At 64.2% G+C, this 42,351-nt stretch carries 40 protein-coding genes, 1 other RNA gene and 1 pseudogene (1 of these 42 cut by a window edge); 11 read left to right on the forward strand and 31 right to left on the reverse strand.

All coding sequences use genetic code 11. The features are described from left to right. From groL to DN388_RS02870, 5 genes are all read right to left on the reverse strand, one after another. Window positions 1-587, reverse strand: partial view of a chaperonin GroEL gene (gene groL / locus DN388_RS02850; RefSeq protein WP_043862090.1) — the beginning only. 1,063 nt of this gene lie to the left of the window's left edge; the window shows 587 of its 1,650 coding nt (coding positions 1-587); it begins with the start codon at window positions 585-587; the stop codon falls past the left edge of the window. 46 nt (window positions 588-633) lie between these two features. Then, window positions 634-927, reverse strand: a complete 294-nt coding sequence (locus tag DN388_RS02855; protein WP_009050540.1) for a co-chaperone GroES — start codon at window positions 925-927, stop codon at window positions 634-636. A gap of 261 nt (window positions 928-1,188) precedes the next feature. Continuing rightward, window positions 1,189-1,647, reverse strand: coding sequence for an FxsA family protein (locus DN388_RS02860; protein ID WP_054914827.1), 459 nt, complete (start codon window positions 1,645-1,647; stop codon window positions 1,189-1,191). 66 nt (window positions 1,648-1,713) lie between these two features. Next, window positions 1,714-2,445 (reverse strand): HugZ family protein, encoded by a 732-nt coding sequence (locus tag DN388_RS02865; RefSeq protein WP_088515535.1) that lies wholly within the window; start codon window positions 2,443-2,445, stop codon window positions 1,714-1,716. Between the two features lie 100 nt (window positions 2,446-2,545). Continuing rightward, window positions 2,546-3,553, reverse strand: coding sequence for a DUF481 domain-containing protein (locus tag DN388_RS02870; RefSeq protein ID WP_043862087.1), 1,008 nt, complete (start codon window positions 3,551-3,553; stop codon window positions 2,546-2,548). 143 nt (window positions 3,554-3,696) lie between these two features. Between DN388_RS02870 and DN388_RS02875 the strand changes: the two genes are divergently transcribed. Both DN388_RS02875 and DN388_RS02880 read left to right on the forward strand, forming a co-directional pair. Continuing rightward, complete coding sequence (locus DN388_RS02875; RefSeq protein ID WP_043862086.1) at window positions 3,697-4,050, forward strand: MGMT family protein; 354 nt, start codon at window positions 3,697-3,699, stop codon at window positions 4,048-4,050. Between the two features lie 43 nt (window positions 4,051-4,093). Next, window positions 4,094-5,647, forward strand: coding sequence for an AmpG family muropeptide MFS transporter (locus DN388_RS02880; protein WP_043862085.1), 1,554 nt, complete (start codon window positions 4,094-4,096; stop codon window positions 5,645-5,647). Here the strand turns inward: DN388_RS02880 and DN388_RS02885 are convergent. From DN388_RS02885 to DN388_RS02895, 3 genes are all read right to left on the reverse strand, one after another. Then, window positions 5,644-6,888, reverse strand: a complete 1,245-nt coding sequence (locus DN388_RS02885) for an MFS transporter (RefSeq protein WP_043862084.1) — start codon at window positions 6,886-6,888, stop codon at window positions 5,644-5,646. The two genes, DN388_RS02880 and DN388_RS02885, sit on opposite strands and share 4 nt — an antisense overlap. A gap of 196 nt (window positions 6,889-7,084) precedes the next feature. Continuing rightward, on the reverse strand, window positions 7,085-7,930 hold the full coding sequence (locus DN388_RS02890; RefSeq protein WP_043862083.1) for a mechanosensitive ion channel family protein: 846 nt from the start codon (window positions 7,928-7,930) through the stop codon (window positions 7,085-7,087). Between the two features lie 117 nt (window positions 7,931-8,047). After that, complete coding sequence (locus DN388_RS02895; RefSeq protein ID WP_043862082.1) at window positions 8,048-8,533, reverse strand: YajQ family cyclic di-GMP-binding protein; 486 nt, start codon at window positions 8,531-8,533, stop codon at window positions 8,048-8,050. 116 nt (window positions 8,534-8,649) lie between these two features. Here DN388_RS02895 and DN388_RS02900 point away from each other — a divergent pair, with 116 nt between their 5' ends. Genes DN388_RS02900 through DN388_RS02910 form a run of 3 tightly spaced genes read left to right on the forward strand, consistent with a single transcriptional unit; the run spans window position 8,650 to window position 12,213 of the window. After that, the gene (locus tag DN388_RS02900) at window positions 8,650-9,567 is read left to right on the forward strand and encodes a putative 2-dehydropantoate 2-reductase (RefSeq protein WP_043862081.1); all 918 of its coding nucleotides are present in this window, start codon (window positions 8,650-8,652) and stop codon (window positions 9,565-9,567) included. Between the two features lie 46 nt (window positions 9,568-9,613). Continuing rightward, window positions 9,614-11,650, forward strand: a complete 2,037-nt coding sequence (locus tag DN388_RS02905) for an ATP-binding protein (protein ID WP_054914831.1) — start codon at window positions 9,614-9,616, stop codon at window positions 11,648-11,650. Window positions 11,651-11,652: 2 nt separating this feature from the next. Continuing rightward, the gene (locus DN388_RS02910) at window positions 11,653-12,213 is read left to right on the forward strand and encodes a cob(I)yrinic acid a,c-diamide adenosyltransferase (RefSeq protein ID WP_043862079.1); all 561 of its coding nucleotides are present in this window, start codon (window positions 11,653-11,655) and stop codon (window positions 12,211-12,213) included. Between the two features lie 78 nt (window positions 12,214-12,291). On the opposite strand, the gene DN388_RS02915 is transcribed toward DN388_RS02910, so the two are convergent. From DN388_RS02915 to secA, 4 genes are all read right to left on the reverse strand, one after another. Further along, window positions 12,292-13,236: a Nudix family hydrolase gene (locus DN388_RS02915; RefSeq protein WP_043862078.1), complete on the reverse strand. Its 945-nt coding sequence runs from the start codon at window positions 13,234-13,236 to the stop codon at window positions 12,292-12,294. Then, window positions 13,233-13,865: a glutathione S-transferase gene (locus DN388_RS02920; RefSeq protein WP_088515537.1), complete on the reverse strand. Its 633-nt coding sequence runs from the start codon at window positions 13,863-13,865 to the stop codon at window positions 13,233-13,235. Before DN388_RS02920 ends, DN388_RS02915 begins: the two co-directional genes overlap by 4 nt. A 101-nt stretch (window positions 13,866-13,966) precedes the next feature. After that, window positions 13,967-15,184, reverse strand: coding sequence for a bifunctional glutamate N-acetyltransferase/amino-acid acetyltransferase ArgJ (argJ, locus tag DN388_RS02925; protein ID WP_078479527.1), 1,218 nt, complete (start codon window positions 15,182-15,184; stop codon window positions 13,967-13,969). Between the two features lie 124 nt (window positions 15,185-15,308). Then, window positions 15,309-18,044, reverse strand: a complete 2,736-nt coding sequence (secA, locus tag DN388_RS02930) for a preprotein translocase subunit SecA (protein ID WP_054914834.1) — start codon at window positions 18,042-18,044, stop codon at window positions 15,309-15,311. Between the two features lie 262 nt (window positions 18,045-18,306). Here secA and DN388_RS02935 point away from each other — a divergent pair, with 262 nt between their 5' ends. Beyond that, window positions 18,307-18,756 (forward strand): DUF721 domain-containing protein, encoded by a 450-nt coding sequence (locus DN388_RS02935; protein WP_254996601.1) that lies wholly within the window; start codon window positions 18,307-18,309, stop codon window positions 18,754-18,756. A gap of 101 nt (window positions 18,757-18,857) precedes the next feature. Here DN388_RS02935 and lpxC read toward each other — a convergent pair whose 3' ends face one another. The 18 genes from lpxC to rsmI form a co-directional block, all read right to left on the reverse strand. After that, window positions 18,858-19,769 (reverse strand): UDP-3-O-acyl-N-acetylglucosamine deacetylase, encoded by a 912-nt coding sequence (gene lpxC, locus DN388_RS02940; protein WP_043862073.1) that lies wholly within the window; start codon window positions 19,767-19,769, stop codon window positions 18,858-18,860. 112 nt (window positions 19,770-19,881) lie between these two features. Further along, window positions 19,882-21,072 (reverse strand): cell division protein FtsZ, encoded by a 1,191-nt coding sequence (gene ftsZ, locus DN388_RS02945; protein ID WP_043862072.1) that lies wholly within the window; start codon window positions 21,070-21,072, stop codon window positions 19,882-19,884. Window positions 21,073-21,128: 56 nt separating this feature from the next. Further along, the gene (gene ftsA, locus DN388_RS02950; protein ID WP_043862071.1) at window positions 21,129-22,382 is read right to left on the reverse strand and encodes a cell division protein FtsA; all 1,254 of its coding nucleotides are present in this window, start codon (window positions 22,380-22,382) and stop codon (window positions 21,129-21,131) included. Between the two features lie 15 nt (window positions 22,383-22,397). Continuing rightward, window positions 22,398-23,264: a cell division protein FtsQ/DivIB gene (locus DN388_RS02955; protein ID WP_043862070.1), complete on the reverse strand. Its 867-nt coding sequence runs from the start codon at window positions 23,262-23,264 to the stop codon at window positions 22,398-22,400. Between the two features lie 4 nt (window positions 23,265-23,268). After that, window positions 23,269-24,225 (reverse strand): D-alanine--D-alanine ligase, encoded by a 957-nt coding sequence (locus DN388_RS02960; RefSeq protein WP_043862069.1) that lies wholly within the window; start codon window positions 24,223-24,225, stop codon window positions 23,269-23,271. Beyond that, window positions 24,222-25,676, reverse strand: a complete 1,455-nt coding sequence (gene murC / locus DN388_RS02965) for a UDP-N-acetylmuramate--L-alanine ligase (RefSeq protein ID WP_043862068.1) — start codon at window positions 25,674-25,676, stop codon at window positions 24,222-24,224. The genes DN388_RS02960 and murC overlap by 4 nt, the downstream gene beginning before the upstream one ends. Next, a complete protein-coding gene (murG, locus tag DN388_RS02970; protein ID WP_043862067.1) occupies window positions 25,669-26,748 on the reverse strand; it encodes an undecaprenyldiphospho-muramoylpentapeptide beta-N-acetylglucosaminyltransferase in 1,080 nt (359 codons plus the stop codon). Before murG ends, murC begins: the two co-directional genes overlap by 8 nt. Then, on the reverse strand, window positions 26,738-27,949 hold the full coding sequence (gene ftsW / locus DN388_RS02975) for a putative lipid II flippase FtsW (protein WP_173925074.1): 1,212 nt from the start codon (window positions 27,947-27,949) through the stop codon (window positions 26,738-26,740). Before ftsW ends, murG begins: the two co-directional genes overlap by 11 nt. Then, window positions 27,949-29,295 (reverse strand): UDP-N-acetylmuramoyl-L-alanine--D-glutamate ligase, encoded by a 1,347-nt coding sequence (murD, locus tag DN388_RS02980; RefSeq protein WP_054914838.1) that lies wholly within the window; start codon window positions 29,293-29,295, stop codon window positions 27,949-27,951. Before murD ends, ftsW begins: the two co-directional genes overlap by 1 nt. Before the next feature lie 6 nt (window positions 29,296-29,301). Continuing rightward, entirely contained in the window at window positions 29,302-30,384 is a 1,083-nt protein-coding gene (mraY, locus tag DN388_RS02985) for a phospho-N-acetylmuramoyl-pentapeptide-transferase (RefSeq protein WP_043862064.1), read from the reverse strand. Then, complete coding sequence (gene murF, locus DN388_RS02990; protein ID WP_196932581.1) at window positions 30,384-31,751, reverse strand: UDP-N-acetylmuramoyl-tripeptide--D-alanyl-D-alanine ligase; 1,368 nt, start codon at window positions 31,749-31,751, stop codon at window positions 30,384-30,386. The genes mraY and murF overlap by 1 nt, the downstream gene beginning before the upstream one ends. Continuing rightward, entirely contained in the window at window positions 31,744-33,210 is a 1,467-nt protein-coding gene (locus tag DN388_RS02995; RefSeq protein WP_043862062.1) for a UDP-N-acetylmuramoyl-L-alanyl-D-glutamate--2,6-diaminopimelate ligase, read from the reverse strand. Before DN388_RS02995 ends, murF begins: the two co-directional genes overlap by 8 nt. Then, the gene (locus DN388_RS03000) at window positions 33,210-34,943 is read right to left on the reverse strand and encodes a penicillin-binding protein 2 (RefSeq protein ID WP_162484872.1); all 1,734 of its coding nucleotides are present in this window, start codon (window positions 34,941-34,943) and stop codon (window positions 33,210-33,212) included. The genes DN388_RS02995 and DN388_RS03000 overlap by 1 nt, the downstream gene beginning before the upstream one ends. After that, window positions 34,943-35,236 carry a cell division protein FtsL gene (gene ftsL, locus DN388_RS03005; RefSeq protein WP_043862060.1) on the reverse strand — a complete coding sequence of 98 codons (294 nt, stop codon included), beginning with the start codon at window positions 35,234-35,236 and terminating at the stop codon, window positions 34,943-34,945. Before ftsL ends, DN388_RS03000 begins: the two co-directional genes overlap by 1 nt. Beyond that, a complete protein-coding gene (gene rsmH / locus DN388_RS03010; protein WP_088515589.1) occupies window positions 35,233-36,174 on the reverse strand; it encodes a 16S rRNA (cytosine(1402)-N(4))-methyltransferase RsmH in 942 nt (313 codons plus the stop codon). The genes ftsL and rsmH overlap by 4 nt, the downstream gene beginning before the upstream one ends. 2 nt (window positions 36,175-36,176) lie before the next feature. Further along, window positions 36,177-36,632, reverse strand: coding sequence for a division/cell wall cluster transcriptional repressor MraZ (mraZ, locus tag DN388_RS03015; RefSeq protein ID WP_043862058.1), 456 nt, complete (start codon window positions 36,630-36,632; stop codon window positions 36,177-36,179). A gap of 308 nt (window positions 36,633-36,940) precedes the next feature. Beyond that, an RNA gene (rnpB, locus tag DN388_RS03020) (RNase P RNA component class A) lies at window positions 36,941-37,300 on the reverse strand. 67 nt (window positions 37,301-37,367) lie between these two features. Then, entirely contained in the window at window positions 37,368-38,243 is an 876-nt protein-coding gene (gene rsmI, locus DN388_RS03025; RefSeq protein WP_254996806.1) for a 16S rRNA (cytidine(1402)-2'-O)-methyltransferase, read from the reverse strand. 188 nt (window positions 38,244-38,431) lie between these two features. Here rsmI and DN388_RS03030 point away from each other — a divergent pair, with 188 nt between their 5' ends. From DN388_RS03030 to DN388_RS03050, 5 genes are all read left to right on the forward strand, one after another. Further along, window positions 38,432-40,246: a penicillin-binding protein activator gene (locus DN388_RS03030; protein WP_254996610.1), complete on the forward strand. Its 1,815-nt coding sequence runs from the start codon at window positions 38,432-38,434 to the stop codon at window positions 40,244-40,246. Then, a complete protein-coding gene (locus tag DN388_RS03035; protein WP_043862055.1) occupies window positions 40,246-40,617 on the forward strand; it encodes a YraN family protein in 372 nt (123 codons plus the stop codon). Before DN388_RS03030 ends, DN388_RS03035 begins: the two co-directional genes overlap by 1 nt. A 135-nt stretch (window positions 40,618-40,752) precedes the next feature. Further along, complete coding sequence (locus tag DN388_RS03040; RefSeq protein WP_043862054.1) at window positions 40,753-41,346, forward strand: phosphoheptose isomerase; 594 nt, start codon at window positions 40,753-40,755, stop codon at window positions 41,344-41,346. Beyond that, window positions 41,343-41,921 (forward strand): BON domain-containing protein, encoded by a 579-nt coding sequence (locus DN388_RS03045; RefSeq protein WP_043862053.1) that lies wholly within the window; start codon window positions 41,343-41,345, stop codon window positions 41,919-41,921. Before DN388_RS03040 ends, DN388_RS03045 begins: the two co-directional genes overlap by 4 nt. 92 nt (window positions 41,922-42,013) lie before the next feature. Next, window positions 42,014-42,232, forward strand: coding sequence for a YgdI/YgdR family lipoprotein (locus DN388_RS03050; protein ID WP_043862052.1), 219 nt, complete (start codon window positions 42,014-42,016; stop codon window positions 42,230-42,232). Window positions 42,233-42,277: 45 nt separating this feature from the next. Here the strand turns inward: DN388_RS03050 and DN388_RS03055 are convergent. Then, window positions 42,278-42,351 (reverse strand): annotated as a pseudogene (locus tag DN388_RS03055) (ClpXP protease specificity-enhancing factor); the annotation flags it as partial.

The raw sequence follows: 42,351 nt of genomic DNA on the forward strand, positions 1-42,351 counted from the left end.
TCGAACTGCATGCCTTCTACAACCGACAGTTCGTTTTCCAGGCCCGAGCCTTCTTCGACGGTGATCACGCCTTCTTTACCGACTTTTTCCATGGCTTCGGCAATGATTTCACCGATGGAGGTGTCGGAGTTGGCCGAGATGGTACCGACCTGAGCGATGGCCTTGGAATCGGCGCATGGCTTGGACAGGTTCTTCAGCTCTTTGACGATGGCGATGGTGGCCTTGTCGATACCGCGCTTGAGGTCCATCGGGTTCATGCCGGCAGCAACGGCCTTGAGGCCTTCGCTGACGATGGCCTGAGCCAGAACGGTAGCGGTGGTGGTGCCGTCGCCCGCTTCGTCGTTAGCCTTGGAGGCCACGTCTTTCAGCAGTTGGGCGCCCATGTTCTCGAAGGCGTCCTTGAGTTCGATTTCCTTGGCAACCGAAACACCGTCTTTGGTGATGGTTGGCGCGCCGAAGCTCTTGGCCAGAACCACGTTGCGGCCTTTCGGGCCCAGGGTCGCTTTTACCGCGTCAGCCAGAACGTTGACGCCAACCAGCATTTTCTTACGGGCGGAATCGCCGAATTTTACGTCTTTAGCAGCCATGATCGTTTAATCCTTGAATACTTTGGAGTAACGGGAAACCAGCGGATCAGCCTTCGATAACGGCGAGAATCTCGTTCTCAGCCATTACCAGCAGGTCTTCGCCGTCAACTTTCACAGTGTTGCTGCCCGAGTACGGGCCGAAAACCACCTTGTCACCCACTTTCACGGCCAGCGCGCGCACTTCGCCGTTGTCCAGGATGCGGCCGGTACCCACGGCGACGATTTCGCCACGGTTGGGTTTTTCAGCGGCCGAGCCTGGCAGAACGATACCGCCAGCGGTTTTCGATTCTTCTTCGCTGCGACGGATGACGACGCGGTCATGCAGAGGACGAAGCTTCATTGTCGATCTCTCCTGATAGTGGTTTTCATCGGCCGGTATCGTTACCGGCGTGTTGATGCTTTCGGCGTAGCCGATCGTGGACCGCGGGGCGGGCCACGCATGTATTGTCTGGGGCAAATGCCCAGAAACCTTGCGGTGACCCATACATGAGGTCGGCCAAGGCGATTACAAGGCTTGCCGATGAAAATTTTTGCAGGCCGGCGCGCCAAATGAAAAACGGCCCCGAAGGGCCGTTTCATGCTACGCGGGCGAGCGCTCGCGTCACGGGTCACGCTTTTCGTATTCGCCTTCGATCACATTGGGCTGACGCGGTGCACCTGGCGGCGCATTGAACGGGTCGTCGCCGAAGGCGCGCTGACGCATGGCCTGGGCTTCGGCGCGCTGGCGCAGCTTGTTGGCCAGCAACCGGCGGCTGAACGGCAACAGCACGATCAGGCCGATCACGTCGCTGATGAAGCCGGGGAGCAACAGCAGACCGCCACCCAGGGCCAGCATCAGGCCGTGGAACATGTCTTCGGCCGGCAATTCGCCGCGCTGCAGGCTCGCCCGCGCACGCAGCGCAGTGGCAAGGCCCGCGACCCGCACCACCAGCACACCGAGGGCCGAGCCCGCGATGATCAGCAGCAGCGCCGGGAAAAATCCGATCGCGGTGCTGACCTTGAAAAACACATACAGCTCGAGCACCGGGAAAAGCAGAAACAGCAGTAGAAAAGCACGCATCAAGGGTTCCTCTACGCAAGATGTCCTTGCAGGTACGACCTTAAATGGTTGCTGGCCGTTGCAATTTCAACCCTCGACCGCCTCGCGATCAGGCCACTGTTCGGCGCGGGCCAGCAAAACCAGGGCTTCGCGTACTTGTATCGGTGTATTGCAAGACCTTGGAAACGCCAGCCAGTGCAGGCCCTGGCCGATGCGCAGGTGCATGCCCTCGGTATCGATCCCTACCAGCGAGGCCGGTGCGCTGGCAGGCAGGCCGCTGAGCTCGACGTAGTGCGCGATGGCGTTGGCATGGTCGTCGTTCATGTGCTCGACCATGCTCACCTCGGCCTTGCCGGCGAACGGGTTGGCCAGGGTCACGTCGTCCAGCCAGTGAATCGCGCCGAAGCCGCCGATATAGCGATGGCGCACCGGCCTGAGCACCCAGAAGTCGAAGTCGTGGGCGCTGTGGTACTGGCTCGATTCGGGGAAGTAGCGGTAATAGCGCCCGGCGGCGGCCTCGATGGCCTCGGGGTCGGCCAGCTTGTGGGCCTCGGCCATCACGGTAAGACGACCCACCGCCTGCACGTCCTCGGCATCGCGCTCGCCTACCAGCAGCGAACACTTGGGGTCTTTTTGCAGGTTGTGGGTGTGCTGGGCAATGCGACTGATCAGGATCAGCGGGTTACCGTCGGCGTCCAGGCAATACGGCACCACGGAACCGAAGGGGAAGCCGGGCATCGATTTGGAATGGGTCGAGAGTACGCCACGGTACTCCTTGAGCAGCAGCTCTCTTGCCTGCCTTGCAGCCTTCGCGCTCACGGGGGTGCTCCTGGGAAAGGTGTGATCGCGACAAGCTAATCATTATCAGTGGCGATTGCCAAGGGGCCTGCAGGCGCCGGCCCCTGAATGCGAAAGCGGTTTACCAGGCCACGCCGAAGCCGACGGTGTAGCGCGTCTTGTCCAGGTCGCTGTCGCTGGTGCCGCTGATGATGTCCTTCTCGGCCTTCAGGTTCAGCGATGCCCATTCGGTGACCTTGTAGCGCAGGCCTACCTCGGCATCCAGGCTGTAGTCCGCCACGCCGCCCAGCGGCTTGCCAACCTCGCCGTTGGTGAACAGCTCGACCGACTTGCCGATCAGGTAGCGGTTGTAGTCCCACTTCACGCCCAGCGAATAGAAGTTGTCCTTGCCGCCGTCGCTGTACTCGTAGTCGGTGCGGTTGAGCAGCGAACCCAGCGAGAACGCGCCCAGCTCGTCGTCCCAGAACTGGTAGCCCGGGCCGGTACCGACCGTGCGCTGGCGGGTCAGGTCTTCGATGTGGTCGCGCTTGTAGTTCAGACGCCCCTGCCAGAACCACTGCTCGGTAATGAAGCGGTCCAGCGCGTATTCGGCGCTCCAGTTGTTGGTGGTGGTCGTGTCGTTCTTGGTCTCGCGGTTGTACTCGCCCTCGGCGTTATGCCGCCAGCGACCGTGACGGGCAGTGGTCTTGAAGTCGACGTCGTAGTCGTCACTGTCGGTCTCGGCGCGCTTGTAGTCCAGTGCCAGGTCGATGTTGCCCTTCCACAGCATGTCTTCGACCAGCGGCTTGGGCTTCATGATCTGCTGGATGCTGGCCAGTTCAACCGCCTTGGGCGCCTCGCCATTGGCCAGGATCACCTGGCCGTCTTCACCGGCCTGCAGCGACTTGGCCTTCTCGCCGGTGTAGGCGTCCTGCTTGACCAGCAGTTCCTGGTCGCTCTCCAGGGTCTTGACCTTCTTCCAGTCCAGCGCGATGGAGCCACCGTACTCGGTCTGCAGCACCAGCTTGCCACCGTCGAAGACCTTGATCTTGCCGCTGAGCCGGTCGCCGTTCTTCATCCATACGGTATCGGCCACCGCAGGGGCGCAGACACCGGTCATCACAAGGCACAACAAGGCTCTAGAATACATAGGCAGTACAGAAACTCGGGGTCGCAGAAAAATCGGGCATTATCCAGATACCCGCCAGCAGAACAAGGACTGACCCAGCCAATGCCGATGAGTTCAATTCGTATTTGTGCGCCCTGCCCCCTTCACTGCCCCGCAACGCCCCGATGAGCGCGGCCTTGACCGACGCGCAGCAGCGCGCAGAAGACCGACGGACGGCGCTCTACCTGGTGCTGGGCCAACTGCCGCCAGGCAAGGTGGTCAGCTATGGTGAACTGGCGGCCATCGCCGGCCTGGGCCGCGCGGCGCGTTGGGTGGGGCGCACCCTCAGCCAGTTGCCGAGCGACACTCGCCTGCCCTGGCACCGCGTGCTGGGCGCCGGCGGACGCCTGAGCCTGGCCCTTGGCACGCCCTCCGGGGATGAGCAGCGGGCCCGCCTGCGGGCCGAAGGGGTGACCGTCCGGAACAATCGTGTGGATATGTTGCGCCATGGCTGGCGCCCGATGGAGCACAGCGGTTAGAGTGCGCGCTTTGTTTTCGCAAACTTGAGGCAGATGTTGGCCCATGCCCCGTAAAACCTGGCGCGCTGCGCTCGCTGCCTATGCCAGCCCGTCGACCCTGGTGCTGTTGCTGCTCGGCTTTGCCGCCGGCCTGCCCTATATGTTGGTGTTCTCGACCCTGTCGGTATGGCTGCGCGAAGCCGGGGTTGCCCGTGAAACCATCGGTTATGCCAGCCTGATCGGCCTGGCCTACGCCTTCAAGTGGGTATGGTCGCCACTGCTGGACCAATGGCGCCTGCCATTGCTGGGCAAGCTTGGCCGACGCCGTTCCTGGCTGGTGCTGTCACAGATCCTGGTGGTCATCGGCCTGGTCGGCATGGGCTTTTGCGACCCGCAGAAGCACCTGTCGTGGCTGATCGCGCTGGCGGTGCTGGTGGCCTTCGCCTCGGCCACCCAGGACATCGCCGTGGATGCCTACCGCCTCGAGATCGCCGGCGACCAGCGCCAGGCCGCCCTGGCCGCCAGCTACATGGCCGGCTACCGGGTCGCCGCCCTGCTGGCCACCGCGGGCGCGCTGTTCTTTGCCGAAGGGTTCGGCTCCACCGGCTTCAGCTACAAGCACAGCGCCTGGACCGGCACCTATGTGCTGTTCGGCGTGCTGATGGTGCCCGCCCTGATCACCAGCCTGCTGATGCGCGAGCCGCCCGTCCCACTGCGTACCCAGCTGTCGGCGGCGCGCTACGGCTTCGGCCACCAGCTGGCCTCGGTCTTCGTGCTGATCATTCTGCTGGTGTCGGTACCGGCGATGTTCACCCAGCTGTACAACACCGATTTCGCCAGCGTGCTGTTCGAAGGCGCCAGCCTGCTCGACCTGCTGCTTGAAGACCGCGCCTTCCTGCGCGCGATCCTCTACATCACCCTCACCACGCTGTGCCTGTCGTCCATGGGGCGACGCGGGCTGGCCCCGGTGCTGACTCCGGTCAACGACTTCATCGTGCGCTACCGCTGGCAGGCGCTGCTGCTGCTGGGGCTGATCGCCACCTACCGCATGTCGGACACGGTGATGGGCGTGATGGCCAACGTGTTCTATATCGACCAGGGCTTCACCAAGGACCAGATCGCCAGCGTCAGCAAGATCTTCGGCCTGTTCATGACCCTGTTCGGGGCCGGCATGGGCGGCCTGCTGATCGTGCGCTTCGGCATCCTGCCGATCCTGTTCATCGGCGGTGTGACCTCCGCCGCGACCAACCTGCTGTTCCTGATGCTCGCCGACATGGGGCCGAACCTGCAGATGCTGGTGGTGACCATCTCGCTCGACAACTTCAGCTCGGGTCTGGCGACCTCGGCCTTCGTGGCCTACCTGTCGAGCCTGACCAACCTGAAGTTCTCGGCCACCCAGTACGCCCTGCTCAGCTCGATCATGCTGCTGTTGCCGCGCCTGATCGGTGGCTACTCAGGCGTGATGGTCGAGAAGTACGGCTATCACGACTTCTTCCTGATCACCGCGATGCTCGGGGTGCCAACGCTGATCCTGATCGCCTTGCACTGGCACCAGGAACTGCGGCGCGGCAAGCTGGCCCCCGTGGAGCCCGAGACCACCGAGCGCCCCGGAGCCTAGGCCAGCGACGCCAGTTCGGCGTCGTCCTGCAGCACCGTGCGCAACGGCCACAGCGCCAGCAACCCGGCGCAACCTGCCGCCAGGGCGAAGCTCAACAGGCTCGCCCCTGCCCCCAGCATCGCCAGCAAGGCACCGCCCAGGCCCAGCAAGGCGATGGTGATCATGCCCAGCATCGCCGACACCAGGCCCTTGCTCTGCTCGCTGGAGAACAGCGTCATGCGGTACAGCACCGCGTTGGCGATGCCCAGGCCCAGTGCGTACAGCGACATGCCCGCCACCAGGCTGAACACCGAGGGGTACAGCCAGGTGCCCAGCATGGCCGCGCCCAGGCCGATCAGATACGGCCACAGGGCCTTGCGGATCAGCGCGCGCAGGCTGTAGCGCTCGGCAATGCGGTTGATGATCAGGTTGCCCGCAATCAGGCCGCCGAACACCGGCAATTGCCACAGTGCATAGTCCAGGGTGCTCAAGCCCTCGTCATGAATCAGCAGCACCGGCGACAGACCGATCCAGCCGATCAGCGGCAGGCCCACCAGGCCCAGGGCAGCGCTGCCGGCAACGAAGCGGCGGTTGCCCAGCAGTTGCCCGTAACCGGCCAGCAAGGGCAGCAGGTGGATGGGCTGGAAGGCCAGGCGCGTACCGTCGCGCCTCTCCACCCCCAGGGTTTCAGGCATGAAGCGGTACAGCGCGCACCAGGTCAGCACGGCGAACCCTGCGAACAGTACGAACAGCCAGCGCCACGACACCCATTCCAGCAGCACGGTGCCTACCAGTGGGCCGAGCAGCGGCGAAAGCAGCGCGATGTTGGCCAGCAGGGCCATCATGCGCACCGCATCCGCCTCGCTGAAGGCTTCGTTCAGGGCCGGGTAGCTGACCGTGACCACAAAGCCCAGGCCGATACCCTGCAACAGGCGCAGCAGGTTGAACAGCTCGATGCCCTCGACCCAGTAGGTGGCCAGGCAGGCCAGGCAGAAGATGGCGCACCCCCACAGCAGCAGCGGGCGCCGCCCGTAGCGGTCGGCCAGCGGGCCGATCAGCCACTGCAGCAGCACACCGCCAAGCAGGTAGAGGTTCAGCGCATGGGGGATGAATTCGGGGCTGGCATTCAGGTCGCCCACCACCGTGGGCATGGCAGGCATCACCACGTCGCTGGCCAGGTAGGTCAGCAACTCGAACAACGCCAGGGTCATGGCGAAACAGAATGCCCGGAACGGGGTGATGTTTATCAGCGGGGTAAGCATGGCAAGGCCTGGCAGGGAAAATCAGCCAGCCTGTATGCCAGAAAAGGCAAAGGTCGGACAGTAACAAGAAGTGAACAAGTGTAATCGGTACACCCGCATCGCGGGGCAAGCCGCGCTCCCACGCGGTCATCACTGTCTCCAGACACATGATGTACCTGTGGGAGCGGGCTTGACCCGCGATGAGCTCGAGGCGCTGTTACTGCACGGCCGCTTCCTGCACCACACGGATTACCCGCTGCGGAAACGGGATGTCGATGCCCTCGGCCTTCAACCGGTCGCGCGCATGCTCGTTGAGCATGAACATCACGTCCCAGTAGTCAGCCGTCTTCACCCAGGCTCGCAGCGACACGGTGATCGAGCTGTCGCCCAGTGCCGAAATCACCGCCTGGGGCGCGCCCGGTTCCTGCAGCACCCGCGGGTCATTGGCCAGGTCCAGCAGCACCTTGCGCGCTACCTGCAGGTCGGCCTCGTAGTCCACGCCCACATCGAACACCACCTTGCGGGTCGGCTGGCGGTTGGTGTTGGTGATGATGCCGTTGGACAGGCTGCCGTTGGGCAGGATCACCGTCTTGTTGTCACCGGTACGCAGCACCGTGTGGAAGATCTGGATGCTGTCCACGGTACCGCTGACCCCCTGGGCCTCGATCCAGTCGCCCAGGCGGAACGGACGGAACAGCAGGATCAGCACACCGCCGGCGAAGTTCGCCAGGCTGCCCTGCAAGGCCAGGCCGATGGCCAGGCCGGCGGCACCGATGGCGGCCACGAACGAGGTGGTCTCGATGCCGATCATCGAGGCCACGCTGACCACCAGCAGGATCTTCAGAATGATGTTCGCCAGGCTGCTGATGAAGCCTTGCAGCGCCAGGTCGGCGTTGCGGAGGGCCAGCAGCTTGCCCAGGCGGTAGGTGACCTTGTTGATCACCCACCAGCCGATGGCCAGGGTCAGCAGCGCCAACAACAGGCGACTGCCATATTCCATGATCATCGGGATCCAGGTCTGCGAAGTCCTGACCAGCTGATCCACTTCAGCGTTCAAATCCATAGGTTGTCTCCTGATGCCGGGCGGCAAAAAACGGGGAAAGCGTGGCGCCGCAATCGTTTCAGCGGCCGCAGAAACCTCGGACGCCGAAACGGCGCCAAGGTTCCGGGTGCACGGGGATCAGTCGCGGAAGTTGTTGAACTGCAGCGGCATGCCGAACTCCTTGGCACGCAGGGCCGCGATGGCTTCCTGCAGGTCGTCGCGTTTCTTGCCGGTGACGCGTACCTGCTCGCCCTGGATGGCGGCCTGGACCTTGAGCTTGGCGTCCTTGATGTGGGCGACGATCTTCTTGGCCAGTTCCTTGTCGATGCCTTCCTTCAGCGTCGCTTCCTGCTTCATCACCTTGCCCGATGCGAAGGCATCCTTGACCTCCAGGCACTGCACGTCGATCTTGCGCTTGACCAGCGCCAGCTTGAGGATGTCGATCATCGCCTCGAGCTGGAACTCGGCCTCGGCGGTGAGGTTGACGGTCAGTTCCTTTTCCTTGAACTCGAAGCTGCCCTTGCCCTTGAGGTCGTAGCGGCGGTCGAGCTCCTTGACCGCGTTTTCCACGGCGTTGGTGACTTCGTGCTTGTCCAGTTCCGATACCACGTCGAACGACGGCATATCCATTCTCCAAAAAAATAAACGCACGCTCATGGGCCCCTGGTCGCAGAGCATGATGGAGCGTGCCGGGTTTGACGGTTAAAATGCGGGTTCATTATAACGGTTGCGAAACGCAGATGAGCAGCACCTGGCATATTCTCGGCGCCGGCAGCCTGGGCAGCCTCTGGGCCTGCCGCCTGGCACAGGCCGGCAAGGCGGTCCGCCTGATCCTGCGCGACCCTGCGCGCCTGCACGCCTACGAGGCGGCGGGCGGCCTGAGCCTGGTACACAACGGCCAGGCGCAGCGCCACGCGATCCCCGCCGAAACCGCCGATGCAGGCACGCCTATCCACCGGCTGCTGGTGGCCTGCAAGGCCTACGACGCGCCCGCGGCAGTGGCGCAGCTGGCGCCCCGACTGGCGCGCAATGCCGAGCTGGTGCTGCTGCAGAACGGCCTGGGCAGCCAGGACGAAGTCGCCAGCCAGGTCCCCCACGCACGCTGCATCTTCGCCTCCAGCACCGAGGGCGCGTTTCGCGAAGCCGACTGGCAGGTGAACTTTGCCGGGCATGGCTTCAACTGGCTGGGCGACCCGGCCAACCCGCTGCCGCCCGATTGGCTCGACGATCTGACCGACGCAGGCATCCCGCACCAGTGGACCCCGGACATCCTCACCCGGCTATGGCGCAAGCTGGCGCTCAACTGCGCCATCAACCCACTGACCGTGCTGCATGCGTGCCGCAACGGCGGCCTGGCCGAGCATCACTGCGAGGTGGCCACGCTGTGCGCGGAGCTGGCCGAGCTGCTGCAGCACTGCGGCCAGCCCGAAGCCGCCACCGATCTGCAGGTCGAGGTCGAACGGGTCATCCAGGCCACGGCGGCGAACTACTCTTCCATGTACCAGGACGTGCGCCAGGGCCGACGCACCGAGATCCACTACCTGCTCGGCCACGCCTGCCGCGTTGCCGCCCGCCACGGCCGCCATCTGGCGCACCTTGAACGGCTGCACCGGCGCCTGGTCGAACACCTGAACGCACGCGGGTTGCCCAGCGACTGAGGGCAACGCTACCCTGCCCCTCCACCCACAGGATCACGCCGTCACCATGCCCTTGCGCGAACGCCTGGAAAACCTGCCGGTCGGCCAGAAGCTGCTGGCCGCCCTGCTGGTGCTGCTGATCACCATTCTGCTGGTGGCCAACCTGACCTTCATCAGCGCCGCCTACTGGATCTCCCAGGAGGCCATGGCGCCCCAGGCCCTGCAGACCATCGGCCGCCTGGTATCGCACCCGGAGCTGGCACAGCGCGCCGCCGACTCGCCAGAGGCGGCCAACGACCTGCTCAAGGAACTGGACAGCTACACCCCGCTGCGCGCCGCCGCGCTGTATGGCAGCGACGGCAAGCTGCTGGCGCAGTTGCAGCACGGCGAACCCCTGGCAGTGCCCAAGCGCTACCGCAACATCGAGAGCTGGCGCCTGACCGAGTTTCGCAGCACCCAGCTGGTAACCCTGCCGCGCCCCGGCAACCCGCCCGGGCATCTGCTGCTGGTGGCCAGCAGCGAGCTGCCGATGGCCTTCTATACCGGCACGCTGACCGCCAGCCTGGGCATCCTGGTGTTCAGCATCCTGCTATGGATGCTGATTGCGCGGCAGATCAAGCGTCTGATCACCCAGCCGATCTACCAGCTCGAACAGCTCTCGCGCCAGGTGACCCGCGAAGAGAACTATGCCCTGCGCGCGCGCCCCGGCAACCGCGACGAAATCGGCAGCCTGGCCGAGGCGTTCAACACCATGCTATCGCGCATCGAAGCCCGCGAACAGCAACTCAAGCGCGCCCGCGACGAATTCCAGACCGCCTATGACCAGGCCCAGGGCCTGGCCGAGGAAACCCGTCACACCAACCGCAAGCTGGAACTCGAAGTACAGGTGCGCAGCAAGATCGAGCGCAAGCTCACCGGCTTTCAGAACTACCTCAACAGCATCATCGACTCCATGCCCTCGGCACTGATCGCCCTGGACGAACAGCTCTACGTGACCCAGTGGAACCAGGAGGCCAGCGCGCTTTCCGGCACGCCGCTGGACGAGGCGCTGAACCAGCCGATCTTCCTCGCGTTCGAGCCGCTCAAGCCGTTCCTGCCGCAGCTCAAGGAAAGCGTCGAGAAGCACCGCGTGGCCAAGATCGAGCGGGTCACCTGGACCAGGGGCGACGATGCGCGCCACTACGCCCTGACCTTCTACCCGCTGATGGGCGGTGGCGGGCGCGGCGTGGTGATTCGCATCGACGACATCACCCAGCGCCTGTCGCTCGAAGAGATGATGGTGCAGTCGGAGAAGATGCTCTCGGTCGGTGGCCTGGCTGCTGGCATGGCCCACGAGATCAACAACCCGCTGGGGGCGATCCTGCACAACGTGCAGAACATCCGTCGACGCCTGTCCCCCGACCTGCCGAAGAACCTGGAGCAGGCCAGCGAAACCGGCATCGACCTGGGTACGGTCAACCAGTACCTGGAAAACCGCCAGGTACCCCAGTTGCTCGATGGCATCCAGCAGGCCGGCGCACGGGCGGCCAAGATCGTCACCCACATGCTCAGCTTCAGCCGCCGCAGCAACCGCCAGATGGCACCGTGCGACCTGCCGGCACTGATCGACCAGGCGGTGGAGATCGCCGGCAACGACTTCGACCTGACCGAAGGCTTCGACTTCAAGGGACAGGCCATCGTGCGCCAGTTCGACCCGGCCCTGGGCCCAGTGCCCGGCACCGCCAACGAGCTGGAACAGGTGCTGCTCAACCTGCTCAAGAACGCCGCCCAGGCGATTCACCAGCGCGAAGACGACAGCGAACCGGGGCGTATCATCCTGCGTACCCGGCTCAACCCGCCGTGGGCCGAGATCCAGGTCGAAGACAACGGCGTGGGCATGCCCGAGGCGGTGCGCAAGCGCACCTTCGAGCCGTTCTTCACCACCAAGGAAATCGGCCAGGGCACTGGCCTGGGCCTGTCGGTGTCGTATTTCATCATCACCAACAACCACAAGGGCCAGATGGAGGTGCAGTCGGCGCCGGGCCAGGGCACGTGCTTCACCTTGCGCCTGCCGCTGAGCAACCTGCCGATGCCACCCCCCGGCCCGCCAACGATGGAGTCATGAGCATGGGTTTTCGCTTGTCGAAGATTTACACCCGCACCGGCGACAAGGGCGAAACCGGCCTGGGCGACGGCCGTCGCGTCGCCAAGGACCATCCGCGCATCGAGGCCATCGGCGAGGTGGACACGCTCAACAGCCAGCTGGGCGTGTTGCTGGCAGGCCTGGCCGAGCAACACCTGGACGAGGTGGTCGAAGTGCTGGCGCCGTGTCAGCATCGGCTGTTCGACCTGGGTGGTGAGCTGGCGATGCCCAGTTACCAGGCCTTGAACGAGGCCGAGGTGCAGCGCCTGGAAGCGGCGATCGACCACTGGAACGAAGAGCTGGGGCCTCTGGAGAACTTCATTCTGCCGGGCGGTTCGGCGCTGATTGCCCAGGCCCATGTATGCCGCAGCCTGGCCCGCAGTGCGGAGCGGCGGTGTCAGCAGTTGAACGCGGCAGAGCCGCTGGCGGGGGTGGGGCTGGCGTACATCAATCGGCTGTCGGACTTGCTGTTCGTGGCGGCGCGGGTGATTGCGCGGCGCCAGGGGGTGGCGGAGGTGTTATGGCAGGCTGCGGCCAGGCCATGACGCCGCTTCGCCGGCAAGGCCGGCTCCTACAAAGGTCAGCGCCGTCTGTAGGAGCCGGCCTTGCCGGCGAGGCTTCACTCAGGCCTCAGGCCAGAACGCCCGAATTCCGGCCACGCCTTGGGCGCCGAACTGCCAGGCCCGCTCGCAATCAGCCGGCCCCACGCCACCCAGCACATACACCGGCCGGTTGAAGCCTTCGATCAGCTCGCTGGCCTGCTCCCAGCCCAACGGTACCGCCTCGGGATGCGTCTGGGTCGCCTGCACCGGCGACAGGGTGACGAAATCCACCCCCATCTGCTCGGCCAGCGCCAGTTCTTCGGCGTTGTGACAAGACGCGGCCAGCCAGCGCTCCCTGGGGAACGGTCGGCCCTTGGGCGCATATTTGCGCAACTGCTCGGCCGTAAGGTGCCACCCTGCCGCCGGGAAATCGCCCAGCCACTCCAGCGGCCCCTTGAGCATCAACTGCGCCTTGCCGGCACACAGCCCCACCGCATCCACCGCCACATCGCGGTACTTGGGGTCGTAGCCGTTGGGCGCACGCAACTGCACCAGCTTGATCCCGCCGGCAATCGCCTTCTGGATGCCGCGCAGCAACTGCGGGGCTTCCAGTTCGCCCGGGGTGATCAGGTAGTGGCCAGGCAACCGCGCGGCCGCCACGATGGGCTGGTTGGCTTCAGGGAAGTCGTATTGCGGCAGTTCGCGTGGCGACACCCAGGCCAGTGGCTGGCCTTCGGCACCATGGGGCTCGCCGGTAAAGCCGTCGACCTCCCACACGTCCAGCAGCACCTGCTTGTCGGGGTAGTCGTGACGCACCTTGATCAAGGGCCGTGCACGGGTCACGACGATGCCCAGTTCCTCGTGCAGCTCGCGGGCCAGGGCGATCTCGACCGCCTCCCCCGCCTCCACCTTGCCGCCGGGAAACTCCCACAGGCCGCCCTGATGCTGGCTGTCGGCACGGCGCGCAATCAGGATGCGCCCGTCGGTGCCACGGATCACCGCAGCGGCAACATGCACCCGCTTCACGACGCACGCTCCGCCAGCGCAGCCTGCTGCCAGGCCTGGAAGGCCGGCCACTGGTAGATGGCCTCGACGTAGGCGGCGGCTGCCGCTGGCAGTTCGACACGGTAGCTGCGCAGGCGCACCGCCACCGGGGCGAAGAAGGCGTCGGCCAGGCTCAGTTCGCCGAACAGGTACGGGCCCGGGGTCTTGGCCACCAGGCGGCACTCGGACCACAGCGCGACGATGCGATCGATGTCGATCTGCACCTCGAGTGGAATGCTCTCAAGGGCCTGATCGTGGTCCAGGTTCATCGGCATGGTGCTGCGCAGGGCGAAGAAGCCACTGTGCATCTGCGCGCAGGCCGAACGCGCCTGGGCCCGGGCAGCGATGTCGCTGGGCCACAGGTTGGCTTCAGGGTGGCGCTCGGCCAGGTACTCGGCGATTGCCAGCGAATCGGCGATGGTGCCGTGTTCGGACTTGAGCAGGGGCACCTTGCCGGTGGCGGAGTGCGCAAGGATGCGCTGGCGGGTATCGGGCTGGTTGAGGGTGATCAGCAGTTCGGTGTAGGGCACCCTGGCCAGTTCGAGGGCCAGGGCGGCGCGCAGCGACCAGGAGGAATACAGCTTGTCGCCGATGATCAGTTGGTAGCTCATGGGTGGGCTCCATCGGGATGTGCGGGGGCCTATCGCGGGTCAAGCCCGCTCCCACAGGGTTACTGCAATCCTTGAGGGAGCGGGCTTGACCCGCAATACGGTCAGGTACGGTATTCGGCGTTGATCTTCACATACTCATGGGACAGGTCGGTGGTCCAGATCGTCTCGCTGCAGTCGCCACGCCCCAGGTCGATGCGGATGGTGATCTCTTCCTGGGCCATCACGGCCGAGCCCTGGGCCTCGGTGTAGGTGGCGTTGCGGCCGCCTTTGCTGGCGATGCACACATCGTCCAGGTACACGTCGATCAGGCTCACGTCCAGGTTCGGCACGCCAGCACGGCCCACAGCTGCCAGGATCCGGCCCCAGTTCGGGTCGGAGGCGAACAGCGCGGTCTTGATCAGCGGCGAATGCGCCACGGCATAGCCGACGTCCAGGCATTCCTGATGATTGCCACCACCGTTGACCTGAACGGTCACGAACTTGGTCGCGCCTTCACCGTCACGCACGATGGCCTGGGCCACTTCCATGCACACCTCGAACACCGCCTTTTTCAACGCGTCGAACAGCGGGCCGCGGGCTTCGGTCACTTCAGCCACGTCGGCCTTGCCGGTGGCGATCAGCATGCAGCAATCGTTGGTCGAGGTATCGCCGTCGATGGTGATGCGGTTGAACGACTTGTTGGCGCCGTCCAGCAGCAGGTCCTTGAGCACGGCCGGCGCCACCTTGGCGTCGGTGGCGATGTAGCCGAGCATGGTCGCCATGTTCGGGCGGATCATCCCGGCGCCCTTGCTGATGCCGGTCACGGTGATGGTCACGCCGTCATGCTGGAACTGGCGGCTGGCACCCTTGGGCAGGGTGTCGGTGGTCATGATGCCGGTGGCGGCCTCGGCCCAGTTGTTTTCCGACAGGTCGTCCAGGGCGGCCTGCAGCGCGCCTTCGATCTTCTCGACCGGCAGTGGCTCACCGATCACACCGGTGGAGAACGGCAGCACCGCGTCGGCGTCGACACCCGCCAGCTCGGCCAGCCTGGCGCAGGTGCGCTCGGCAGCGGCCAGGCCGGGGGCGCCGGTACCGGCGTTGGCGTTGCCGGTGTTGGTCAGCAGGTAACGCACACTGCCCTGCACGCGCTGCTTGGCCAGGATCACCGGGGCAGCGCAGAACGCATTGAGGGTGAACACGCCGGCAACGCTGGAGCCTTCGGCGCAGCGCATTACCACAACGTCCTTGCGCCCGGGGCGCTTGATGCCCGCAGAGGCAATACCGAGTTCAAAACCTGGAACCGGGTGCAACGTTGGCAAAGGACCAAGACCGACAGCCATGAAAGCGCTCCTAGAAAAAAGGCGCCGGCTCGAGATACCGGCGCTTGAGATGGAACAACGCCGCGACGGTTGGGCCCGTCGCGGCGCGGTGTTCAGATATCAGCAGGGGGCAACGGCGGTGCGATCAGTCGATCTTGCCGTGGCACTGCTTGAACTTCTTGCCCGAACCGCACCAGCAGGGTTCGTTGCGGCCCAGCTTCTGCTCGTTGCGCACCGGCGCTGCGGCCACGGCGACGTCGGCACCCTCCTCAAGCAGCTCGCCCGCTTCCAGGCCAGGGGCCTCGGCGTGCTGGAACTGCATGCGCTGGGCCAGCTCTTCGGCTTCGCGGCGCAGGCGTGCTTCCTCTTCGATCGGGTCTTCGCGGCGAACCTGAACGTGCGAGAGCACGCGGATGGTGTCGCGCTTGATCGAGTCCAGCAGTTCCTGGAACAGGGCAAACGACTCGCGCTTGTATTCCTGCTTCGGGTTCTTCTGGGCGTAGCCACGCAGGTGGATACCGTGGCGCAGGTGATCCATGGTCGACAGGTGGTCTTTCCACAGGTCGTCGATCACACGCAGCAGGATCTGCTTCTCGAAGGTACGCAGGGCATCGGCGCTGGCCTGCTCTTCCTTCTCGTTGTAGGCCGCCATCAGCTCGGCCATCAACTTCTCGCGCAGGGTCTCTTCGTACAGGTGGTCGTCTTCGTCCAGCCACTGCTGGATCGGCAGCTTGACCCCGAAATCGCTGGCCAGGGCCGCCTCCAGGCCCGGCACGTCCCACTGCTCGGGCAGCGACTGTGGCGGGATGTGCTGGGCCACGGTGGCATCGAGCACTTCCTGGCGGAACTCGGCGATGGTGTCGCCGATGTTGGTCGCCGCCAGCAGGCTGTTGCGCATGTGGTAGATGACCTTACGCTGCTCGTTGGCCACGTCGTCGAATTCGAGCAGTTGCTTGCGGATGTCGAAGTTGCGACCTTCGACCTTGCGCTGGGCCTTCTCGATGGCGTTGGTGACCATGCGGTGCTCGATGGCCTCGCCGGACTGCATGCCCAGGGCCTTCATGAAGTTCTTGACCCGGTCGGAGGCGAAGATGCGCATCAGGCTGTCTTCCAGCGACAGGTAGAAGCGGCTCGAGCCCGGGTCGCCCTGACGGCCGGAACGGCCACGCAGCTGGTTGTCGATACGGCGCGATTCGTGGCGCTCGGAGGCGATCACGTGCAGACCACCGGACTCGATCACCTGCTGGTGACGCTTCTGCCAGTCGGCCTTGACCTGGGCAACCTGCTCGGGCGTCGGGTTGTCCATGGCAGCCACTTCGACTTCCCAGTTGCCGCCCAGCAGGATGTCGGTACCACGACCGGCCATGTTGGTGGCGATGGTCAGTGCACCCGGGCGACCGGCCTGGGCGATGATCTCGGCTTCCTTCTCGTGGAACTTGGCGTTCAGGACCTTGTGATCGATGCCTTCCTTGATCAGCAGGTTGGACATGTGCTCGGAGGTTTCGATGGTGGCGGTACCCACCAGCACCGGACGCCCGGAAGCCATGCTCTCCTTGATGTCGGCGATGATCGCGGTGTACTTCTCTTCGGCCGTCAGGTAGACCAGGTCGTTGAAGTCCTTGCGCGCCAGCGGCTTGTTCGGCGGGATCACCATCACGTTGAGCTGGTAGATCTGGGCGAATTCGAACGCTTCGGTGTCAGCGGTACCGGTCATGCCGGACAGCTTGTTGTACAGGCGGAAGTAGTTCTGGAACGTGGTCGAGGCCAGGGTCTGGCTCTCGGGCTGGATGTTCAGGTTTTCCTTGGCCTCGATGGCCTGGTGCAGGCCCTCGGACAGGCGACGGCCCGGCATGGTGCGGCCGGTGTGCTCGTCGATCAGCAGGATCTGGCCGTCCTGCACGATGTATTCGACATTGCGGTGGAACAGCTTGTGGGCACGCAGGCCGGCATACACGTGGGTCAGCAGGCCCAGGTTGTGCGCCGAGTAGAGGCTCTCGCCCTCGGCCAGCATGCCGACCTGGGTGAGCATCTCTTCGATGTACTGGTGGCCGGCTTCGTTGAGTTCGACCTGGCGGGTCTTCTCGTCGATGCTGTAGTGGCCTTCCTGTGTGACCTGGCCTTCGACCTCTTCGATGTGCTGCTTGAGCTGCGGGATCAGCTTGTTGATCTCGATGTACAGCTTGGAGCTGTCTTCGGCCTGGCCGGAGATGATCAGCGGGGTACGGGCTTCGTCGATCAGGATGGAGTCGACTTCGTCGATCACGGCGAAATTCAGCTCGCGCTGGAATTTCTCTTCCATGCTGAACGCCATGTTGTCGCGCAGGTAGTCGAAACCGAATTCGTTGTTGGTGCCGTAGGTGATGTCGGCGGCATAGGCGATGCGCTTTTCTTCCGGCGGCTGGAACGGGGTGACCACACCCACGGTGAGGCCCAGGTATTCATACAGAGGGCGCATCCAGTTGGCGTCGCGGCGGGCCAGGTAGTCGTTGACCGTGACCACGTGCACGCCCTTGCCGGACAGCGCGTTGAGGTACACGCCCAGGGTCGCCACCAGGGTCTTGCCTTCACCGGTACGCATCTCTGCGATCATGCCCTCGTGCAAGGTCATGCCACCGATCAGCTGTACATCGAAGTGACGCATGCCCATGACCCGCTTGCCGGCCTCGCGCGCAACGGCGAAGGCTTCGGGCAACAGTTGGTCAAGGGTCTCGCCTTTGGCCAGGCGCTCTTTGAACGCTGCGGTCTTGGCCCGCAACTGCTCGTCCGTCAGGGCGACCATCTGCTCTTCGAAGGCATTGACGATCTGTACCGTCTTGAGCATGCGTTTGACTTCACGCTCGTTCTTGCTTCCAAAAAGTTTTTTTAACAAAGGCGCAAACATATTGGCAGGATCTTCCACACGTAGGGATGGAGGGCGGCCCCGTGAGTCGCCCGTGCAGCCCTTATGGCCGCATGCGAACGAGCATTCTACCCGGAAACGATGGTGAGGAAAGTGGCGGATTTCCACGATGCTGGCACAGCGCTTTTGACGGGGCTTTTTTACAATAAGGCCTTTTTCGCTAACTTCAACCCATCGTCACATGAAGAATTACCGGCGGGGCGATCTGTTAAGATGGCGCCACTGTATTTTTCGGACCCTGCCCATGGCTTTTCGCCCCCTGCCCGCCCGTGCACCCGCCGTGCTTTTGCGTGAAGCGCGACCGCTCAAGGCCCTGTTCAGCCAGGCCCAGCGCCTGGCCCAGCTGCAGCGCCTGGTGGAGAGCCAGTTGCAGCCGGCAGCGCGCGAGCATTGCCATGTGGCCTCCTGGCGCGAGGGTACGCTGCTGCTGATCGTCACCGACGGGCACTGGGCCACGCGCCTGCGCTACCAGCAGAAACGCCTGCTGCGCCAGTTGCAGATGATGGAGGCCTTCAGCAGCCTGACCCGCATCAATTTCAGGGTGCAGCCGATGGCCGGTGTGGCACCCGCGGCGGGGCACCCGATGGACATCTCGACACGTTCGGCGCAGAACATCCACGCTACGGCCGAAGGGATCACCGACCCCAAGCTCAAGGCGGCGCTGGAGCGCCTGGCCAGGCACGGCAAGGGATAGACGAGCGCACAGCGCTCGCAAACCTGCGAGTGCGCGCGGCAATAAAAAAAGGCCACCCGAAGGCAGCCCCAAAAAATAACTAAAGAAGAGAGAGTTCGTACTTACACTGCCGCAACCGGACGCATGTAAGAGATCGGTGCCGTGCTGGCATCTTCGAACGTCACCACTTCCCACGCATCGGTTTCCTCGATCAGCTTGCGCAGCAGCTGATTGTTCAGCGCGTGTCCGGACTTGTAGCCCTTGAACTCGCCGATCAGGCTGTTGCCCAGCAGGTAGAGGTCGCCAATCGCATCGAGGATCTTGTGCTTGACGAATTCGTCTTCGTAGCGAAGGCCGTCTTCGTTGAGCACGCCATCCTTGTCCACGACGATGGCGTTTTCCACGCTGCCGCCGAGGGCGAGGTTGTGCTTGCGCAGGTACTCGATGTCACTCATGAACCCGAAGGTACGGGCGCGGCTGACTTCCTTCACGAACGAGGTGCTGGAAAAGTCCACGCTGGCACTCTGGGTCCGGTTGTGGAACACCGGGTGGTCGAAATCGATCTCGAAACTCACCTTGAACCCTTCGAAAGGCAGGAAAGTGGCGCGCTTGTCGCCGTCTTCCACTGTCACTTCACGCAGGATGCGGATGAACTTCTTGGCTGCGTCCTGTTCTTCCAGGCCGGCAGATTGAATCAGGAATACAAAGGGCCCGGCGCTGCCGTCCATAATTGGCACTTCGGACGCGGAGAGCTCGACGTAGGCGTTATCGATGCCCAGGCCAGCCATGGCCGAGAGCAGGTGCTCTACCGTGTCTACCTTGGTATCGCCATTGACCAGTGTCGTGGACATGGTCGTCTCGCCGACGTTTTCCGCACGGGCAGGGATCTGCACCACAGGGTCGAGGTCGGCACGGCAAAATACGATGCCGGTATCCACAGGGGCGGGCTTGAGGGTCAGGTAAACCTTTTCCCCGGAGTGCAGGCCGACACCTGTGGCACGGATGATATTTTTCAGGGTGCGTTGTTTAATCATGGCATTGGCCGCTTCAGCGCAAATTGCGAACTGGTATCAACAAAGGCTGAGGATAATAGCAGACCCGGCCTTTGCTGAACACCAATCACCTTCATAGCCCTGATAAATTCCATTAATCGGCCTGACGACGCAGGAAAGCCGGGATATCCAGATAATCCAGGTCGTCCTGCGGGTTCAGCTTCTGTGCCGCAGCGGCCCCGGCGTGAGCCTGGTTGCGCATGACGGTCGGACGCTCCAGATCGCGGTAGTTGACCGAAGGTTGCTCCGGACGGGCCGGTGCAGGGGCTGGGGTCTGTACAGCGGACGCTTGCAGGGTGTTGTCGATGACCTTGACCGGTTTCTCGATCTTGGCACCCAGGCCGGTGGCTACCACGGTGACGTGCAGCTCGTCGCGCATGTCCGGGTCGATGACGGTACCGACCTTGACCATGGCGTGGTCGGAGGCGAATGCCTCGATGATGCTGCCCACATCGGAGTATTCACCCAGCGACAGGTCAGGACCTGCGGTGATGTTCACCAGGATGCCGCGGGCGCCCTGCAGGTTGACGTCTTCGAGCAGCGGGTTGCGGATGGCCGCCTCGGTCGCTTCACGCGCACGGTTCGGACCGCTGGCGCAGCCGGTACCCATCATGGCCATGCCCATCTCGCTCATCACGGTACGCACGTCGGCGAAGTCGACGTTGATCATGCCCGGACGCTTGATGATGTCGGAGATACCGCGAACGGCACCGGCGAGCACGTCGTCAGCCTTGGCGAAGGCCGACAGCAGGCTGGCATCCTTGCCCAGGATGGTCAGCAGCTTCTCGTTCGGAATGGTGATCAGCGAATCGACGCTGTCGGCCAGGGCACGGATGCCCTCGTCGGCGATCTGCATGCGCTTGCGACCTTCGAACGGGAACGGACGGGTCACCACCGCAACGGTGAGGATGCCCATTTCCTTGGCCACTTCGGCGATGATCGGAGCAGCACCGGTACCGGTACCGCCGCCCATGCCGGTGGTGATGAACACCATGTTGGTGCCTTGCAGCACTTCGGCGATGCGCTCACGGTCTTCCAGCGCGGCCTGACGACCGACTTCCGGATTGGCACCTGCACCCAGGCCCTTGGTCACGCCGGTACCCAGTTGCAGGATGGTGCGCGCGCCGATGTTTTTCAGCGCTTGAGCATCGGTGTTGGCGCAGATGAATTCGACGCCTTCGATGTTGCTCTTGACCATGTGATTGACGGCGTTGCCACCGCCGCCACCGACGCCGATCACTTTGATGACCGGGCTTTGCGGGACGTTGTCTACGAGCTCGAACATTTTCCCTCTCCTTTCAGTTCTCTAGTTTTTTGCGCCTACTACTACTGCTTTGAAACTTAAAAGTTGCCCTGGACCCAGCGCTTGAGTCGCTCAAGCACCGGGGCCTTCGGTTCATCGCCATAGCTGTTGCTGCTGATACCGGTCAGGGTCACGCCTTCGGACTGCTTCTGCAGGCCATAGGTCAGAAGGCCCACGCCGGTGGAATAGATGGGGTTGCGCACCACGTCGCTCAGGCCCCGCACGGTGTAAGGCACGCCCAGGCGTACCGGCATGTGGAAAATCTCTTCGGCCAGTTCCACCGCGCCTTCCATCTTGGCGGTACCGCCAGTGAGCACGATACCGGCCGGCACCAGGTCTTCGTAGCCACTGCGACGCAGTTCGGCCTGGATCAGGGTGAACAGTTCGTCGTAGCGTGGCTCGACCACTTCGGCCAGGGCCTGGCGCGACAGTTCGCGAGGCGGACGATCACCCACGCTCGGCACCTTGATGGTTTCGCCGGCACCGGCCAGTTTGGCCAGGGCACAGGCGTAGCGGATCTTGATCTCTTCGGCGTACTGGGTGGGGGTACGCAGCGCCATGGCGATGTCGTTGGTCACCTGGTCGCCGGCAATCGGAATCACCGCCGTGTGGCGGATGGCGCCCTCGGTGAAGATCGCGATGTCGGTGGTACCGCCGCCGATGTCCACCAGGCACACGCCCAGCTCTTTTTCGTCATCGGTCAGCACCGAGTAGGCCGAGGCCAGTTGCTCGAGGATGATGTCGTCGATTTCAAGGCCGCAGCGGCGCACGCATTTTTCGATGTTCTGTGCTGCATTGACCGCACAGGTGACCACGTGCACCTTGGCTTCCAGGCGCACGCCGGACATGCCCAGCGGCTCGCGCACGCCTTCCTGGTTGTCGATCACGTAGTCCTGCGGCAGGGTGTGCAGCACCCGCTGGTCGGCCGGGATGGCCACGGCCTGGGCCGCGTCCAGCACCCGCTCCAGGTCCGCCGCGCTGACTTCACGATCGCGGATGGCGACGATGCCGTGGGAGTTCAGGCTGCGGATGTGATTGCCCGCCACGCCGACGAACGCCGAGTGAATCCGGCAGCCAGCCATCAGCTGGGCCTCTTCGACGGCGCGCTGGATCGACTGCACGGTGGATTCGATATTGACCACCACGCCCTTCTTCAGCCCGCGCGATGGATGGGTGCCGATACCGACGATTTCCAGGGTGCCATCGGCGGCCACTTCGCCCACCAGTGCAACCACCTTGGACGTACCGATATCCAGCCCGACGATCATTTTGCCGCTATGCGCATTTGCCATGGGTCCTGCCTCTCTCTAATTCTTCGCAACAGCGGGTTGGGCTGTCGTCGGTGCATTCGGTTCCCGCCAGCCAACGGCCAGGCCATTGGCGTAACGCAGATCGATGCGGGCGATGTTCGTGATCTGTTCTTTGAGCGTCTTGTCGTAAATGGCAATGAAGCGGCGCATCTTTTCCACCAGATGGTCGCGCCCCAGCAGCAACTCGATACCCGGCCCGGCGCTGCCGGCACCGGTGGTCAGGAACCAGCTGCCCCGCTCACGCAGTTCCAGCCGGGCGATCGAGAAGCCCATGGGCCGCAACATCTGGCTCAGTACCTGATATTGCTGCATCACTTGCTGCTGCGCCCGCTGCGGCCCGAACAGCTGCGGCAGGTGCTCGTAGTTGGCCAGCTCGCGCGGGGTGAAGGCCTGGCCCTGGTTGTTGAGCAGGGCCTCGTCGCCCCAGCGCGCCACCGGCAGCTGTTCCTCGAGGCGGATCACCACTTCGTCCGGCCACACGCGGCGCACTTCGGCATGCGCGATCCACGGCATCTGCTCGAGTTCGGTGCGCATGCTGGCCAGGTCGACGGTGAAGAAGCTGGCGGCCACATAGGGCGCGATACGCTGCTGCACGGCCTGCTGGCTGATGTAGCTCAGGTCGCCCTGCACGGCGATCTTGGTGATCGGCCGGTCGGCATACGGCATCAGGCGCTGTGCGCCCTCGTAGGCACCGAACCCGGCCACTACCAGCAGAACCGGCCACAGCAGACGCTTGAACACGCTGAAATTGGCCTTGGGCAGGCGCGCCGACAGTGGCTCCTTGGCCACCATCCGGCTGGCACCGCGCGGCACCGGCTTGCGGCCGGTGGCGGGTTGCTGATGACGTACCATCGCGCCTTGCATGGGCTTAACCTCGCGCCTCGACGCTGGCCGCCAGGATCGCCAGCACCAACTGCTGGAAGTCCAGGCCGGCCGCGCGTGCCGCCATTGGGACCAGGCTGTGATCGGTCATGCCTGGTGCTGTGTTGACTTCCAGAGGCCAGAAGTTGCCCTGCTCGTCCTGCATCACGTCCAGACGACCCCAGCCGGCAATGCCGATGGCGTCGCACGCACGTGCGGTCAGTTCGATCAGTTCCTGTTCCTTGGCAGCGTCCAGGCCGCACGGAATGCGGTACTGGGTATCGTTGGCGACGTACTTGGCGTCGTAGTCGTAGAACGTGTGCGGGGTGCCCAGCGCAATCGGCGGCAGCACCTGGCCGCGCAGCACGGCAATGGTGAACTCCGGACCGTGAATCCATTGTTCAACCAATACTTGCGAGTCGTAGGTGGCGGCGTCCTTCCAGGCAACGATCAATTCTTCGACGCTGCTCACTTTCGCCATACCGATACTGGAGCCTTCATGGGCCGGTTTGACGATCAAAGGGAAGCCCAGTTCCGCGCCCGCAGAAATACAGTCTTGCTCGCTGGCCAGCACCGCGTGGTGCGGGGTTGGAATACCCAGGCTTTTCCACACCTGTTTGGTGCGCAACTTGTCCATCGCCAGGGCCGACGCCAGGATGCCGCTGCCGGTGTAGGGGATACCCAGGCACTCGAGCAGGCCCTGCATGCTGCCGTCTTCACCGCCACGGCCGTGGAGAATGATGAAGGCGCGGTCGAGCTTCTCGCGCTGCAGGCGGTCGAGCAGATCGTCACCCACATCGATGGCGATCACCTCGACGCCGGCGCTGGTGAGCGCCTCGATCACTGCGGCGCCGGACTTGAGCGACACCTCGCGCTCGGCGCTCTTGCCGCCGTACAGCACGCCGACACGGCCGAAGGCCTTCGGGTCGATGGTCGAGTGCAGCTTGGAGTATTGAGCAGTCATTTGGCCTTCCCTGCGGTGGCAACCGCGCCCGCGAACAATGGGCTTTTCAACAATTGCGGGGCCAGGCCACCGATGTCGCCGGCACCCTGGCACAGCAGGATGTCACCGGCACGCAGCAGCGGCTTGACCAGTGGCGCCAGCTCGATGCCGCGCTCGATGTAGATCGGGTCCAGCTGGCCACGCTGACGGATGCTGTGGCACAGCTGGCGGCTGTCGGCCCCCGGGATCGGCTCTTCGCCGGCCGGGTAGACTTCCATCAGCAGCAGCACGTTGGCATCGGCCAGCACCTGCACGAAGTCGTCGTACAGGTCGCGGGTACGGCTGTAGCGGTGCGGCTGGTAGACCATCACCAGGCGGCGCTCCGGCCAGCCACCGCGCACGGCCTTGATCACGGCCGCCACTTCGGTGGGGTGGTGACCGTAGTCGTCCACCAGCATCACGCTGCCACCGTCGACCGGCAGTTCGCCGTACACCTGGAAACGTCGGCCCACGCCCTGGAAGCCCGAAAGCCCCTGCACGATGGCCTCGTCGCTGATGCCCTCGTCGGTGGCGATGGCAATGGTGGCCAGTGCATTGAGCACATTGTGGTTGCCCGGCATGTTCACCGACACGTCCAGCGGCTCGCGGTCACGGCGCAGCACGGTGAAGTGGGTCTGCATGCCCGACTGGCGCACATTGATCGCGCGCACGTCGGCTTCCTCGGCAAAGCCGTAGGTCACTGCCGGGCGCTTGACCAGCGGCAGGATCTCGCGCACCACCGGATCATCCAGGCATACCACGGCCAGGCCGTAGAACGGCAGGTTGTGGAGGAACTCGACGAAGGTCTTCTTCAGCTTGTTGAAGTCGCCTTCATAGGTCGCCATGTGGTCGGCGTCGATGTTGGTGACCACGGCCACCAACGGCTGCAGGTGCAGGAAGCTGGCGTCGCTTTCGTCGGCTTCGGCGATCAGATAGCGGCTGGTACCCAGTTGTGCATTGGTACCTGCTGCATTCAGCCGGCCACCGATCACGAAGGTCGGGTCCAGGCCGCCGGCGGCGAACACCGAGGCCAGCAGGCTGGTGGTGGTGGTCTTGCCGTGGGTACCGGCTACCGCGATGCCGTGACGATAGCGCATCAGTTCGGCGAGCATCTCGGCACGCGGTACCACGGGGATACGCCGCTCAAGGGCCGTCGCCACTTCCGGGTTGGCCGTATTGATGGCGCTGGACACCACCAGTACATCGGCACTGGCGGCGTTCTCGGCGCGGTGGCCAAGGAAGATTTCGGCACCAAAGGACTCCAGGCGCTCGGTGACCGGCGAGGCCTTGAGGTCCGAGCCGGAAACCTGGTAACCCAGGTTGAGCAATACCTCGGCAATACCGCACATGCCCACGCCGCCGATACCGACGAAGTGAATGCGGCGGATACGGCGCATTTCAGGTTGCGGGATGGCTTTCTGGCTTTCAACCATGGGCCACCTCCAGGCAGATATCGACCACGGTGCTGGTAGCCGCGGGTTTGGCCAGGCGTCGTGCGGTGCTGGCCATGGTGTCGAGTTTTTGCGGTTGCATCAGTACCTCGTTCAGGCGTTCAGCGAGCTGCGCTGCGCCAGTTGTCGCTTGCGGCATCAGGAAGGCGGCGCCTTCACGTGCCAGATAGTGGGCGTTGTGGGTCTGGTGATCGTCGATGGCATGGGGCAGCGGCACCAGCATCGAGGGCAGACCGGCCGCAGCCAGTTCGCTGACGGTCAGCGCACCGGCCCGGCAGATCACCAGGTCGGCCCAGCCATAGGCGTGGGCCATGTCTTTGATGAACGGCTCTACCTGAGCCTCGATCCCGGCCTCGCGATAGCGCTCGGCGGTAATCTGGTCATGCTGCTTGCCGGCCTGGTGGAACACCTCGGGGCGCAGGGCCTCGGGTACCAGGGCCAGGGCCTGCGGCAACAGTTTGTTCAACGGCTCCGCGCCCAGGCTGCCGCCCAGCACCAGCAGGCGCGCGCGGCGCCCGGCCAGTGGCGCGCGCACAGGCTCCAGGAACAGCTCGCCGCGCACCGGGTTGCCGGTGGTGCGCAGTTTGTCGCTGGCCTCGAAGGTGTTCGGGAAAGCTTCGCAGACTCGGCCTGCCAGCGGCACCAGCAGCCGATTGGCGGTACCGGCCTTGGCGTTCTGCTCGTGGATCACCACGGGCACGCCAGCCAGCTTCGCCGCCACACCGCCCGGGCCGGTCACATAGCCGCCAAAGCCGACCACACACACCGGCTTGAGCCGACGGATGATGCGCCGCGCCTGCAGCACCGCCTTGAACAGGGTGAACGGCGCCTTGAGCAGCGACAGCTTGCCCTTGCCACGCAAGCCGGTGACCTGGATCAGGTGCAGTTGCAACCCGGCCTGGGGCACCAGCTCGTTTTCGATACCGCGTGGGGTGCCCAACCAGTGCACGGTGTAACCGCGTGCCTGGAACTCACGGGCGCAGGCCAGGGCCGGGAACACGTGGCCACCGGTGCCGCCTGCCATGATCAATACGTTTTTGCCTTCAACGGCCATGTCTTGGCTCCTCGGCAAAATCGCTCTCATCGAATTCATGTTCTTCGCTGCCCAGGTGCGTGCGGCTCTCCCACTCGATGCGCAGCAGCAGGCCCATGCACACGCAGCAGATCACCAGCGAGCTGCCGCCGTAGCTGAGGAACGGCAGGGTCAGGCCCTTGGTCGGCAGCAGGCCGACGTTCACTCCGATGTTGATCAGGAACTGGCCGATCCACAGGAAGGCCAGGCCGTAGGCCATGTAAGCGGCAAAGAACTGCTTGGCTTTCTCGGCCCACAGACCGATGTACATCGCGCGCAGGCTGACGAACACGAACAGCGCAACGGTCAGCAGCGAACCGACCACGCCCAGCTCTTCGGCCAGTACCGAGAACACGAAGTCGGTGTGTGCTTCGGGCAGGTAGAACTGCTTCTGCACGCTGTTGCCCAGGCCCACGCCCAGCCACTCACCGCGGCCGAAGGCAATCAGGGCCTGGGTCAGCTGATAGCCGGAACCGAATTGATCCGACCAGGGGTCGGTGAAGGTGATCAGGCGCGCCATCCGGTAGGGTTGCGCCTGTACCAGAATGAACACCGCCGCCACCGCCAGCACCACCATCAGGCTGAAGCGGAACAGCCCCACCCCGCCCAGGAACAGCATCGCCGCGGCGGCGCCCATCATCACCACCGTGGCGCCGAAGTCCGGCTCCATCAGCAGCAGGCCGGCCATCGGCAGCAGCACGATGAACGGCTTGAAGAAGCCCATCCAGCTCTCGCGTACCTCGGTCTGGCGGCGCACCAGGTAGCCCGCCAGGTAGATCACCACGAACACCTTGGCGATTTCGGAAGGCTGCACGTTGAAGAAGCTGAAGCCGATCCAGCGCATCGAGCCGTTCACTTCGCGGCCGATGCCCGGCACCAGTACCAGCACCAGCAACCCGAAGGCACCGACCAGCATCATGAAGCCCATGCGCTGCCAGGTGGCGATCGGCACCATCATGGTGACGACGCAGGCGACCAGGCCGATGGCTACGTACACCAGGTGACGGATCATGTGGTAAAGCGGGTTGCCCGACTGCAACGCGGCCACTTCCGAGGAGGCCGAGGTGATCATCACCAGGCCAAGGCCCAGCAGCGCCAGGCAGCCAGCGAGCATGGCGAAATCGAGGTCGATGCCGCGACCGGTGACCAGGGGGGACGGATAAGGCTTGATGATGCCGAAGATCATGCCAGCCCCTCCACGGCCTGGGCGAACAGGCGCCCACGCTCTTCGAAGTTCTTGAACATGTCCAGGCTTGCGCAGGCAGGCGACAGCAGCACGGCGTCGCCTGGCTGGGCGAGCGCGGCGCCCTGCTGCACGGCTTCGTCGAGGCTGCCGACGCGAATCAGCGGCACGCTGTCGCCCAACGCCTGGGCCAGGCGCTCGGCATCACGGCCCAGCAGCACCACGGCGCGGCAGTGCGCCGCCACCGGGGCACGCAGCGCCGAGAAGTCCGCTCCCTTGCCGTCGCCGCCGGCCACCAGCACCAGCTTGCCGTCGATATCCGCACCCAGGCCTTCGATGGCCGCCAGCGCGGCACCGACGTTGGTGGCCTTGGAGTCGTCGTACCAGCTCACGCCGTCACGCTCGCGCAGCCACTGGCAACGGTGGGCCAGGCCGGCAAAGGTGCGCAGGCTGGCCAGCATGGCGTCGAACGGCAGGCCTGCAGCATGCCCCAGGGCCAGCGCCGCGAGGGCGTTGGACTGGTTGTGCGCACCACGGATCTTCAGCTCGCGCACCGGCATCAGGGTCTGGAACTCGAACGCCAGGTACTTCTCGCCGTTCTCTTCGCGCAGCCCGAAGCCCTTGAAGTCGGGCACATTCAGGCCGAACGTCCAGCACGGCACGTTTTCCATCGGCAGCGGACGGCTCAGGGCATCCTGGCGGTTGACCACCACCTGCCGTGCGCCACGGAAGATCCGGTGCTTGGCCAGGTGATAGGCCGGCAGGCCGCTGTAGCGGTCCATGTGGTCTTCGCTGACGTTGAGCACGGTGGCCACTTCGGCATTCAGCTGATCGGTGGTCTCCAGCTGGAAGCTCGACAGCTCCATCACGTACAGCTCGATGGCGTCGTCCAGCAGGTCCAGTGCCGGTGTACCGAGGTTGCCGCCCACTGCCACACGTTTGCCTGCCGCAACGGCCATCTCCCCGACCAGGGTGGTGACGGTGCTCTTGGCATTGGAACCGCTGATGGCAATGATCGGCGCCTTGGCATTGCGCGCGAACAACTCGATGTCGCCCGACAGCTTCACGCCGCGCGCGGCCGCCTGCTGCAGGGCCGGGGTCGCCAGGGCCAGGCCGGGGCTGACGTACAGCTCGTCGGCACGGCACAGGAACTCCACATCCAGTTCGCCACAACGCACTTCCACCTGCGGGTAGTCGCGGCGCAAGGTCGCCAGCTCCGGCGGGTTCTCGCGGGTATCGGCCACCGCAAACGCAATGCCCCGGTTCGCCAGGAAGCGAACCAGGGACATGCCGCTCTTGCCGAGGCCGACAACGATGCGGAAGTGGTCAGACGCGATCAGGGACACTCGTTTCTACCTCAGTTTCAGGGTGGCAAGGCCGAACAGCACGAGAATCACGGTGATGATCCAGAAGCGGACGATCACCCGAGGCTCGGGCCAACCCTTGAGTTCAAAGTGGTGGTGGATCGGTGCCATGCGAAACACGCGCTTGCCGGTCAGCTTGAAGGAGGCCACCTGGATCACCACCGACAGGGTCTCCATCACGAACACGCCGCCCATGATGAACAGCACGATCTCCTGACGCACGATCACGGCAATGGTGCCCAACGCGGCACCCAGTGCCAGGGCACCGACGTCACCCATGAACACCTGCGCCGGGTAGGTGTTGAACCACAGAAAGCCCAGGCCCGCGCCGATCAGCGCGCCGCAGAACACGATCAGCTCGCCGGCGCCCGGCACGTAGGGGATCAGCAGGTATTCGGCGAACTTCACGTTGCCCGACAGGTAGCAGAAGATACCCAGCGCACCACCGACCATCACCGTCGGCATGATCGCCAGGCCGTCCAGGCCGTCGGTCAGGTTGACCGCGTTGCTCGAACCCACGATGACGAAATAGGTCAGCACCACGAAGCCGATGCCCAGCGGGATGGTGACATCCTTGAGCATCGGCACGATCAGGGTGGTTTCCACGCTGGTGGGCGCGGTCATGTACAGGAAGATCGCCGCGCCCAGGCCGAACACCGATTGCCAGAAGTACTTCCAGCGGCTTGGCAGGCCACGCGAGTTCTTCTCGATCACTTTGCGGTAGTCGTCGACCCAGCCGATGGCGCCGAACAGCAGGGTGACGATCAGCACCACCCACACATAGCGGTTGGTCAGGTCGGCCCACAGCAGCGTGCTCACGCCGATGGCAGACAGAATCAGCGCACCGCCCATGGTCGGGGTGCCGGACTTGGAGAGGTGCGATTGAGGGCCGTCATTGCGCACGGCTTGACCGATCTGGCGAATCTGCAGGGTACGAATCATCCAGGGGCCCAACCACAGGGCCAGCGACAACGCGGTCAGTACACCCAGAATCCCGCGCAGGGTCAGGTACTGAAAGACCGCGAAGCCTTTGTAGAACTGTTGCAGATACTCAGCCAGCAGCAGCAGCATTAATGTTTCTCCCCGCTGGAACCGCACAAGGCCGCCACGACGTTTTCCATCGCAGCGCTGCGCGAACCCTTGATCAAAATGGTGGTGTTGTTGGCCTGCTCGACGCGAACGGCGTCGATCAAGTCAGCTTGAGTGGCGAAATGATGGGCCCCGGTGCCAAATGCCTTGACCGCTTCGGCCATCATCGGGCCCACGGCATAAAGTGCTGCAACCTTGCCCCTGGCGTATGCGCCGACCTGCCGATGCCCTTCCTCGGCCCACTGGCCCAATTCGCCGATATCCCCGAGCACCAGGACGGTACGCCCGGAAAAGCCGGCGAGTATATCAACGGCAGCGCACATGGAGGTGGGGTTTGCGTTGTAACTGTCGTCGATCACGCGCACACCGGTGGGCGCCATGTGCACCACGGTGCGGCCCTTGACCGGCTGCACCGCGTCAAGACCCTCGACGATGTCTTCCAGTGTCACGCCGAAAGCCTGTGCGGCAGCCGCGGCGGCCAGGGCGTTGCTGACATTGTGAGTGCCCAGCAGGTTGAGCTGGACGCGGGCGTTACCCAGCGGGCTGCGCAATTCGAAACCGGGGCAGCCGCGTTCGTCGTGACGAATGTCGGTGGCATGAAAATCTGCGTCGGCATTGGCCAGGGCGAAAGTGATCACAGGGTGATGGCCGGCGCGCTGTTTCCAGATGCCGAACGCCTTGTCATCCAGGTTCAATACCGCCACGCCATCCTGGCCCAGGCCTTCGAGGATCTCGCCCTTGGCTTCGACGATTTTCTCCGGCCCGCCGAACTCACCCACATGAGCAGTACCGGCGTTGTTGATGATCACCACCTGCGGCCGGGTCAGGCCGACGGTGTAGGCGATTTCGCCGATGCGCGAGGCGCCCAGCTCGATGACCGCCGCCGTATGGTGCGGGGCCAGCTCCAGCAGGGTAAGCGGTGCGCCGAAGTCGTTGTTGAGGTTGCCACGGGTGGCCAGTACCGGCCCGCGGGTGCGCAGGATGCTGGCCAGCATCTCCTTGACCGTGGTCTTGCCACTGGAGCCGGTGATTGCAGCAACCGGCTTGTCGAAGGCGGCGCGATTGAGCGCCCCCAACTGGCCCAGGCCCAGGCGGGTATCGGCAACCACCAGTTGCGGCAGGCTGCTGCCCGGCACTTCGTGCTGCACCAGCGCCGCAACGGCGCCCTTGGCTGCCACTTCGTCCAGGTAATCGTGACCGTCGAAACGCGGCCCGGCCAGGGCGACGAACAACTGGCCAGGGGTGATCGCGCGGCTGTCGATGCTGACGCCATCGAAGGTTGCATCCTGGCCATGCAGGCGGCCCTGCAGCGGCGCTACCAACTGGCTGAGGGACATTGACTCAAGCATTCGGGGCCTCCCAGGCTGCCAGGGCTCTCTCGGCCTCGACCAGGTCGGAGAAGTCATGGCGCTCGCCGTTGATCTCCTGGTAATCCTCGTGCCCCTTGCCCGCCAGCACGATCACGTCGTCGGCAGCGGCGGTGGCAATCAGGTGCGCAATCGCCGGGCCACGGCCGGCGATGAACTCGACGCTTTCACCCCGGGCAAAGCCTGGGCGGATATCGTCGAAAATCTGCTGGGGCGCCTCGCTGCGCGGGTTGTCGTCGGTGACCAGCACGCGGTCGGCCAGGCGCTCGGCCACTTCGGCCATCAGCGGGCGCTTGCCGCGATCGCGGTCGCCGCCGCAGCCGAACAGGCACAGCAGCTTGCCTTGCGCATGGGGACGCAGGGCTTCGAGGACCTTTTCCAGGGCATCGGGGGTGTGGGCGTAATCCACCACCACCAACGGCTTGCTGCCACCGCCCAGGCGCTGCATGCGCCCTACGGGGCCCTCGAGCTGCGGCGTGACCTTGAGAATTTCGTCCAGCGGATGATCCATCGCCATCAGCGTGCCGACCGCGGCCAGCATGTTGCTGAGGTTGAAGCGCCCGAGCAGGCGGCTGCGCAGCATATGCTCGCCCTGTGCCGTTACCAGCACCGCACGCACGCCATCGTCGTCGAACTTCGCTTCGCGGCAGTACAGCGAGGCGGCAGGGTCGACGAGGCTGTAGCTGATCAGACGCGAATCACCCTTCTGCGCCGCCAGCTCACGCCCGAAGGCATCGTCCAGATTGACCACCCGCGAGCGCAGGTCGGGCCAGGCGAACAGGCGCGCCTTGGCGGCCTGGTAGGCCTCCATGCTGCCGTGGTAGTCCAGGTGATCGCGTGACAGGTTGGTCATTACCACAATGTCGAAGGCCAGTGCCGCTACCCGGCCCTGTTCCAGCGCATGGGAGGACACTTCCATGGCCACGGCCTTGGCGCCAGCCTTCTTCAGATCGCCCAGGGTCGACTGCACGGCAATCGGATCTGGCGTGGTCAGCCGGCCACTTTGCAGCTGGCCGTAGAAACCGGTACCCAGGGTGCCGATCAGGCCGCAGTGCTGGCCCAGCAGGTCGAGCGCCTGGGCCACCAGCTGGGTGACGCTGGTCTTGCCGTTGGTGCCGGTCACGCCGATCAGCTCGAGCTGGCGGCTCGGCTCGCCATAGAAGCGCCCCGCGATATCCGACAGCTGGGCAATCAGGCCCTTGACCGGAATCATCGGCACATCGGTGATCGGCAGCACGGTGGTGTTCTGCACTTCATAGGCCACGGCTGCCGCGCCGCGCTTGAGCGCATCGGCAATATGCTCGCGGCCGTCGACACGCGCACCCGGCACCGCCAGGAACAAGTCCCCGGCGCGGACCTTGCGGCTGTCCAGGGTCAGTTCGCGGATCAGCGGGTCGTTGTTGCCGCTCAGGGCAAACAGCTTACTCAATGGCATCGACATCAACCGCGCCCTCCCTTGGCGGGCGCAGCACCGGCCTGCTGCTGTGGAGTAGGAGCCGGCAGGTTGTCTGGCGGCACGTTCATCAGTCGCAGGGTGCCGGACATGACCTTGCTGAATACCGGCGCCGATACCAGGCCACCGAAGTAGCCACCCTTGCTCGGCTCGTCGATCACCACCACGATGGCATAGCGCGGATCGCTCATCGGGCCGAAGCCGGTGAACAGCGAGCGGTAGGCGTTCTCGGTGTAGCCCTTGGAACCGACGGTGGCCTTACGGGCCGTACCCGACTTGCCGCCCACGTGATAGGAAGGCACCTGCGCACGGAACACGCCACGTGGCGCTTCGATGACCTGCTGCAGCATGCCCTGGATGGTCTTGGCGGTATCCTCGGGCACCACCTGGGTGGCTTCCGGGGTCTTGTCCACCTTGAGAATGCTCAGCGGTACCATCTTGCCGTTGTTGGCCAGCGCGGCGTAGGCATGCACCAGCTGCAACGCGGTCACCGACAGGCCGTAGCCGTAGGACAGGGTCGCGGTCTCGGCCTTGCGCCACTCGCGGTGGTTGGGCAGGTTGCCGACACGCTCGCCCGGGAAGCCCAGGCCGGTGTACTGGCCCAGGCCCAGTTGCGACATCACGCGGTAGATGGACTCGCCACCGATATCGAAGGCGATCTTGCTCATGCCCACGTTACTGGAGTTGATCAGGATGCCGGTCAGGTCGAGGATCGGGCCTTCGCTCCTGGACACGTCACGAATGGTGTAGCGGCCCAGCTGCAGGGTGCCCGGATAGACCTCGACCTTGTCGGTCGGCTTCCAGCGTCCGCTCTGCAGGGCGGCGCTCATGGAGAAAGGCTTGACCGTGGAACCCGGCTCGAACACGTCGATGATGGCGCGGTTGCGCATCGCCGCCGGGAACATGCTGCGGCGGTTGTTGGGGTTGTAGGTGGGCTGGTTGACCATGGCCAGCACTTCGCCGGTCTTCACATCCATGATCACCAGGCTACCGGCCTTGGCTTCCTGTTCGGCAATCGCGTTACGCAGTTCGCGGGTGGCCAGGTACTGCAGACGCAGGTCGATGGACAACGCCAAGGTCTTGCCGGCCTTGGCGTTCTTGGTGACCTGTACGTCCTTGATCAGCCGACCGCGCCGGTCCTTGATCACCTGCCGCTTGCCGGGCACCCCGGCCAGCCACTCGTCGTAGGCGAGCTCCACCCCCTCGCGACCGTGATCGTCGAGGTCGGTGAACCCGACCATGTGCGCAGCGACATCGCCGGCGGGATAGAAACGGCGGAACTCTTCGATGCCGTACACGCCGGGCACCTTGAGGTCGAGCACCACCTGGCCCTGCTCCGGGGTAAGGCCGCGGACCAGGTAGATGAATTCCTTGTTGGCCTGCTGTTCGAGGCGCTCGGCCAGTTGCTGCGGGTTCTGCTTGAGCGCGGCGGCAAGCGCCGGCCAGCGGTCCTTGGCAGCCTGCATTTCCTTGGGGTTGGCCCACAGGGTGGTGACCGGCGTACTCACGGCCAGCGGCTCGCCGTTGCGGTCGGTGATCAGCCCGCGGTGCGCAGGAATCGGAATGTGACGCAGGCTGCGGGCATCGCCCTGCCCCTTGAGGAAGTCGCGGTCGACCACCTGCAGGTCGACGATACGCCAGGCAATGGCCCCCACCATGATCACCAGCAGGCCGACCACAACGCGGAACCGCCACGGGTAGAGTGCGCCTTCAAGTTTCATCATGGCGCCACCATCCGTACTTCGTCAGCGGCGGGAATGCGCATGTGCAGCTGTTCGCTGGCCAGGTTCTCGATGCGGCTGTGGGCGGTCCAGGTGCTCTGCTCCAGAATCAACCGGCCCCACTCGGCCTGCGCCTTGTCGCGTTCGTTCAGCTCGCCGTACAGGGTATTGAGCAACTGGCGGTTCCAGTGCGCACTGTAGGACACCGCCACCGACGAAACGAGCACGCCAATGAACAGCAGCAGCATCAGGAAGCTGCCGCCTGGCAAAGGCTTGGCGAAAAGCCTGCTCAACGCAGCTTCTCCGCCACACGCATGACCGCACTACGCGAGCGCGGGTTGGCCTTGAGCTCGGCCTCGGAGGCGAACTGCGCCTTGCCATGGACCTTGATCTTGGGCTCGAAGGGCTTGTGTTGTACCGGCAGGTTGCGTGGCAGGTTGTCGGCCTCTCCCTTGGCCAGCTTGCGCATGAACAGCTTGACGATGCGGTCTTCCAGCGAATGGAAGCTGATGACCACCAGACGGCCACCGATCTCGAGCGTGTCGAGAGCAGCCTCGAGCCCGGCTTCGAGGTCGCCCAGCTCGTTGTTGACGTGAATGCGCAGCCCCTGGAAAGCACGGGTGGCGGGGTTCTTGCCCTTTTCCCACGCGGGGTTGGCGACCTTGAGCACTTCGGCGAGGTCGGCGGTACGGGTAAAGGGTTGCTGCTCGCGACGGGCGACCACGGCGTTGGCCATGCGCTTGGCGAAACGCTCTTCGCCGTACTCCTTGAACACGCGGGCGATTTCTTCGGCCGGCGCGGTGGCGATGAACTCGGCGGCGCTGACGCCACGACTCGGGTCCATGCGCATGTCCAGCGGGCCGTCGTTCATGAAACTGAAGCCGCGCTCGGGGTCATCGAGTTGCGGCGAGGACACACCCAGGTCGAGCAGGATGCCATTGACCTTGCCGGACAGGCCCCGCTCGGCGACTTCGGCGCCCAGCTCGGCGAAACTGCGCTGCACAATGACAAAGCGGCCGTCTTCGGCCGCCAGCGCTTGCCCGGTGGCAATCGCTTGTGGGTCCTTGTCGAACCCCAGCAGCCGACCCTGCGGCCCCAGGTGCTGGAGAATCAGCCGGCTGTGCCCGCCACGCCCGAAGGTGCCATCCAGATAGCAGCCATCGGCGCGTACGGCGAGAGCCTCGACGGCTTCGTCAAGCAGTACGGTGATGTGTTTGAAGCCACTATCTATAGTCACAGGATCAGATCACGCAGTTCATCAGGCATCGCGCCCGGTTGTTGAATGGCCACCAGGTCAGCTGCAGCAACAGCGTTCCAGGCGTCCTCGTCCCACAGTTGGAATTTGTTCAGTTGCCCCACCAGCATCGCCCGCTTGTCCAGCTTGGCGTACTCGCGCAGACGCGGTGGCACCAGGAAACGCCCACTGCCGTCGAGCTCCAGATCCACCGCATTGCCGATCAGCAGACGCTGCAGGCGACGGTTCTCTTCGCGTAACGACGGCAAGGCACGCAGCTTGGCTTCGATCAGTTCCCACTCATCCAGCGGATACACGCACAAGCAGGGATCAACCGCGTCGATCGTCACGATCAACTGCCCGGAACTGCGCGAATCGAGCTCGTCACGGTACCGGCTCGGCATTGCGAGACGGCCTTTTGCGTCGAGGTTGATTGCGTTGGCTCCGCGAAACACGGCTGCACTTCCCTAAATGTTAGCTTTTTTGTGTCTGAAAACCCACTTCATGCCACTTTCCGCCACTTGCGCACACTATAGGAATCCGCCCACCACACCGTCAAGGCGCGCTTATAAGGAAAACCCTTACAGATCGGCGATTTAGAGCAACAAGGCGATACAAAGAGGAGAAACGAGAGGGGTTTTGACGGGGAAAGGCAAATTCACTCAAACGGATAGAGTGCAAAGTTAAAGTGATTTATGAAGAGTAAGATTTTTTTGGTATTACCAGAACACATCTGCTATCGAATCAAGCAGGAAGGGAAAAGGTGGAGAGTCGATCTGTAAGCCGGGTTCTGTCGAGGACAGTCATTCCTCTACGACGGCCATCACTGGACGCCTTTAGCAACCTACCCGGTTCCAACGCGGGCCGCGCCATATGGAACCCTATTTGGTCTTGCTCCGAGTGGGGTTTACCTAGCCACGGACTGTTGCCAGCCGTGCGGTGCGCTCTTACCGCACCTTTTCACCCTTACCGGCACCGAAGTGCTTAGGCGGTTATTTTCTGTGGCACTTTCCGTAGGCTCACGCCCCCCAGGCATTACCTGGCACTCCGCCCTATGGAGCCCGGACTTTCCTCCCCCCTCTTTTGCGGAACAAAAGAAGGCAGCGACTGTCCAATCGACTCTCCGCCGCAAAGGTTAACGGCAGCGGGCCCCGAGAACAAGCGATAAAACAAATAATATCACTATGACATTAGTGGTCTTTCTGTTTTTCCAACGCTATTTGATACAAAACATTCTTCCGCACCCCGGTAATTTCCGCCGCCAGGGCTGCTGCACGCTTGAGCGGCATCTCTGCCAGCAGAAGATCAAGCACGCGCATCACTTCGCTGCTCACGGCCTCTTCGTTCTCCGGGGCGGTCCAGCCCGCCACCAGCACCACGCACTCCCCACGCTGCTGATTGCTGTCGTTTTCGACAAACGCGCGCAGCTCGGCCAGGGGCAGCCCCTTCAGAATCTCGAAGGTCTTGGTCAGCTCACGAGCCAGCAACGCCGGCCGTTCGCCGCCAAACACCGCCTCCATGTCCTGCAGACACTCCAGAATGCGGTGCGGCGCCTCATAGAAAATCAGCGTACGGGGTTCTTCCTTGACCTGGCTCAGGCGCGCGCGGCGACCTACCGCCTTGGCCGGCAGAAAACCCTCGAAGATGAACCGGTCGGACGGCAGGCCCGCCGCCGACAACGCCGCGATCAGTGCGCAGGCGCCCGGTACCGGCACCACATCGATGCCCGCCGCTCGCGCCTGGCGCACCAGATGGTAGCCCGGGTCAGAGATCAGCGGCGTACCGGCATCGGAGATCAACGCCACATCGTCGCCGGCCAGCAGGCGCGTGATGAAGCGGCTGCCCTCGTCGCGCTCGTTGTGCTCGTGACAGGCGGCCAGCGGCGTGTTGATGCCGAAGTGCTGCAGCAGGCGGACCGAGTGGCGCGTGTCCTCGGCCGCGATCAGCGCCGCCTCGCGCAGCACCTTCAAGGCCCGGGCGCTCATGTCATCCAGGTTGCCAATGGGCGTAGCCACCACGAAAAGCTTGCCGGCAGTGGAATTGGAAGCACCTGGAGCATCGGTCACAGCACACACCTGTAAATAGAGAACAAAGCGCCATTGTAGCCCGTAAGGCGGCAACAATGCGTTACCCACAGCGGCGGCACGCCTGCGCAGGGCAACCTATATTGAAGGATTAACGCCAGCAAGATCGCGCCCCGGCCAGCGCTTGGGTACAATTGCAGGTTAATTTGATCGAGTAACAGGATTTTTACATGATCGCTTGCCTGCGGCTGCTCTCAGCCCTCTGCCTCGCTGCCCTGCTGGCAGCCTGCGCCAGTTCGCCCTCGTCCAGCCTGGGTGAGCTGCCGCGCACTCCGGATGCCAGCATCGAGCAACTGCTCGACCAGGCCGCCACCAGCAAGACACCTGAAAAGGCTGCACTGCTGCGCCTGAGCGCCGCTGACCTGGCCTACCACCAGAAAGACTTCGCACGGGCCTCGCGGATCCTCGAGCTGGTGCCACTGGACACCCTCAAGCCGGCCCAGCAAGTGTTCGCCAGCACCCTTGGCGCCGAGCTGGCGATGAGCCGCAACCAGCCCAAGTCCGCCCTCACCGCCCTGAGCCACCCGAGCCTGGCCCGGTTGGACGAACTGCCGCCCGAGCTTCAGGTGCGCACCCGCAGCGTGCACGCCGCCGCCCTGGAAGCCGATGGCCAAACCCTGGCTGCCGCGCAACAGCGCGTCGCCATGGCTCCCCTGCTCAGCGGCGCCGCCGCCAGTGCCAACCACGAGGCCATCTGGAACCTGGTTGCCGCCCTGCCCACCGAACAACTGCAAGGCACCGGCACCGACGTGATGGCCGGCTGGACCAGCCTGGCCCTGGCCGTCAAGAGCGCCGGCACCCTCGAACAGCAGCAGGCCGCCATCGAAAGCTGGCGCAACCAGCACGCCGGCCACCCTGCCGCCGTGCAACTGCCGCAGCCCCTGCTCAAACTCAAGGAACTGGCCAGCCAGCCGCTGACCAAGATCGCCCTGCTGCTGCCCCAGGAAGGCCCGCTGGCAGGTGTTGCCCGCGCCCTGCGCGACGGTTTCATGGCGGCGCACTTCCAGGCCCAGCAGGCCGGCCAGAAGCCGCCTTCGGTCGAAGTCTTCGACAGCTCGCGCCTGACCTCGCTCGATGACTTCTACCGCAAGGCCCAGGCCAGCGGCGTCCAGCTGGTGGTAGGCCCGCTCGAGAAGAACCTGGTCAAGCAGTTGAGCGCCTACCCGCAACTGCCGATCACCACCCTGGCACTGAACTACAGTGACGCCGGCCAGACCGGCCCGGCGCAACTGTTCCAGTTTGGCCTGGCCGCCGAAGACGAAGCCCGCGAAGTCTCGCGCCGCGCCCAGGCCGACGGCATGCGTCGTGCCGTGGCCCTGGTGCCGAGCGGCGAATGGGGCGATCGCGTACTCAAGGCCTTCCGCCAGGACTGGGAAGCCAAGGGCGGCACCCTGATTGCCGCAGCCCACGTGTCGCAGCCGGTAGCCCTGGCCCAGCAGATCGCCGACCTGTTCCAGCTGCGCCAGAGCGAAGGCCGCGCCAAGAGCCTGCAGAGCACCGTGGGCGGCAGTGTCTCGGCACAGCCATCGCGTCGCCAGGACATCGACTTCATCTTCCTGGCCGCAACCCCGACCCAGGCCCAGCAGATCAAGCCGACACTGAACTTCCAGTACGCCGGTGACGTACCGGTGTATGCCACCTCCAACGTGTACAGCGCCAGCGGCAACGTCAACGAGTACAACGACATGAACGGCATTCGCTTCTGCGAAACGCCGTGGCTGCTCGACACCGGCAACAGCCTGCGCCAGCAGGTGGTACGCCAGTGGCCGCAAGCGGCCGGCAGCATCGGTCGCCTGTACGCGATGGGTGCCGATGCCTACAGCCTCGCGCCGCGCCTGGGCCAGCTCAAGGCACTGCCGGACAACCGTATCGAAGGCCTGTCCGGCAGCCTGAGCATGAGCGCCAACCAGCGCATCGAACGCCAGTTGCCATGGGCCGAGTTCACCGGCGGTCAGGTCAAGCGCCTGCCGGACACCCCGCGCTGATGCCCGACGGTTCTCGCCAGGCCGCAGGTATCGCGGCCGAACAGCAGGCCCTGCATTACCTTCAGGCGCAGGGCCTGCAGTTGCTGGCGCAGAACTGGCGATGCAAACGCGGCGAGCTTGATCTGGTCATGCTTGACGGCGATACAGTAGTATTCGTCGAAGTCCGCTACCGGCTGCACGCGGGCTTTGGCGGAGCACTGGCCAGCGTCGATACCCGCAAACAGCAAAAACTGGTGCTAGCGGCCCAGTATTTTCTGCAGCAGGAGGCGCGCTGGGCCAACCAGCCCTGTCGTTTCGACGTGATTGCCCTGCAGGGCCGCGGCCACTCGGGCACACCGCTCGACTGGCTGAAGAACGCTTTCGACAGTTGAACCCGCCCCGCTTGATGCATCCGTTACCCACTCAACTTTTTTGCTCTTTGTTTCGCGGGCTGCACAGTCATGTGCCGCAGGGTCTTCAAGACGTTGCGACACGCCCGACCAGCCGCCCCACTTAAGGTCACACAGATGGACATGCAATCCCGAATTCGCCAGCTATTCCAGGCCAGCATCAACACCAAGCAACAGGCGATGGAAGTCCTTGCACCACACATCGAGCAAGCCAGTCAGGTGATGGTCAACGCGCTGCTCAACGAGGGCAAGATGCTCGCCTGCGGCAACGGCGGCTCGGCGGGCGATGCCCAGCACTTCTCGTCCGAACTGCTCAACCGCTTCGAGCGCGAGCGCCCGAGCCTGCCGGCCATCGCGCTGACCACCGACAGCTCGACCATTACCTCGATCGCCAACGACTACAGCTACAACGAGATCTTCTCCAAGCAGATCCGCGCCCTGGGCCAACCGGGCGACGTGCTGCTGGCGATTTCCACCAGCGGCAACTCGGCGAACATCATTCAGGCGATCCAGGCCGCACATGATCGCGAAATGATTGTCGTAGCTCTGACCGGACGCGATGGCGGCGGCATGGCCTCGCTGCTGCTGCCCGAAGATGTGGAGATTCGCGTACCGGCCACCGTCACCGCACGCATCCAGGAAGTCCACCTGCTGGCGATCCACTGCCTTTGCGACTTGATCGACAGCCAATTGTTCGGGAGTGAAGAATGACCCCTAATCGCCTTGGCCTGATGGCCCTGACCCTGTGCCTGAGCATCACCGGCTGCAGTTCGGTGATTACTGCCAGCCGCGAAAACCCGATCGAGGACGATCGCGGCACCCGCACCTTCGGCAGCAAGATCGACGACTCGCTGATCGAAACCAAGGTAGCGGTGAACGTGGCCAAGGCCAGCCCGGACCTGGACAAGAACTCGCACATCGTCGTCACCAGCTTCAACGGCATCGTGCTGCTGGCCGGGCAGACCCCGCGCGCCGACCTCAAGAGCCTGGCCGAGCAGACCGCCGGTCAGGTGCAGCGGGTCAAGAAGGTGCACAACGAACTTCAGGTGCTGCCGCCCTCCTCGCTGCTGGCACGCAACAATGACGCCTGGCTGACCACCAAGATCAAGGCCCAGATGCTGACCGACAGCAACATCCCCGGTTCGCGCATCAAGGTGGTGACCGAGAACGGCATCGTCTACCTGCTGGGCCTGCTGACCCAGCAGGAAGCCAATCAGGCCACCAACCTGGTGCAAGGCGTGTCGGGTGTGCAGAAGATCGTCAAGCTGTTCGAATACATCGACTGACCGCGGCTTCACACCCTTCGCCGGCCTCGCCGGTGAAGGGCGTGAAGCCGCCGGCGCACCGCAACCCCCACCGACACCCCACAGGAATACCCATGAAGAACGGCCTGTTCGCCACCCTGCTGATCGCTACCTTCGCCACCCTGGCCGGCTGCTCCACCCCAAGCCTGATCACCCTCAATGACGGCCGTGAGTTCCAGGCGGTCGACGCGCCGAAACTCGAACGCAGCTCCGGCTTCTACGAGTTCCAGCAGCTCGACGGCAAACGCACCCGTGTGAACAAGGATCAGGTGCGCACCATCACCGACCTGTAAGCATACAGGCCCAAAAAAAAGGCGACCCCGCAAGGTCGCCTTTTTTCATTTCACCACTTTCAGGCTCGGACGCCCACTTGGCCGCGGCGGCTGCCCGCCACTCGGCGGGCCGTCATCAT

The organism is Pseudomonas sp. S12(2018) (assembly GCF_024355235.1).
Classification (GTDB): Bacteria; Pseudomonadota; Gammaproteobacteria; order Pseudomonadales; family Pseudomonadaceae; genus Aquipseudomonas; species Aquipseudomonas palmensis.

Coding starts and splice junctions, on each gene's coding strand:
- DN388_RS02855 (WP_009050540.1), bottom strand. CDS start 927: ATGAAGCTTCGTCCTCTGCATGACCGCGTCGTCATCCGTCGCAGCGAA.
- DN388_RS02860 (WP_054914827.1), bottom strand. CDS start 1,647: ATGCGTGCTTTTCTACTGCTGTTTCTGCTTTTCCCGGTGCTCGAGCTG.
- DN388_RS02870 (WP_043862087.1), bottom strand. CDS start 3,553: ATGTATTCTAGAGCCTTGTTGTGCCTTGTGATGACCGGTGTCTGCGCC.
- DN388_RS02875 (WP_043862086.1), top strand. CDS start 3,697: ATGAGCGCGGCCTTGACCGACGCGCAGCAGCGCGCAGAAGACCGACGG.
- DN388_RS02880 (WP_043862085.1), top strand. CDS start 4,094: ATGCCCCGTAAAACCTGGCGCGCTGCGCTCGCTGCCTATGCCAGCCCG.
- DN388_RS02885 (WP_043862084.1), bottom strand. CDS start 6,888: ATGCTTACCCCGCTGATAAACATCACCCCGTTCCGGGCATTCTGTTTC.
- DN388_RS02890 (WP_043862083.1), bottom strand. CDS start 7,930: ATGGATTTGAACGCTGAAGTGGATCAGCTGGTCAGGACTTCGCAGACC.
- DN388_RS02895 (WP_043862082.1), bottom strand. CDS start 8,533: ATGCCGTCGTTCGACGTGGTATCGGAACTGGACAAGCACGAAGTCACC.
- DN388_RS02900 (WP_043862081.1), top strand. CDS start 8,650: ATGAGCAGCACCTGGCATATTCTCGGCGCCGGCAGCCTGGGCAGCCTC.
- DN388_RS02905 (WP_054914831.1), top strand. CDS start 9,614: ATGCCCTTGCGCGAACGCCTGGAAAACCTGCCGGTCGGCCAGAAGCTG.
- DN388_RS02910 (WP_043862079.1), top strand. CDS start 11,653: ATGGGTTTTCGCTTGTCGAAGATTTACACCCGCACCGGCGACAAGGGC.
- DN388_RS02920 (WP_088515537.1), bottom strand. CDS start 13,865: ATGAGCTACCAACTGATCATCGGCGACAAGCTGTATTCCTCCTGGTCG.
- argJ (WP_078479527.1), bottom strand. CDS start 15,184: ATGGCTGTCGGTCTTGGTCCTTTGCCAACGTTGCACCCGGTTCCAGGT.
- secA (WP_054914834.1), bottom strand. CDS start 18,044: ATGTTTGCGCCTTTGTTAAAAAAACTTTTTGGAAGCAAGAACGAGCGT.
- DN388_RS02935 (WP_254996601.1), top strand. CDS start 18,307: ATGGCTTTTCGCCCCCTGCCCGCCCGTGCACCCGCCGTGCTTTTGCGT.
- lpxC (WP_043862073.1), bottom strand. CDS start 19,769: ATGATTAAACAACGCACCCTGAAAAATATCATCCGTGCCACAGGTGTC.
- ftsZ (WP_043862072.1), bottom strand. CDS start 21,072: ATGTTCGAGCTCGTAGACAACGTCCCGCAAAGCCCGGTCATCAAAGTG.
- ftsA (WP_043862071.1), bottom strand. CDS start 22,382: ATGGCAAATGCGCATAGCGGCAAAATGATCGTCGGGCTGGATATCGGT.
- DN388_RS02955 (WP_043862070.1), bottom strand. CDS start 23,264: ATGCAAGGCGCGATGGTACGTCATCAGCAACCCGCCACCGGCCGCAAG.
- DN388_RS02960 (WP_043862069.1), bottom strand. CDS start 24,225: ATGACTGCTCAATACTCCAAGCTGCACTCGACCATCGACCCGAAGGCC.
- murC (WP_043862068.1), bottom strand. CDS start 25,676: ATGGTTGAAAGCCAGAAAGCCATCCCGCAACCTGAAATGCGCCGTATC.
- murG (WP_043862067.1), bottom strand. CDS start 26,748: ATGGCCGTTGAAGGCAAAAACGTATTGATCATGGCAGGCGGCACCGGT.
- mraY (WP_043862064.1), bottom strand. CDS start 30,384: ATGCTGCTGCTGCTGGCTGAGTATCTGCAACAGTTCTACAAAGGCTTC.
- murF (WP_196932581.1), bottom strand. CDS start 31,751: ATGCTTGAGTCAATGTCCCTCAGCCAGTTGGTAGCGCCGCTGCAGGGC.
- DN388_RS02995 (WP_043862062.1), bottom strand. CDS start 33,210: ATGTCGATGCCATTGAGTAAGCTGTTTGCCCTGAGCGGCAACAACGAC.
- DN388_RS03000 (WP_162484872.1), bottom strand. CDS start 34,943: ATGAAACTTGAAGGCGCACTCTACCCGTGGCGGTTCCGCGTTGTGGTC.
- DN388_RS03030 (WP_254996610.1), top strand. CDS start 38,432: ATGATCGCTTGCCTGCGGCTGCTCTCAGCCCTCTGCCTCGCTGCCCTG.
- DN388_RS03035 (WP_043862055.1), top strand. CDS start 40,246: ATGCCCGACGGTTCTCGCCAGGCCGCAGGTATCGCGGCCGAACAGCAG.
- DN388_RS03040 (WP_043862054.1), top strand. CDS start 40,753: ATGGACATGCAATCCCGAATTCGCCAGCTATTCCAGGCCAGCATCAAC.
- DN388_RS03045 (WP_043862053.1), top strand. CDS start 41,343: ATGACCCCTAATCGCCTTGGCCTGATGGCCCTGACCCTGTGCCTGAGC.
- DN388_RS03050 (WP_043862052.1), top strand. CDS start 42,014: ATGAAGAACGGCCTGTTCGCCACCCTGCTGATCGCTACCTTCGCCACC.